40 protein-coding genes and 1 pseudogene are annotated in these 44,384 nt (G+C 41.0%); 19 read left to right on the plus strand and 22 right to left on the minus strand.

What is annotated here, in order from left to right:
- Positions 1-548: 548 nt before the first annotated feature.
- Positions 549-1,067 carry a ribosomal protein S18-alanine N-acetyltransferase gene (gene rimI / locus ACKTT2_RS13940; protein WP_407887760.1) on the minus strand — a complete coding sequence of 173 codons (519 nt, stop codon included), beginning with the start codon at positions 1,065-1,067 and terminating at the stop codon, positions 549-551.
- Between the two features lie 99 nt (positions 1,068-1,166).
- Here rimI and lysA point away from each other — a divergent pair, with 99 nt between their 5' ends.
- From lysA to uppS, 3 genes are all read left to right on the plus strand, one after another.
- Positions 1,167-2,579 (plus strand): diaminopimelate decarboxylase, encoded by a 1,413-nt coding sequence (gene lysA / locus ACKTT2_RS13945; protein WP_407887762.1) that lies wholly within the window; start codon positions 1,167-1,169, stop codon positions 2,577-2,579.
- 75 nt (positions 2,580-2,654) lie between these two features.
- Complete coding sequence (gene cdaA / locus ACKTT2_RS13950) at positions 2,655-3,587, plus strand: diadenylate cyclase CdaA (RefSeq protein WP_407887764.1); 933 nt, start codon at positions 2,655-2,657, stop codon at positions 3,585-3,587.
- On the plus strand, positions 3,584-4,333 hold the full coding sequence (gene uppS / locus ACKTT2_RS13955; protein ID WP_407887766.1) for a polyprenyl diphosphate synthase: 750 nt from the start codon (positions 3,584-3,586) through the stop codon (positions 4,331-4,333). The genes cdaA and uppS overlap by 4 nt, the downstream gene beginning before the upstream one ends.
- A gap of 50 nt (positions 4,334-4,383) precedes the next feature.
- Here uppS and ACKTT2_RS13960 read toward each other — a convergent pair whose 3' ends face one another.
- From ACKTT2_RS13960 to dnaK, 6 genes are all read right to left on the minus strand, one after another.
- The gene (locus tag ACKTT2_RS13960) at positions 4,384-4,656 is read right to left on the minus strand and encodes a DUF3143 domain-containing protein (protein ID WP_407887768.1); all 273 of its coding nucleotides are present in this window, start codon (positions 4,654-4,656) and stop codon (positions 4,384-4,386) included.
- An 88-nt stretch (positions 4,657-4,744) separates the two neighbouring features.
- Positions 4,745-5,182: a J domain-containing protein gene (locus tag ACKTT2_RS13965; protein WP_407887833.1), complete on the minus strand. Its 438-nt coding sequence runs from the start codon at positions 5,180-5,182 to the stop codon at positions 4,745-4,747.
- Positions 5,183-5,238: 56 nt separating this feature from the next.
- Complete coding sequence (locus ACKTT2_RS13970) at positions 5,239-5,493, minus strand: type II toxin-antitoxin system RelE family toxin (RefSeq protein WP_407887770.1); 255 nt, start codon at positions 5,491-5,493, stop codon at positions 5,239-5,241.
- A complete protein-coding gene (locus ACKTT2_RS13975; protein WP_407887772.1) occupies positions 5,490-5,693 on the minus strand; it encodes a hypothetical protein in 204 nt (67 codons plus the stop codon). Before ACKTT2_RS13975 ends, ACKTT2_RS13970 begins: the two co-directional genes overlap by 4 nt.
- Before the next feature lie 79 nt (positions 5,694-5,772).
- On the minus strand, positions 5,773-6,759 hold the full coding sequence (locus ACKTT2_RS13980) for a DnaJ C-terminal domain-containing protein (RefSeq protein ID WP_407887774.1): 987 nt from the start codon (positions 6,757-6,759) through the stop codon (positions 5,773-5,775).
- Between the two features lie 219 nt (positions 6,760-6,978).
- Positions 6,979-9,060: a molecular chaperone DnaK gene (dnaK, locus tag ACKTT2_RS13985; protein WP_407887777.1), complete on the minus strand. Its 2,082-nt coding sequence runs from the start codon at positions 9,058-9,060 to the stop codon at positions 6,979-6,981.
- 237 nt (positions 9,061-9,297) lie between these two features.
- On the opposite strand from dnaK, the gene ACKTT2_RS13990 reads away from it, so the two are divergent.
- Positions 9,298-10,143 (plus strand): M28 family peptidase, encoded by an 846-nt coding sequence (locus ACKTT2_RS13990; RefSeq protein ID WP_407887779.1) that lies wholly within the window; start codon positions 9,298-9,300, stop codon positions 10,141-10,143.
- Positions 10,144-10,199: 56 nt separating this feature from the next.
- Here ACKTT2_RS13990 and ACKTT2_RS13995 read toward each other — a convergent pair whose 3' ends face one another.
- Positions 10,200-11,108 carry a bestrophin family protein gene (locus ACKTT2_RS13995; RefSeq protein WP_407887835.1) on the minus strand — a complete coding sequence of 303 codons (909 nt, stop codon included), beginning with the start codon at positions 11,106-11,108 and terminating at the stop codon, positions 10,200-10,202.
- A 417-nt stretch (positions 11,109-11,525) separates the two neighbouring features.
- On the opposite strand from ACKTT2_RS13995, the gene ACKTT2_RS14000 reads away from it, so the two are divergent.
- Positions 11,526-11,843, plus strand: a complete 318-nt coding sequence (locus tag ACKTT2_RS14000) for a hypothetical protein (RefSeq protein ID WP_407887781.1) — start codon at positions 11,526-11,528, stop codon at positions 11,841-11,843.
- Positions 11,840-11,968 carry a hypothetical protein gene (locus tag ACKTT2_RS14005; protein WP_407887783.1) on the plus strand — a complete coding sequence of 43 codons (129 nt, stop codon included), beginning with the start codon at positions 11,840-11,842 and terminating at the stop codon, positions 11,966-11,968. The genes ACKTT2_RS14000 and ACKTT2_RS14005 overlap by 4 nt, the downstream gene beginning before the upstream one ends.
- Positions 11,969-12,020: 52 nt before the next feature.
- Here the strand turns inward: ACKTT2_RS14005 and ACKTT2_RS14010 are convergent, their stop codons facing one another.
- On the minus strand, positions 12,021-12,833 hold the full coding sequence (locus ACKTT2_RS14010; RefSeq protein WP_407887785.1) for a lecithin retinol acyltransferase family protein: 813 nt from the start codon (positions 12,831-12,833) through the stop codon (positions 12,021-12,023).
- 504 nt (positions 12,834-13,337) lie between these two features.
- Between ACKTT2_RS14010 and ACKTT2_RS14015 the strand changes: the two genes are divergently transcribed.
- The 6 genes from ACKTT2_RS14015 (at position 13,338) to ACKTT2_RS14040 (ending at position 21,461) form a co-directional block, all read left to right on the plus strand.
- Positions 13,338-13,856 (plus strand): peptidoglycan-binding domain-containing protein, encoded by a 519-nt coding sequence (locus ACKTT2_RS14015; RefSeq protein WP_407887787.1) that lies wholly within the window; start codon positions 13,338-13,340, stop codon positions 13,854-13,856.
- A gap of 44 nt (positions 13,857-13,900) precedes the next feature.
- The gene (locus ACKTT2_RS14020) at positions 13,901-14,701 is read left to right on the plus strand and encodes a class I SAM-dependent methyltransferase (RefSeq protein WP_407887789.1); all 801 of its coding nucleotides are present in this window, start codon (positions 13,901-13,903) and stop codon (positions 14,699-14,701) included.
- A 254-nt stretch (positions 14,702-14,955) separates the two neighbouring features.
- On the plus strand, positions 14,956-17,520 hold the full coding sequence (locus ACKTT2_RS14025) for a dynamin family protein (protein WP_407887791.1): 2,565 nt from the start codon (positions 14,956-14,958) through the stop codon (positions 17,518-17,520).
- The gene (locus ACKTT2_RS14030; protein WP_407887794.1) at positions 17,521-17,697 is read left to right on the plus strand and encodes a DUF6888 family protein; all 177 of its coding nucleotides are present in this window, start codon (positions 17,521-17,523) and stop codon (positions 17,695-17,697) included.
- The gene (locus tag ACKTT2_RS14035; RefSeq protein WP_407887796.1) at positions 17,694-17,888 is read left to right on the plus strand and encodes a DUF6887 family protein; all 195 of its coding nucleotides are present in this window, start codon (positions 17,694-17,696) and stop codon (positions 17,886-17,888) included. The genes ACKTT2_RS14030 and ACKTT2_RS14035 overlap by 4 nt, the downstream gene beginning before the upstream one ends.
- A gap of 159 nt (positions 17,889-18,047) precedes the next feature.
- On the plus strand, positions 18,048-21,461 hold the full coding sequence (locus tag ACKTT2_RS14040) for a molecular chaperone (RefSeq protein ID WP_407887798.1): 3,414 nt from the start codon (positions 18,048-18,050) through the stop codon (positions 21,459-21,461).
- A gap of 144 nt (positions 21,462-21,605) precedes the next feature.
- On the opposite strand, the gene ACKTT2_RS14045 is transcribed toward ACKTT2_RS14040, so the two are convergent.
- Positions 21,606-21,917, minus strand: coding sequence for a hypothetical protein (locus ACKTT2_RS14045; RefSeq protein ID WP_407887800.1), 312 nt, complete (start codon positions 21,915-21,917; stop codon positions 21,606-21,608).
- A gap of 279 nt (positions 21,918-22,196) precedes the next feature.
- Between ACKTT2_RS14045 and ACKTT2_RS14050 the strand changes: the two genes are divergently transcribed.
- Complete coding sequence (locus ACKTT2_RS14050; protein WP_407887836.1) at positions 22,197-23,339, plus strand: hypothetical protein; 1,143 nt, start codon at positions 22,197-22,199, stop codon at positions 23,337-23,339.
- Positions 23,340-23,399: 60 nt separating this feature from the next.
- On the plus strand, positions 23,400-23,789 hold the full coding sequence (locus ACKTT2_RS14055) for a YkvA family protein (protein ID WP_407887802.1): 390 nt from the start codon (positions 23,400-23,402) through the stop codon (positions 23,787-23,789).
- 569 nt (positions 23,790-24,358) lie between these two features.
- Here the strand turns inward: ACKTT2_RS14055 and ACKTT2_RS14060 are convergent.
- The 6 genes and pseudogenes from ACKTT2_RS14060 to ACKTT2_RS14085 form a co-directional block, all read right to left on the minus strand.
- A complete protein-coding gene (locus ACKTT2_RS14060) occupies positions 24,359-27,040 on the minus strand; it encodes a DEAD/DEAH box helicase (protein WP_407887804.1) in 2,682 nt (893 codons plus the stop codon).
- A 219-nt stretch (positions 27,041-27,259) separates the two neighbouring features.
- Positions 27,260-28,072 carry a pyrroline-5-carboxylate reductase gene (gene proC, locus ACKTT2_RS14065; RefSeq protein WP_407887806.1) on the minus strand — a complete coding sequence of 271 codons (813 nt, stop codon included), beginning with the start codon at positions 28,070-28,072 and terminating at the stop codon, positions 27,260-27,262.
- Positions 28,073-28,162: 90 nt separating this feature from the next.
- A complete protein-coding gene (locus tag ACKTT2_RS14070; RefSeq protein ID WP_407887808.1) occupies positions 28,163-28,756 on the minus strand; it encodes a cell division protein SepF in 594 nt (197 codons plus the stop codon).
- 456 nt (positions 28,757-29,212) lie between these two features.
- Positions 29,213-29,887, minus strand: a complete 675-nt coding sequence (locus ACKTT2_RS14075) for a YggS family pyridoxal phosphate-dependent enzyme (RefSeq protein WP_407887810.1) — start codon at positions 29,885-29,887, stop codon at positions 29,213-29,215.
- Entirely contained in the window at positions 29,884-30,162 is a 279-nt protein-coding gene (gene pipX, locus ACKTT2_RS14080) for a transcriptional coactivator PipX (RefSeq protein WP_407887812.1), read from the minus strand. The genes ACKTT2_RS14075 and pipX overlap by 4 nt, the downstream gene beginning before the upstream one ends.
- A 170-nt stretch (positions 30,163-30,332) precedes the next feature.
- Positions 30,333-31,986, minus strand: a pseudogene (locus tag ACKTT2_RS14085) (anthranilate synthase component I).
- A gap of 163 nt (positions 31,987-32,149) precedes the next feature.
- On the opposite strand from ACKTT2_RS14085, the gene rfbC reads away from it, so the two are divergent.
- Positions 32,150-32,695: a dTDP-4-dehydrorhamnose 3,5-epimerase gene (gene rfbC, locus ACKTT2_RS14090; protein WP_407887815.1), complete on the plus strand. Its 546-nt coding sequence runs from the start codon at positions 32,150-32,152 to the stop codon at positions 32,693-32,695.
- A 159-nt stretch (positions 32,696-32,854) separates the two neighbouring features.
- On the opposite strand, the gene ACKTT2_RS14095 is transcribed toward rfbC, so the two are convergent.
- The 5 genes from ACKTT2_RS14095 to ACKTT2_RS14115 form a co-directional block, all read right to left on the minus strand.
- Complete coding sequence (locus ACKTT2_RS14095) at positions 32,855-34,474, minus strand: PPC domain-containing protein (protein ID WP_407887817.1); 1,620 nt, start codon at positions 34,472-34,474, stop codon at positions 32,855-32,857.
- A gap of 133 nt (positions 34,475-34,607) precedes the next feature.
- Positions 34,608-35,126 (minus strand): DNA-binding protein, encoded by a 519-nt coding sequence (locus ACKTT2_RS14100; RefSeq protein ID WP_407887819.1) that lies wholly within the window; start codon positions 35,124-35,126, stop codon positions 34,608-34,610.
- Positions 35,119-35,568, minus strand: coding sequence for a DUF6932 family protein (locus tag ACKTT2_RS14105; RefSeq protein ID WP_407887838.1), 450 nt, complete (start codon positions 35,566-35,568; stop codon positions 35,119-35,121). The genes ACKTT2_RS14100 and ACKTT2_RS14105 overlap by 8 nt, the downstream gene beginning before the upstream one ends.
- 218 nt (positions 35,569-35,786) lie before the next feature.
- The gene (locus ACKTT2_RS14110; protein WP_407887821.1) at positions 35,787-38,294 is read right to left on the minus strand and encodes a PPC domain-containing protein; all 2,508 of its coding nucleotides are present in this window, start codon (positions 38,292-38,294) and stop codon (positions 35,787-35,789) included.
- Between the two features lie 192 nt (positions 38,295-38,486).
- Positions 38,487-39,671, minus strand: coding sequence for a CAP domain-containing protein (locus tag ACKTT2_RS14115; protein WP_407887823.1), 1,185 nt, complete (start codon positions 39,669-39,671; stop codon positions 38,487-38,489).
- A gap of 264 nt (positions 39,672-39,935) precedes the next feature.
- Here ACKTT2_RS14115 and rfbD point away from each other — a divergent pair, with 264 nt between their 5' ends.
- The 4 genes from rfbD to ACKTT2_RS14135 all read left to right on the plus strand — a co-directional run bounded on the left by rfbD (position 39,936) and on the right by ACKTT2_RS14135 (position 44,062).
- Positions 39,936-40,823: a dTDP-4-dehydrorhamnose reductase gene (gene rfbD / locus ACKTT2_RS14120; protein WP_407887840.1), complete on the plus strand. Its 888-nt coding sequence runs from the start codon at positions 39,936-39,938 to the stop codon at positions 40,821-40,823.
- Positions 40,824-40,918: 95 nt separating this feature from the next.
- A complete protein-coding gene (locus ACKTT2_RS14125) occupies positions 40,919-41,995 on the plus strand; it encodes a glucose-1-phosphate thymidylyltransferase (RefSeq protein ID WP_407887825.1) in 1,077 nt (358 codons plus the stop codon).
- Positions 41,992-42,840 carry a glycosyltransferase gene (locus ACKTT2_RS14130; RefSeq protein ID WP_407887827.1) on the plus strand — a complete coding sequence of 283 codons (849 nt, stop codon included), beginning with the start codon at positions 41,992-41,994 and terminating at the stop codon, positions 42,838-42,840. The genes ACKTT2_RS14125 and ACKTT2_RS14130 overlap by 4 nt, the downstream gene beginning before the upstream one ends.
- A 127-nt stretch (positions 42,841-42,967) precedes the next feature.
- Positions 42,968-44,062, plus strand: coding sequence for a glycosyltransferase family 4 protein (locus tag ACKTT2_RS14135; protein ID WP_407887829.1), 1,095 nt, complete (start codon positions 42,968-42,970; stop codon positions 44,060-44,062).
- A gap of 33 nt (positions 44,063-44,095) precedes the next feature.
- Here ACKTT2_RS14135 and ACKTT2_RS14140 read toward each other — a convergent pair.
- Positions 44,096-44,384 (minus strand): DUF4351 domain-containing protein (locus ACKTT2_RS14140; protein WP_407887831.1); only part of this gene is annotated, 289 nt, incomplete at its 5' end.

The raw sequence follows: 44,384 nt of genomic DNA on the forward strand, positions 1-44,384 counted from the left end.
GCGGCGAGCTTCTTCCTGGGCTAGCATGATAACCTTAATGGCTTTTTCTGTGAAGCGTTCAAACATATGGCTATGGCCCTTATCCCATCACCTGCGTCGTGCCGGTACGCTGATTTTAGCACAGGCAAAACAATCGGATGCCAGTATAAAGGTGTAGACAACCGAATATTCATACCCAAATTCTTTGGGCAATAGTTAAGTATTATTACCGTTTATTTAGTTTTATTTACTTTGATGTTGTCAGCGTGCTGAGGAGCTTAACTTTTTTATCGTTTTGAGGACTGACATCAAACAAATCGATAACTTTGGGTAGTTTTTTCAAGTCAATCCCAAATAGAATTATTTATCATTTTTTCCATCCTCTGTCAAGCATTAGTTGAACTTTCACACAAATATTTATAAGCAAAACATTACAACACAATATTAAAGTTTTATTAAAGCTTCTTATAAGTTAGGGTTAAGAGTTAGGCAGTGACCAGTAACCAGTGACCAAGTGACCAGCGCTCGGCAATCAGTAAGGGGTTATGGTTAGAACTTTTCTCTTTCACCTACTCCCTAGTCCCCAATCGCCAGTCCCTAGTCCCCAGATTCAACCAAAGAATCAAGGCATCTTCATCATTATCTTTATAGTAACGCCGTCTAAGTCCAGCGGTTTGGAAGCCAAATTTTTGGTACAAAGCGATCGCAGCTGAGTTAGAAGCGCGTACTTCCAATGTTGCTCGCTCTAAACGGCGATCGCAAGCCAACTTCAGTAAAGAGTAAAGTAAAGTTTGTCCCAAACCCCGACGCTGGTACTGAGGATGTACTGCCAAGATGGTGATGTGCGCTTCATCTAAAATAGACCAAAAGCATCCGATCCCCAGTAATTTCACAACAGTGAGTGGAGAAAATAAACCGAGGAGTTCGCTGTTGGGGCTGTCTAACTCCCGTTGATATCCTTCCATAGTCCACAAACCTCCGAAACAGATCCTATCTAAATCGAGAATTGCACTGAGGTCAGCTGATGTAAGCGGTCTCACTTCTAATTTTGATTCGTTCACAGGTAAAATAAAGCTCGCATTATCCATATGTCAAAGCAACAGGGCTTTCCTCCTACCTTTCTTGTAAACTGAGAAACGGAGGATTCACTCACGCTCTGAAATTAAACAAGGACAACTCGTACAGTTATGGTATCCACACAGTCTACTGGAGTTCAAGATTCTGGTAGTAAATATTTATCACAAGCCAATCGTGAAAGCGCAAAAATTTCACCTAACCAGGAACTCTTACCACTGAGCGCTAGAATTAACAGTCGCGATTGCCTGGAAATAGGCGGTTGTGATGTTACAACTATTATTCAGCAGTTTGGTTCGCCACTATATATTTTAGACGAAGAAACCTTACGCACCGCTTGTCGCCAATATCGAGACAGTTTTAAGCACTACTATAAAGGTGAATCCCAAGTCATTTACGCATCCAAAGCGTGGAGTTGCGTGTCTGTTTGTGCGATCGTCGCCTCAGAAGGTTTGGGAATAGATGTAGTTTCAGGCGGAGAACTCCACACTGCTTTGACTGCAGGCGTGAGTCCTGACAAGATATACTTCCATGGCAATAATAAATCTCGTGAAGAATTAATTTTTGCCATTCACTCAGGCTGCACCATTGTTGTAGATAACTGGTACGAGTTAAAAACCCTCGTCGATTTAGGATCGCCAATCGCCAATCCCCAATCCCCGATCCCCATCATGCTTCGGCTGACACCGGGAATAGAATGTCATACTCACGAATACATTCGGACAGGACATTTAGACAGTAAATTTGGATTCGATCCCAATGAAATTGAAGAGTTGTTTACCTTTGTCAGCCAACAACCGGGTTTAAACTTTGTTGGTTTACACGCTCACATTGGATCGCAAATTTTTGAACGCCAACCCCACCGGGATTTAGCAGCTGTGATGGTACAGTGGATGAGTAAAGCCGCCCGGTATGGTTTAGCTGTCAAAGAGTTAAATGTAGGCGGTGGTTTAGGAATTAAGTATACCGAATCAGACGATCCACCTAGCATTGAACAGTGGGTTCAACCAATTTGCGAAGTCATTCAAGAAGCTTGTGTAACTGAAAATTTACCTTTGCCAAAGCTAATCTCCGAACCAGGGCGTTCTCTGATTGGTTCCTCATGTGTCACAGCTTACACTATTGGTTCATCTAAAGTTGTTCCCGACATCCGTAATTATGTATCCGTTGATGGCGGTATGTCAGATAATCCCCGTCCAATTACATACCAATCTATTTATCGAGCGGTAGTTGCTAATCGAATGTCTAGTCCGCTCACAGAAATTGTCACAATTGCCGGAAAACACTGTGAATCTGGGGATATTGTAATAAAGGATGCCTATCTGCCAAAAAATCAACCAGGTGACATCCTCGTAGTGATGGCAACTGGTGCTTACAATTACAGTATGGCATCTAACTACAACCGCTTGCCTCGACCTGCAGCTGTTGTAGTGGCGAATGGCGAAGCAAATTTGATTTTGCGGCGCGAAACTTATCAAGATTTAGTTCGACAAGATTGCCTACCTGAAAGATTACAAGAAGGATAAAGGATAAAGGATAAAAGATATCTTTTATCCTTTATCCCTCATACTTCTTAACTTAATACTTTCACGCCAGATGTCATGGGAGATTGGTGGAAGCAATGGCTGACTACTTTATGGGCACAGTCCTTGCTAGTTCAGACTCTGGATATTCTGTTAGTACTGGCGCTGACGTACATGATACTAGTTATTATTAGCGAGCGCCGGACACTCTGGATGGTGCGGGGATTCATCGTTTTGATGTTAGCATCAGCCATCAGTGGCAGACTAGAGTTACATTTGTTGAATTTCGTATTAGAAAAGTTAGTGATTGGCTGTGCTGTCGCAATGGCGGTTGCTCTTCAGTCAGAATTTCGCCGATTTTTAGAACAATTGGGAAGAGGCGAATTCAAGCAACTTTTTCAACCGTCCCGTCTGGCGGTTCCGAAGTCTGATAGTGTAATTGATGAAATTGTTGATGCTGTTAAAGAGCTATCGAAAAATCGGATTGGAGCTTTGCTCATTTTGGAAACAACGAGTCCCATTGACGAACGGGATTTTTCAGTACCGGGAGTCAAGCTAAACGCGGAGGTTTCTAAAGAACTTATACAGACTATTTTTCAGCCAAAAACTCTCCTGCACGATGGGGCGACCTTAATTCGTGGTTCCCGGATTGTGTCGTCTGGGATTATTTTACCTCTTTCAGGACGTACTGCCTCTCGTCAGTTGGGAACGCGCCACCGCGCTGCGATGGGAATCACAGAACGGGTTGAAAACTGTATCTGTGTTGTTGTATCAGAAGAAACGGGTTCTATTTCTCTAGCAGAACGAGGAACCCTGAATAGACCCTTGACTATTACAAAGCTCAAAGAGTCGTTAGAAGATCGATTTTCCCCCACTGTGGATCGGGAAGCTGTTGCTCCTGGTCTGTTAAGTTTAGGTCGTCAGATAAGTCGTCAGATTCAAAATAAAGCATTATTACCCATTTTACGTTTACTCGGATTACCATCGACTGCTTCGCGAGATAAAAAATGACAGCACAACAAACTGAACTGCGAAATTTGCCCCCCGATCTAAAACCAGAATTCTTACCCAAGCACGTTGCGGTAATTATGGATGGCAATGGTCGATGGGCTAAGCGTCAAGGGTTACCCCGTATTATGGGACACAAGCGGGGAGTTGATGCTTTAAAAGATTTGCTTCGTTGCTGTAAAGATTGGGGCATTCAAGCATTAACAGCTTATGCTTTTTCAACAGAAAATTGGGGAAGACCTAGCGAAGAAATCGATTTTTTGATGACACTATTTCAAAGGGTGCTACGCCAAGAACTTCGGGAAATGCTAGAGGAAAATGTTCAAATTAGATTTGTTGGCAATTTGAGTGTTTTGCCAAAAGCTCTCCAAGAAGAAATTTCTCGTTCTATGGAACAAACAAAGGATAACTACAGCATTAAATTTACTGTAGCGACTAATTATGGAGGGAGGCAAGAAATTATACAGGCATGTCGTTCAATAGCTAATAAGGTACAGCAAGGTTTGCTACAACCAAATGAAATTGATGAAGCTATATTTGAACACCACCTTTACACCACAGGAATTTGCGATCCCGATTTATTAATTCGTACTAGCGGAGAAATGCGGGTTTCCAATTTTCTTCTCTGGCAAATTGCTTATGCAGAAATTTATATAACAGAAACTCTTTGGCCTGATTTTAATCGCAAGGAATTTCATCGCGCCCTTTGTGCCTATCAGCAAAGAGAACGAAGGTTTGGGAAAGTCTAGGAATGAGGGTATTAGGGACTGGGGACTGGGGAATGAATCGAATCCCCAATCTACGGTCCCGAAAAAACTGCTCGTTCCACATCTTGGCGGCTGAGTGAATACTTGAATGCACGTTGGATGTCTTGCCCATCTTCTCCGGCTGCAATATACCGTACTATGATTTGTTCTATATCTAACCAGAGTTCGGCTTGCCAAGCCGAACGCTGTATATGCCAGCAATGCAGTTGGTTTTCATCTTGCTGACAGCCTTGTTCTTTCAGCCAATGCTCAATTTGAGGAAGAGGGTGATTGTATAAGGGAGTCTCAGGAGTAGGAAAAGACATAGGAATGATTAATGATGAATAGTGAATGATGAATGATGAATTATGAAACAAAAACATCATTCATAATTTATAATTTATAATTCATAATTTAAAAAGTAACTTCGCCACGGGTTAAGCCAACGGCAATTGCTAGTAGCAAACAACCTATCAATGTTATACCCATAATAAACAAAGCAAAAATTTCACCTGCTGAAAGAGGGCGATCGCTTGGGTCTAAATAAGCCGATCTAGACCAGTCATAAGACTTGGAGACAGGTCGGTTTAAGTCAGTGGGTGCTTGGATCGTCCCAAAGCGCGAGTACCCAATTTTGAGATCGTAACTAAACCGTCGTTCTGGATTGCTGAGAGTCGCATAAGCCTCGTTGAGTTGCTGAAATTTAGCTGTTGCTAAAGCAGCAGGCAGACTTGTTGTATCTGGATGATAACATTTACTCAGTTCCCGGTAAGCGCGACGGATTTCAATCGCTGATGCCGAGGGATGCAGTCCTAGCAGGGAGTAATATGTCTGTTTACTGCTTTGTTCGATTACCCCGTTTTGATTCACGGCTCTTAAGTCTTAGCATTCGGTGCATTTTTTTTATTTTAATGGTAAACATCTCGTCGATGACCAACTTGAAGAACTGTAATTATCTTTTGCTCATCGTCGATTTCGTAAATCACTCGATAACTACTAACACGGATGCGCCATCCCTCGCGATTGGTTAACTTAAGACAACTAGGTGGTCTAGGATTTTCTGTAAGAGCACGAATATCATCTCGCACTCGTTCATAAATTTCAACTGGCAAATCCTGTAATTCTTTTTGAGCGCGGCGAAGAATAATAATGGTATAACTCATGACCAAGTTTGCTCGATTTCGGCAATTGCTTGCTCAAATGGAATAGCTTGGTCATGAGAAGCCTTAGCGGCATCATAAGCGCGAATGCATTCTAATTCTTCGAGTTCGTCAAGCATCCGGTGATACTCTGTTATATCCAAAATAACTCCAACTCGATTACCGCTGCCGTCTGTTATGTATTTTTCTTTTAATGTGTTCATTTTTGACAAATTATCAGTGTAAATCCTTAAGACTCTGCGCTCATTCTCATAATTTTTGCAGTACGAACTCCCTTGTAAACTACTTAAGTAAATCGGCACGGGGTTTAAAATTTTCCAGTTGCCGTAACTTTTCATAGAGTTCGCGTTCTTGTTGAGTGATATTTTTAGGAGCCACGATTTGAATTTCTACAAGTTGGTCGCCACGTTCGCCGTTTTCTTTAGGATATCCTTTTTGAGCAAGGCGAAAACGCTGACCCGATCGCACTCCTGAAGGAATGGACATTTTCACGAGTCCATCTAAAGTGGGTGCTTCTACTTGTCCTCCTAAAACGGCTTCGGTAGGAGTGACTGGTACTTGGCAGAGGATGTTCGAGCCCTCTACCTTAAATAGGGGATGTGGGTCAACTGTAATTTTTAAATAGAGATCGCCTCCATTGATACCTTGGTTTTTGAGGCGAATTGTTTGACCCGTGACCATACCTGATGGCATACTCACTTCTAGCGATCGCCCATCTTCCAAACGAATTCTCTCTGTTCCACCTCTGTAAGCTTTCTCTAATGGCAAAGTCAGTCTTGCTTCTATGTCTCGACGACTTGTGCGAGAGTTAACTGTAACGTATTCTTTTGTTCTTGGGCTGCGGAATGGGTCGCTGTCTGTATTGTTGGGAGTACCGTTTCTGTCTCTACGAACGCCAACACCAATCACTTGATTAATAAAGCTATCAAATTCCGAATAATTACCAAAATCTACCTTTTCATTACTCCCTCGACCGTTAGAACGAGTATCTCCCCAACGCTTATCTTGGGGTGCTTGTTTATCAAAACCTTTTTGTTTCCAAAAACGACTAAACTGGTCGTATTGTGCTCGTTTGGTAGGGTCGGAAAGAACTTCATACGCCTCTCCAATGACCTTAAATTTTTCTTCTGCTGCTTTATTTCCCGGATTTAGGTCTGGATGATACTGTCGCGCTAAGCGTCGGTAATTCTTTTTAATTTCTTCATTTGAGGCATCTTTAGTGGCTCCCAAAATCTCGTAGTAATCTCGAAAGTTCTGCAAATTCTGCATAATAATATTTTAATTTAGATTTTTAATGATAATTGATTCAGTATTGAACTACATAGATACCTAATACAAATTTCCAATAGTCAAATCCGCATATCGATTTAACTATTGGTTTTTCTTCCTTCAAATTAACTTGTCAAGTGTCATTTGTCATTTGTCACTGGTCACTGGTCACTGGTCACTGGTCAGGTGATCGCTGGTCACTGGTCAGGTGGTCACTGGTTACAACCAATCGTCATCATCATCCCAGTTATCTTCGTAGCTTGGACGAGATCTGCGAGAAGAACCACTATCATAGGAGGAGCGACCGCCTCTGTCGTAGGAAGAGCGATCGTAGTCTCTACTGCCATAATCTTTATTGCCGTAGTCTCTACTACCGGAGTCCCTACCACCGTAATCCCTACCGCCATAGTCTCTACTACCGTAGTCTCTGCCATAGTAATCGCGATCGCGTTCCCGTTCCTTATCGCCAGTAAAGATTTCGCGGATAGTACCGAACAGATCGTCCTCTTCATCTTCTGCGTAGTACTGACGAATTTCGCGATTTAGATCGTAGAGAGCATCTTGTAAATCGGCATATGCTTGGTCGATACCTCGGTCATCATCTGCTTGTAAACTCTCGCGTAGTTCTCGGCAAATATTATCAATTTTCTGACGACGAGTGCGAGCAACCTGCATACCAAAATCCAAAGCCACTTCTCTCAGTTGTCGTTCTGCCTGCAATATTAAAGCTTCAGATCGAGTCCGCTTTTCTACCCGTTCTTTACGCTGTCTGTCAATTTCTGAATATTTCTCTGCATCCTGAATTGCCTTTCTGATTTCTGCCTCAGTGAGAGTGGACGCACCTTGTACTGTGATACTTTGCTCTCGACCTGTGGTTCTATCTAGGGCTGTCACTTGTAAAATACCATTAGCATCTATATCAAATGATACTTGAATTTGCGGGATTCCACGTGGTGCAGGCGGAATACCATACAGCTTGAACCGTCCCAAAGATTTGTTATCAGATGCCATGTCTCGTTCGCCCTGAACGACGTGAATCTCAACGCTGTTCTGATTATTTTCAGATGTTGAAAAAATGTCAGAGCGACGAACGGGTATAGTAGTGTTGCGAGGAATCAGTTTTTTCATCACACCACCGATGGTTTCCAATCCCAGAGACAGGGGAGTCACATCAAGTAGAAGCACATCTTTAAACTCACCCGCCAAAATACCTGCTTGTATTGCTGCACCTACGGCAACAACTTCATCGGGATTCACATTTTGGTTAGGTTCTTTCCCAATTATTGCCCGCACGAGTTGCTGCACCATTGGCATTCGGGTAGAACCCCCTACGAGTACCACTTCATCAATATCAGCAGGCGTTAAACCAGCATCTTTCATGGCTCGTTTAACGGGAATACGCACTCGACTTAACAAGTCATCACATAAACCCTCAAATTCAGAACGGCTGAGACGGGTTTCTAAATGAACGGGACCATCTTCAGTTGAAGCAATGAATGGTAAATTGATATCTGTAACACTGACAGATGAAAGTTCTATTTTGGCTTTCTCAGCTGCTTCTAGCAGTCGTTGCAAAGATTGTCGTTCTCGTCTTAAATCGACCCCTTCTGTTTCTAAGAATTTTTCTGCCAACCAATCTACGATTCTCTTATCAAAATCATTGCCACCGAGTTGTGTATCTCCACTTGTGGATTTGACCTCAAACACGCCATCGCCAACATCCAGGATTGAAACGTCAAAAGTACCGCCTCCCAAGTCAAAAACGAGTATGGTTTGGTTGTCTGTGCGATCCATTCCATAAGCTAGGGATGCAGCAGTTGGTTCGTTAAGAATTCTCAAGACTTCTAACCCTGCTATTCTTCCTGCATCTCGTGTTGCTTGGCGTTGAGAGTCATTAAAATAAGCAGGTACGGTAATCACTGCCCCAGTCACGGGTTCGCCCAGGTATTTACTAGCATCTTCTGCCAGTTTCTTCAGTACCATTGCCGAAATTTCCTCTGGGGCATAGTCCTTGTTCATGCGGGGACAGGCAATCTTGATGTTACCTAATTCGTCCTTACGGATGGTGTAGGGAATGCGCTTTGATTCTGGGTTGAGTTCGCCATACCTACGCCCAATGAAACGTTTGACGGCAAAAAAGGTATTTTGTGGGTTGAGGAGGGTTTGCCGTCGCGCCATTTGCCCGACAACTCTCTCACCTTCTTTTGTGAAGCCAACGACGGAGGGGGTTGTTCGCGTTCCTTCTGCATTGGCAACTACTGAGTTGGTTGTACCCAAGTCAATGCCGACTACCTTGCCCATGCGTTCTTGTTCTCCTATAGTGTCTTATAAATTAATTTGTTTAGAACTAATGCTTGATTTATTGTATCTTGCAAGCTTTGAATTACACGATTAGGGATTGGGGATTAGGGATTGGGGAAAAATATATACTAACTATATTACGAAATGTAAATTCCCTGAAATCCTTACCAATGACGAATAACGAATGACAAATGACGCTCCTCACTAGTTAACTTTAATTGTTCTGACTTATTTACTGTGAATCTTAAGAATCAACTGGAAAACCACCTCACTTATATAGCCTGCGATCGCGATCCTTATCTGGCAAGTGCCGGACATTTCTTCGTCCAAGAATACATTTGTCAACAATTTGCCCTTTGGGGAAGTGTGGAAATCCACACCTTTAGAGTCGGAGCGAAAACCTGCAAAAACTTCATCTTAAATTTACCTGCTACTCATTCGCACAAAAAAGATTTGCCACCCATTTTAATTGGCGCTCATTACGATGCAGTACCGGGAACTCCCGGAGCTGATGATAATGCTACAGGTGTCGCGGTGCTATTAGAGTTGGCAAGAATGTTCGCCACCCAACCAGTGAAGTATCCTTTGCGACTAGTAGCATTCGATATGGAGGAGTACGGCTTACTAGGTAGTACTGACTATGCAGCTAAGCTCAAGCAAGAACAGCGATCGCTACGCCTGATGATTTCTCTAGAAATGTTAGGTTACTGCGATCCAACACCAGGTTCCCAAGCTTACCCACCTCCTTTGGAAAAATTTTACCCAAATCGTGGTGATTTTATTGCTCTTATTGGTAATTGGCGAACAATCCGCGATGTAATTTCTCTCAGCCGCAGTATTCGCAAAGCAGGTGTCCCCAGCCAGTGGCTACCAGTACCAAATAAAGGTTTAATCGTTCCTCAAACAAGACGAAGCGACCATGCACCTTTTTGGGATGCTGGTTATCCAGCAATTATGGTAACAGACACGGCATTTATGCGGAATCCTCACTATCACAAACCCAGCGATACCATAGCAACTCTAGATTTAGATTTTTTAACTGGGGTATGTCAAGGTTTAGAGAAGGGAATTCGGCGATTGTAATAAACGGCATTGGGCATTGATTACTGGTCAGGTGATTACTGGTCAGGTGATTACTGTCACTGGTCAGGTGATTCTAAGTGAACGCTCGGAGTCAGACTAATTAAATCTTCAATATTCCTTTTCATGGTGATACAAATAGCATCTAAGGGCAAGTCATTTTTATCTAAACCAAATGGATTTTCTATTTCTATGCCAATTGCCTCAATACCAAACAAAGTAAAACTAATTAAAGCAGCAATTATACCAGTCCACCATCCCAAACTCTCTACTAATTGAAAAGGCAATAAAAGACAATAAAGTAACAGTAATTGCTTGAGATGAATAGCATAAGCTAGCGGTATAGGAGTTTTTAAAATACGCTCGCAAGCCCCTAAACTGTCTACCAAGTTGTTCAATAATTCTTGTAATGCTGTTAATTGGTAGTTATTTAAACAATTACGATTGTATTGTAATTGCAGATAATCCCCAATCCAGAAAGCTATTTCTAAGGGAGGATTATTCATGGTTTGCAATGTCAAATATTTAGAGATTGGCATCAATTCTTCCAATTCTTTATTAACATATTGTCCTCGTAAATGTAGTTTAGTAGCCACGGCAAAAGCAACTAAAAGTCGTAAAATCCCTATTTTCTTTTCTTTATCTTCTGGACTGATTTCATCTACTGATACCCAAATTTGTCTCGCTAAATTTCGGACATTATTGACCATAGTACCCCAAATTTTTCTACCTTCCCAAAAGCGTTCGTAAGCTGTATTGGTCCGAAAGACTAGTAATAAACCTAAAACAATACTGGGAATGACGTTGGCAAGTATTGGTTGGGAGACAGGTAGTTTCAAGTAATAAAGAATAGAAATCACAAAACTAAAAATTCCACATGCAAGAACACGTCTACCAATTGATTTAATAACTGATCCGTCTATCTGAAAAGCTATTTGAAGCCACTTCGAGTTTTCTGATATCTTCATCAATACTTTAAAGGGGGATCTAACTAATCGATATAATAAACCTCTAAATTTAAAAGCCTTCATATTCTTTGCGAAGTGGTAGACAGATTTCATTTATCATACTCTTATATGGTAATCCTAAATCATTTGTAACCGCTTAGATACCCGACTTCTTTGAGAAGTCAGGTATCTGAACACTCAAATTTCACAAATCAGATAGGATTGTTATATCAAAACTGCTTACATCTAGAGGAACGGTAGAGCGATCGCAGTCTCGAACAAAGTTTCCCTAGAAGTCTTATAAAAAATAGTAAAACTCGAATAGTGCAGTAGCAATACTCGCCGTTCAAATTGAGGAGCTGATAAAATCGAAATGAAGACAGTTTTTCTAATAAGTTGCGAACTGTCAGTATAGTCTAACTGATACCTCGTAAAACTATGACTCATACAAAACTAACTCGCCTTCGCAGTCAAGGCAGAATATTCCCAGAGTATTCGATCCCATCAGAAGAGTTAGACAAGCGGGAGGTTGAAAAGCAAGCTCGTGTGAAGCGTTATCGAGAGATTTTTGTACAAGTTAGTTCACAATTGTTACAAAATTATTACAACTGGTTTATTGTGATTGAGCCACACAGTGGAGATTACTTTATCGATCCAGAGGAGGAAGTGGCTGTTCAGAAAGCCCGACTGAAGTATCCCAAGGGTATGGTTGGTATCATGCGTCTTAACGAAACCGGAACCTGTGGCAGAATATGATTTCAGGGAGGTTTGGTGAAATTGGAGAACTTATTTTTGAAATCGAACTGATAGCGGCTGATGAAGAAAGATATCCGATTGAAGTAGTGTTGGATACATTATCGCGATCGCTATTGCTGCTATAGTAGAGTACCCTGAGTGACTAATATTCAAGATTATATGTATATTAAAACTTTATCAGTTAGAGAAAGTTAGATTTTCTGGAGAAAGAGCATCAGTTGAATTTGGATGACTTTTTATTATGAAATAAGTCAAGAAACCAATTCCTATTCCTAGAATAGCTGGAGCAGCAACACCAAGCGCAACAGCACTACCACCACCCAGCAGCGCCGCCGCAAGAGTTCCCGCAATCCCTGCTGTTGTTGATGCAAATCTTCCTGCACGTCTAGCATTTTTTCTAGCATTGCGTTCGCGTTCGGTCAAATTCTCATCATCTTCTAGAACTTTTCTAACAACTAAATCGGTTGTAACTCCACTCACAAAACTCCCCAAACCTGCAATACTCCCTGCTGTACTACCTATAACAGTGGGTGCTTGTTGAATTGCAGTATTCATAATTGTTTGTGATATTGGATTAACAGCTTGCACTGCAACTTTGGCTGCTTGTTGAGTAGCGAGTTGCGTTCCCAAACCAACTATACTTCCAGCTACAACACCACCGCTAATTGCACCAAACTTTTTCACTTGCTCGCTTCTATGCTGACCTGTTTTACAGTAATAAGCAAAATGTTCGCAATTATTAAAAAAAACATTATAAGCCTTCTCGCATAACTTACTCTTAGCTCGTTGCACAACAATGTCGTTGGCGTGACAGCTTCCATACTCTTTTATATGAATTTTTCTGCCCTTCCCAAATCTGTTTTTAGGAATGACGGAAACTCTTTGCATATCGTAATGAATGATGTAACCATCACCACAGTCAATTCCATGATGAGTGACAGGAAAGCCATCAAAGAAAAAACTGACGTAAATATGATCTCCTCTAGCCATAATGACATCTCTCTATAGACATACGTATATCGGATTATTCTATAGAAAGATTAAGGGTATGACATTTTATTATCCAATTGTGGAATTACGGAAAAGTATAAAAAGCTGTGATGAAGAACTAGAGCTTAAAATTCAGAAAAAATACAAGTTTTGATGGTAGTAAATCAGCATAAATGAACGAATATGCAAAAATATCATCTATCCTAACTCTGATTTACTGTTATTTTATTGTTAATTTTTGTGTAGTATAGCTGGTCTGACTCCCTTTGGGTTCTCAAATTACCGATCTTTGTAGGTAGGGCTAAAGCCCACCGATAGCGAATGGTGGGCTTTAGCCCTACCTACGTGCTACGTGCATTCCCAACCTCTGGCTAGGAACCAGAGAGTAACGAGTGAGGAGCGCCACTCCTTATTTGGAGACATGGGTACCTAGAGTGAATGCGGATTTGCTCAGAACTTTCTTGAAGCTTTTATTTAGCGAGCATTTTTCAAGGAGGCTTTACATTGCAAACCTCAACTTATACTAGCCGACCTATCTTAAAACGAGGTTCTACTGGTTCAGCAGTGGAAGAATTACAAGAACTTTTAAAGAGAAGGATTCCTATTCTTGAGTGTATCGATTACTTAGACGTTAACGGTATCTTTTGCAAGGCTACTGAAGTTGCTGTCAAAGTTTTCCAATTTCGTGTTTTTCTGGAAGATGATGGTATTGTCGGTCGTAAAACCTGGGAAGCTCTTGATGTAGGTCAACGCTTAAACTTACCGCTATTACGTTACGGTAGCAGTGGGAAGGATGTTACTAAAGTTCAAAATGTACTTAAATTTACTTCTAATGCTCAAGATTATATGGGTTTTCACGGTTATTATTTCGGGGCTATTGATGGCGAATTTGGTTTAAAGACCGAACAAGCAGTGAAATTATTCCAAGAGGAACAAGAACAGTTGGTAGATGGGGTTATTGGTACTAAGACTTGGAAAGAGTTAATGAATTTAGCGGGTATTATTAGTAATACTGATTTGTAGAATGAGTATCAGTGTTTGTATCGGCTCAAAAACCGTAATTTGATATGAAGAAATTCAATTATTACGATCGCATTGCACAAATCTACGACCAAACACGTTGGTTGACAGAATCAGTGGCGGAAGAAGTAGCAGACTTTATTCTCGATCTGACTCGTGCAACACCTGAGATCTCTTTTCTAGAACCAGGAGTGGGGACAGGTTTAAATGTTCTTCCTCTTGTCAGACGTGGTTATTCCGTCACAGGAATGGATATCTCTGAAGAAATGCTGTCTCGGTTCCGTCAAAAAATAAATGGAACTCCTTCTAATTTAACATTGCTTAATACAGATGCCTCGCGATTACCTTTTCCAGATCACAGTTTTAATGTTGTCTTAACTGTTCACATGATTCATACTCTCTCTGATTGGAGAGCATTTTTAGATGATATCGATCGCGTGCTAAAACCTGAAGGCTTTTATCTCAACTGTCAGTGGATAACTCCACCAAAGCGGAAAGAGTTTGAAGATTATTTTCGAGCAATATTGTCCGAGTATAAAGGTGACAAGCAAGAGCCAAAAAACGTAGATGTAGCTATCCAAGAAATAGACGTGGATAAATATCTAAACAGCAAAGGATATATATCAAATTATTTTATTGCAAAACAATGGGCTGTTAATAACACTGTTGAGGAGCTATTAAGTTTCTTCAAATTACGGGCATATGGCTTTTGTTGGCAAGTATCAGATGAGATATTTTCCCAGAGTCTCAATGAGTTTGAAGAGTTTTGTGTTGAACATTATGGCTCTCTGGAAACGGTTCTCTCTTCCGATGCTAAATTTGAAATCTGGGCTTATAGAATCAGGTGAAATTAGCAAAAATCAAATTACAAAAATCCCCTCACATTGGAAATGTGGACGGCAGGCGCTTTAACGGGGGTCTTCGGGGTCCCCTCTGGGGATGGGGGGAGACCCCCGCAACGCGCTGCCTCGGCTATACAATTGTAAGGGGCGGAACATCAGGAATGTCGTTCGCTATATCCTCAAGCCCTGCAATACTTTATATTTCATCCTTCATACTTTATATTTCATCCTTTAAACTTAGATCTAAATTAGGAATGGGTATGAGAAGCGACATGGCAGTAGAACAATTACGCCGCTACAAAGAATATGGGGAATCTGTACTTCAGAGTTTAGATTTAGTATCGCAAAACCCACCTCCCAAGGATAACTGGGTACCAACAACCATTCACGAGAGCATACAGCGCCTAGAGCAATCGGCTAAGAGAGTTGTAGAACTTGCTTCTTCTCCTGTCAAAATCGGGATTATGGGAGAATTCAGCAGTGGAAAAACATTGCTTTTGGGCAGTCTCATTGGTTATTCTGATGCTTTGCCCGTAAGTGAAACTCCCACAACGGGTAATGTCACCGCGATTCACCTCGTTCAACAATCAGATTTACAAACTACGAAAATTAGTCAGTTTACAGTTGAATATCTTTCTCACGGAGGAGTCAAAGTGTGCCTGTGTTATATGCTAGAAGAGGCAGAACAACGGGCAAAAGCTGTCAATTTACCAGCATCGGAACTTGCTCTTTTGAAAGGTTTGTACCCAACAACCCAGATTGATAGTAACGGGATTATAAGATGGTGCGAGCAAGCGTGGAAAATTCAAAGCTTGGAGTTAAAAGCTCTATTACGAGAACTGGTGCTTTTTGTTCGTACCTATAGCGTATATGGAGAAGATATTTGCGGTAAAACCTACCAGATTGATAGCACTACCGCTCATAAAGGATTAAGGTTGGCTGAGCCGCCTATGAATCTTTTAGAACTAAGTTTTGACCAATTACCTCCACCTCCCAAACCTTGGGAAACTTTAGCACAGCCATCAGCTAAAGATTTAAAGAATAGTTTTTCCCTCATCCGTCGCGTTGACGTGACGGTTGTTGTGTCAAAACAAATTTGGGATTTATCTTCCTTACAAGGGACAAATGAATTTATTCTCTTAGACTTTCCAGGATTGGGGGCTGCTGATTCTGGTGTACGAGACGCTTTTTTGTGTCTACGGGAATTGAGAGATGTACAAACTATTCTGCTACTCCTCAATGGTCGATACCCTGGTGGAGTCACTGCTACAAAAATCCGTAGTATGTTGGAACGGGATAAGGGACAAGACCTAAGAGATCGGATTATAGTCGGTGTGGGACGCTTTAATCAAATTCCTCTCAGTGGAAGTGATGAGCGATCGCTTGACGACCTATTAGACGAGCCACTCCTGTCAGAAGAAACTGTTCTCGAACAGCTTAACATTCTCAAACTTACCATTGCTAGTGCTAGTAATTTGACAACAGAAAAAAAGAATATTGTCTTGCTGTCACAACTCTATGGGTTAACCAAACTAGCAGAACAATCTTCTTTACTACAAGTTTCCTCAAGAGAATTTTTATCAGAACTGGACAAACCAAACAAACCAGATGAACTTCAACTGAGAGAGAAATGGCGACAACTCAGTGAAATGCTACCGCCTTCGAGTTACTTACACAAACAATTGAGCAATTATGCTGAAGATGGCGGTATTAATAGATTGCGTTCTTTACTCAAGGAACACGTAGCTTTGCATGGAATGAAGCAACTTGTAGAAGATACAAAAAAAGCAGTTGAGGCTTTGAGAAAAGAGCAAAACAACCTGAAAAACCTGTTAGAAAATATTCCAGCTTACATACCAGTCGTTGAAAGCCCTATTTTTCTCACATTAAGAGAAGCAATAGAAAACTTAGTCACAACATACAGACAATTCCAAGAAGATTTAGACAAACAACCCATTTTAATTAATCGGAATAATGTAGCTGTTAGCGATATTGTCAAAGACGAGCTAACAAATAAAATCTTTTTTGAATGGAGCGAGTGGACGTTACTTTTTGACAGAACTAAAAATGGAACGATTGTTTTAACAGAAAGTGAAAGCTTTTTTGAAGAAGATGAAGTTGATGATTCAATTCCTACAAAAAGTGATGATTTTTACTCAGCCTTTGTTCAAACCATTCAAGATATGCAAGCCTTTGCTCACGAATGCACCACAGAAGCAGTGACAGATTTGTTTGGCAAATTATCCACGGATGTACAACAAGAAAGAGAGAAACTCAGCCCAATTTTATCACAAGACAAAGAATCTTCTATTGAGAAGAAATTTGGTAGAAGCCAAGTTCGCTTGTTTAGGAACTTACTACGTGCGATCGAACCCGCTCAAAGATGGCAAAACCTAATTATCCAACATAGCGGACTAGCAGGAGATGCAGTTCCCGTGCATGCAGAAGCTCTATTCCCCCTAGCACGTAAAGACGAGCGCCATCAAAACGGTCAAATTTTTGATTGGAGTCCAGATAAAAAATTCATGGTTTCTCCAAGACCATTTAATCATCAAGTTGCTGTCTTAAGATTGCGAGATGAAATAACTGCAAGTGCGGGATTGCATTTAGTACAGTACGTTAGTCAACTGACTAAACAAGTCAAACTCTCTTTCTCCAAAGCATTAAAAGAAATTGTAGACAATCTGCAAGAACTTTTAAAATCCAAACACGAACCCCTACTACGACATATCGCCTCTGCAGAAGCACAAACCTCAGCCTCCATTCCACCTTGGTTAGAAACGTTGTCTCAAATTCCTGCTATTTCTTATCCAGAGGAAATTTAGATGGAACCAACAGTGGAACAGTTGAAAACATACTGGCGTATGTCGTTAAATGCAAGCAATCTACTTCAACCAATTAACTTTGTTAGACTAGATGAAAGAAACAATCGCATTGTTATGCTTGTGGCGGATACGATACAAATAGAAATTTATCCCAATGGAAAGGTAACTGTCCAATGACTAAACTTAATTACAATGCAATGTCCGATAACGACTTGCTTAACTATGTTAAACAACATCCCGAAGATAACGAAGCTTTCTACACATACATTGATAGAAAACGTGCTGCTAATCCCAATCCAAAACCTATGTCAGTAGAAGAAGCTGAAGTTGAATTACAACGGCGAGTTAGTCAGCATCAAGCTAGCTAGTAGGATGAGCAATTCCACTTTTATGAAGTATGGGAAGAAATATCAACCGCAGCCTGTAGCAGACGGACGCGGATAAATTTGATTGTCACTCGGTTGGGAACTGCTATACTAACTCTTCTCCTAATCGCCAATCCCCAATCCCCAATCCCCAATAAAAAAATGCCAGTTAAAATCGAACTATTAAATCGTTACCAATTACGCCTAAAAGACGGCGATCTTTTACTGCTACCCGTCATTGAAATTAAACCAACTGATAACTCCAACTTACCCCACATTTCCAGAATTGATATTTCTGTCACTGGAATACCTGAAGATTTGGCACAGGGAATACACTCAGCTTACAAAAGTGTCAACTTTAGTACGGGTAAATTATTAAAACTAACAACTCCACAAAGATTAAAGCAAGTTGATTGCAGGTGGGATCGACCTTTACCAATGCGCGTTAACTGCATTCTATTAGTTACTGTGGAATATTTTGATTCTGATGAGGTCGGTATCCCCAAAATGTTTTCTACAAAAATTGCTGTAGCTGAATGTAATATATGGACTAGCGCACCAGTCGAAGAGATAGAAATTAAAACTTCAACCCCACTTATAACACCACCACCGCCAGAACTCTTTTTTAAAGCCGAACTAATGCCAGAAATGCAAAAGCCAGAAATTTCCTATCCAGGTTGGTTTGCCATAGATTTTGGTACGTCTAATTCTACAATTACACTGTACGATCCCAAGGTGATTGTAACTCCAGATAGTTTTCCTAACGAGCAAGAAGCACGATTGCGGGAACGGATGGCATCATGGCTGAATCACCAACCTGTGGATAACATACCGGGTGTGAGTCGGGATGCGTGGGAACAAGAATGGCAAAAGTTTCTAACAGAATTGAGCAAAGATTTGAAAGAAATTAATTCTGTCACTCGGCACAATTTGGGAGAGCGACTTTTTCGGGGTGTGAATAATATTGATTTGTTAGAAACTATCAGGCAAATCGAAATTTGTTTGAGCAAACGCCTGAGTTGGTTTCGTCGTGCTGCAAGCAAACGTCTGAATCAAATCTATCACGAAGTTTTCCGCGTACCTCCCTTAGAATGGCAAAGTTTAATACCAGTAGAATTAGATAAAGATCGCCGTTTGAATGAAATTTCTAGTGAGTTAGAAGTTTCTCATTTGGAACCGTCTCTCCCAAAAAATGACCGAGCAAAAGTTAAAGTGGTTTTGGGAGAACAAGCAAAGCAGCACAGGTTAGATGCAATTAGAAATGGAGAGGAAATTGAAGGTAGGTTCCTGCATTCTCCTAAACGTTACTTTGGACAAGAACGTTCTTTCCAAATTACACTGAATGGAAACTCGGAAAGTATTGAAGTTAATAAACTGCTTCAAGCAGCTTATGCTCAACTTATAGAGTTAACTGAGAAGTACCGCCAACGTTATCCCGGTAGATGTTCTGAAGGAAAATTCTATCGCGCCGTCGTGACCTATCCAACAATTGCTTCACCGTTTGTACGCCGTGAAATTGAGAATTTGGTGAGACAATTGGATATCGAAGATGTACAGATGGCTTACGATGAAGCTATATCAGTCGCCCTCTTTTTTCTCTGGCGGGAATTTGGTGGCGATCTCAATGTAGGGATTGAGTCGTTTAAAACCCGTTGCCGTTATAATGGGGACAAATGGTGGCAAAATGTCCTGGTTTTAGATATTGGTGGCGGAACTACTGACCTAGCACTGATTCGCTTAACGTTGGAAGAAATTAATCCTTTTGAGCCAGGAGAAGATCGAGGTGATGGCGGAAGATATTACAAACTAACTCCTAAATTGTTGGGTTCTTCCGGTCATTTGCAATTGGGTGGTGAGTTGATTACTCTACGGTTGTTTTTGTTACTGAAAGCTGCGATCGCAGACTGTTTGCTGACTGCTGTTGTCCGAGAACAACTAGACAAGGATGTTTTAAAAGTACAACCAGAAGAGTTAAGCGATTACTTCCTAGATAATGGCAAATATCTATCTGGTAGTTTATTAGCGTATGTTGATAAAGAAATTCGAGAAGGCGATGCGTACAAAGACGCCTTAAACGCTGCGGAAAAAGTGATTCCCACTCGTTGGAAATATGCATCATCCCGCGCCCAAACTTTTTACACTCTTTGGGAACAAGCAGAGAACGCGAAAATTACACTCGGTCAAAAGCGATCGCAAGATGCTCCCGAACCAGTGTTTGTCTTAGATGGGCAAAAAATCTTTGAGCTTCTGCAACAAAATGATATTCAGCTACCGAGCGAAGCAATAGACACCCTCAGTGTAACCCTGACAGTCAAGCAATTTGAAAGAGCCGTCTCTCCCGTTATTCGAGAAGCGAATGGAATTGCTCAAGGTTTAATCGAGAATGCTTTTGGAAGCAAGCTACCAGAATCTCAGAATTCCCAAAATAACAAAGAGCAAGTCGATTGGTTTATTTTGTCAGGAAAAACCTGCAATTTAGAATTAGTTAGTCGAGAACTTTATCGAGTTTTTAGCAAGTCAGATTATTTTGTTTGGAATGATGAGCGAGTCACCTTTGAACCAGAATATACAAAGCTAGCAACTTCTGCAGGAGCTTGTTTTGCCGAGAAAATTAGACAACTTGGTTTCTCTCCAAAAGATTCAAAAGAATTGCTACGTAGAGGAGCAAACCAGCTCTACATAGATGTCAGGAATTTATTTTATTTCCTGCCATGCTCCTTTAAAAGAGAAGTGATTGGAGGAAATTTAGACCCCATTTTTCAAGCTGGTCAAGAACTTTATCAATTTCAAAGTAATGACTCACTAGCAAGATTTCGTAGTAGTTGGCAAGGGATGCAATTAACGAATAATATTATTCGTCAGGATTTTGAAAATATCAAGCCTCAACTTTGGGGAAGCTACAATGGTGAAGCGCTGAGAAGAAAACTTAACATGAGTGAGGAAGATTTTAAAAACCTCATCAAAGTTCAGTTTGAAATTAATCAAAAGCTTGATATAGATTTGCTACTTTGCCAAGGAAATCCACACTACTTAATTCCGGTTAATATTCCTTGCTTGGATGCAGCAAAAGCGATTTCAATATCAACAGTTATTTCTGACGATCGCTATGTTGTTTGTGATATTGCTGTTAACATTGCTGAATCTGCAAATGCTTTAAAAACAGATGCTCATACTGTTATCTTTCAAGCTGAGAAAGACTACAGTAACGAGCTAAGAGTTTTTTGCTATGATGATGGAGACGTACAACCGAAAGGCAAGGGATTAATTACTGAATTACCTGCATTTCCAGCCAGTGGAAAACATACTTTTTACTTTCAATTCCACAATCCACAATCTAATAAATGGGAACTCATCGGTCAATTATCAGAACCAGAAGTGAAAACCGAATATCCCTGCCGATATTATGTTTCTTTAAATGAAAAAGGTATTCTGAGAGTGCATGCATTTGAAGTTCCTTACTTAACTTCATTAGATCCAGATTGCCTTAAACAAGAAGGATATGTTTTTCGAGATACCCTCCAAGCCCAACCTAATGATGTAACAGCAGAACGCGATCCGTTTTCTGGAGAACACTGAATTTTAAATTGATTAATTCATACTTACGCCACAAGGTTCATAATACTATGGCAGTGGGGTGATAGGCTGTGATTTCAGTATAACGAGTAAAGTCATCGGTATTAAAAGTAATAATATCGGTGACGCCATGAACACACATAGCAGCTAAATGCTTTCGCGTGTAAACGCTTCTGGTGGTAAAACGGGTATTTCTGATGCGCGAGTTGTCAAGATTTTTAGATCGTCTTCCCATTGTTGAGGGTCAAAAGAACGCTTTTTTTCTTGAGGGGAAAATAAGTGTTTTTGGTCTTCTGATGTGCCTTCTATAGAAGGTTGCATGGATGAGCCATAAATATCCCGTTCAATCAAATGACGGATATAGGCGGCTCGATCGCCACCTTGTTGACGAACCCGCTCGTCAATCAGGTGTAGCAGAGGCTCGGTTATTCCCGTCACCGAAATGATATTATCGTTCATGCTGTGTTTTCCTTTCATGACGTAATGCCTAATTGACGAGACAGCGCACATGGCGTTGTGGCATATTTTTCCTTATTTGTCTAGTATATCAAAGATGAGGGATTGCCGCCGGAATTAAAATTTTATGACACACCTTTACAGAGCTAGCAATGCCAACTCTAAGCTTGGGAATGTCTTTCTCAAGGCTCTCCCTCTGGTAAACTTAATGGAGGTATAGTCCTCCGCTTGAGCATTTCCACGCAGAGCATGGGAACAAGGAAAGGACAAAACGGAGGAATTATGCAGCACCTGAGCAAGTTATTGGAAATTGAAAACTCAAATTTAGCTTGGGTACTGCGGTTGGGATTGCACGGACTGCGAACTCAATTACAGGAAGCATTAAAAATGGCAAAGACCGATCCGGGAAATAGCGTCTGCGAGGAGTTGCTGAGGGAATTGGATATTCTTTTGTTCCTTGCAAATACACCGGAATTGATTCATGAAGAAACTAACGCACCTGAAAAAGATGATGCTTCTTGGGAAGATGTGTTGGAACCAGTTGCAAGTGATTTGAAACTCAAACCCATTTGTGAAGCTTTGTTAGTTGACCGAGAATTAATAAATTATATCGGTCGGTATGAATTTAAGAGCACCAATGATGCCGATTTATGGCAAGAGACACAACATCTGCTTCTACGAGTTCCAGAGAAACTAGCTCATACTTGGCAAGAGTATCTTGTAAAAGCGGTAAGTCAAATTGGGATTGTAGAGGATAAAGAATGTTACTCATCTTTGCCCTTTACTCGCCATGAATGTATTTATCCCGGTTTGAGCGGAAAAGTTAAAGCTTCTGGATTGTGGTTTTCGGATCGGGTTGGTTTTGATTCAAGACTCATGGTGGAAAGAAGTGGAGGGGAACTCGATTTTCTTGCAGGAGTTGTTTCTACTTGTCTCAAATTTATTGAAAGCGATCCGTCTGTACATCATGCGCTGAAAAGTGTAGATAGATTTGGGATTCGGTCTTTGAGTGTGGAAGCAGAAAAATCTAAGTACATCACTGCATTGATAGATCGTTTTCGACGAGTTCAAGCAACTGCTGATAATACCGATCCGGCAGTGGCATTGCGTGCGAGACTGGATTTAGATGAAGCAATCCACTCATTCGTTTACTTGCCTTGTAGCGATCGCTTTTCCTGGTGGGGTAAACTACAACAAGAATCCAGGCGTACTCTTGACCAAGTAGTCGAAAAAGCACGCCAAGCCGGACATCAAGTACAGATTCGCCCGTTATGGGGAACCTACGCCGATGTTTTTAATTGGTCTAAAGATGATTTGCAACTCGATATTGGCGGTGTACCGGGGGAAGTTTCTGCTTGTTTGCGAGTTTATGCCAAGATTGATGATGAAGTGCTTCCAGGGCGAGTGCTTTTTCGGTCGTCTTAATTAGTTTGAGCGAGCGCACATTTAATAGTATGCTGCTTAATATGGTGTGTTTGCTCTTTTATGCACTCATTAAAACAGTTTGCCAAGAAACTTAAACAAGAAGTTTATGCTGTTTATCTAGCTAGTAAAGACCATAGAGTTCCTTGGTATACTAGAGCATTAGCAGTAATTATTGTTGCTTATGCTTTCAGCCCTATTGATTTAATTCCAGATCCAATTCCCATACTTGGCTATTTAGACGATTTAATTATTATTCCATTAGGAATTTGGTTACTTCTAAAGTTAATTCCTCCATCTATATTATCCGAATGCCGAGAACGGGCTGAGATAGAAAAGTTGCAAGGTAAACCAATTAACTGGATAGCAGCAGTAGTGATTATAGTTATTTGGCTACTGTTAGGAATTGCGATCGCACTTTTGTTAAATAGTATTTTTGCCCTTGTTAAATAATTTTTATTTAGAAGCCCCTAAGAAACTTTCACATAAAAAAATCTCCCAAAATTTCTTGTGGTACGCAGAGCAGCGCCCCTATCTCAAGCACGGAGACGCACTCGCGTTCGGGGTTCGCCCTAACTCCTTACGGAGACGCTTCGCGAACGGGTTCGCCAGTCACCTGGGCGTGGGAAACCCGCCTACAGCGCGCTTACTCACCAGTCGCTGTGAGTTCGGGAAACCCTCCGGAGAGCGCTGGCTCACCGTGCGGGGGTTACCACCAGTTGAGGCGACTGCGGAGCGTCTCGCCCGACACCACCATAGGACGGGCGAGGACGCCCATCCCACAAGACAGATAACTTATTTATTAGAAATCCCCCTTTATAATTTAGTCCGCGCAGGCGGACTTTGTTTGTATAGCTGCGATTTCTAATCTCTGGGCTAAAAGGGGTTAGAAAAGCGGATTTGGTATCAGCACCTCCTGTGGTTCAGGGTAATTAGATATTGGTGGGCTGTCTTCCCTACCTACTTGTATTTCATAAATAAAATAGGATTGCTATAGCTATCCCCCATAGAATTCAAAAGTGCTATTCCATCACCTCATTAACAGGAAATCTATCAATCAATTGCATTGCACGATTGGCATTACGGTGCAAAGTATCTGACAAATGAGGTACGTGAGGAATTTGTGAAAGTAGATCTAAAGTTCGGCGTAAAATTCGTACCACGTCGCCTTCATCTAAACTTGTACGATCGCATAATTCTACCCACTCCATTCCCAATGCCCACTGTTCTACTAAAGAAACCAAATTAATATATTTAGTTTCCAAACCCACGGGTAGTGCTACACCGTGACGGTATTGCACTTTGAGTACGGAACGCCGAATTTTTTGCAGTCTCGTCCAAGCCTCATCCACTTCAGGGGAGAGATCGAAGTTAACTTTGCTGTCTGGGCGTGGCGATTCAGTCACTAACGCTGCGACTGTCGCTGCTAGATGTTGCGGATCTAAGTTATCTAGTTCCTTACTAGCAAGCACTAAGCCCAACCACAATTCATTTTCTCCGCGAAGGGCTGCAGCACTTTGTCCCAATTCTGTAGGAACCAAATCAACCAGACATTCAAAGTACTGTAGAATTTCAATTAAATTCCGAAATTCCTCCCAATGTCGCTGAGACTCTTGCTCGACTTGCGATCGCAACTCCTCAATTTCTTCTTGCAATTCAGCAACACGGACTTTGCGCTTGGAAAGATTGCTCGCATTGCCAGTGTGATGCAAAGGATGTGCTTCTAATTGCTGCTGTACGGCAACAAGACGGCTCAATTGTTCTGCAACTTCTGGAGCCATATATTCAGTGCTACTGGGGTCAGGAATCTGTTGAGCTATGACTGCTGTTTCCTCATTCCCTGCAAATGTTTGTCCTCTTTTCAAAGGCATCTCCTGTGGTGGCAGAAAATCAGCAGGCACTTCTATTCTCGGTAATTCTGCATGCAAATCCAACACATCGGGGGCTGTCACAACATACCACCGATTATCTCGCCCTAAACAAACTAGATAACTTGTTTGAGAAGAACTTGGTGTTTTCCCCACCAACATGGCTGGAATTGGTGCGGGCATTGTAAAGTTTTTACTCTTGAGACTCAAAAGCGTTCCCGATACGGCAAAGTCTAACATCATTGCCAATTCTTCTTGTCGGGTTTCTTTAGCTTGTTCTTGCAGTGTTTTCAGCAATTGGCGTTCTACTCGTAAGCGTTGCCGTAATTTTTCATACACGACAAGTTCTCCTTCGTCAATCGCTTCTATTTGGGCTTGAAGGTCGGCTAATTGTGTCTCCAAATAATCTATGTACTCGTACTGCGGTTTGAGATGAAGGTTTGCCAAGTATTGCCCAAAACTGCGTTCTATGAGTTCTCTCGATTGTTCCAGCGTATGAGTTTGCAGGAGGTTTAGCACCATGCCGTAACTCGGTGTAAACTGGCTGACTAAGGGATCTGGTTGTGATGTTCCTAGATAAGCTGCTTCCTTTGCTCCTTCAAAAGGAGTTTGCAGCGTCACCACATGACCTCGTTCATCCATCCCTCGACGACCTGCTCTTCCTGCCATTTGCAGAAACTCGGAAGCGTTCAACAATCGATGCCCTGTATCGGTACGCTTGGAGAGGGTAGAAATAACTGTTGTTCTGGCAGGCATATTGATCCCTGCTGCCAAGGTTTCGGTAGCAAAGACAACTTTAATTAGCCCTTGCTGAAACAGTTCTTCTACCAGTACTTTCCAAGCAGGTAACACTCCCGCATGGTGTGCGGCAATACCTCGGTACAACGGTCCGACGTGTCCGGAACGACCTGCATCTGGATTGCGTTTTAAAAATTCGTCAATTTGCCTGCGTAACTGTTGCGCTTCATCCCTATTCACAAGCCATAAGTCGCCAACTTCTCCGACTGCTTTATCACAACCTCGGCGACTGAAGATAAAGTAAATAGCTGGTAGCATATCCCGTTCTTGAAGTTGGGTCAGAATGTAAGTGATTTCAGGTGCTTCAGCTCTTACATTTTTGCCTTTTTCTTTTTCTCCCTTTTTCTTTTTCTTGAGGAGGCGGGGGTTAATTTTGGTTTTGTCATCATTTAATAGAGGAAATAACCCCTTTGTTGTCCCAAAGTGAAATTCTAAAGGGACTGGTCGAAAATCAGAGTAAATTAAGTCTGTTGGTCCGTGGACTTGATTTAACCAGTCTGTCAGTTCGTCACTATTGGCAACTGTTGCTGACAGGGCTACAAGTTGAACTGTTCGAGGACAATATACGATCGATTCTTCCCAAACTGTTCCGCGTTGGCGATCGTTCATATAATGACACTCGTCAAGCACAACTCCCTCAACATCTGCTAAGGAAATTCCAACTTGCCCTATAGGCGTACCATAGAGCATATTGCGAAAAATCTCTGTGGTCATAACCAATATGGACGCATCTCGGTTGATGGAGGCGTCTCCTGTCAACAGTCCAACATTGTCAAAACCAAATTTCTCGCGAAAGTCTCGCAGTTTCTGATTTGAAAGTGCTTTGAGAGGAGTCGTGTAGAAAACTCGCTTTCCTCGCGACAGGGCGCGATAAATAGCATATTCCCCTATTAATGTTTTACCGGAACCAGTGGGCGCACACACAACTACGGAGCGTCCAGCATTCAGAGATGCGATCGCTTCCTTTTGAAACTCGTCTAGTTCAAAAGGGAAGATCGAACTTGGGTCAACTTCAGGAGACAGCGCAGGATAGTTCACTCAATCTTAATTGCAACCATATTAACTACTATATTAACCAGTCTTTTGTCAACTTTGTCAGTTATTGGGGATTGGGGATTGGGGAACTCGGGGTTCCCTCCTTGTTGAGGGGCGATGGGGATTGGGTACTAATTTCTCCTCAGCTAGGAGTAAATAATTTCAGCCTTCACAAATTCCTAGTCCCTAGTCCCTAGTCCCCAGTCCCCAGTCCCCAATCCCTTACTTTCCCAATTCCTGAGATCGTGCTGTGGCTGCTTTGACTGCTTGAATTAAAGCCGAACGAAAAGAAGCTTGCTCTAATTGGGCAATACCAGCAATTGTTGTACCGCCTGGACTGGTAACGCGATCTTTGAGTTCTGCTGGATGAATTTTTGTTTCATGAAGAAGCATTGCTGTTCCGAGTACGGTTTGTAGAGCGAGTTGGTTGGCAATCGCTCTCGGTAAACCTGAGAAGACTCCGCCATCAGCTAGTGCTTCTACCATCAGCGCTACGTAAGCCGGACCCGATCCTGATAGCCCTGTGACTGCATCCATCAAGCTTTCTGAAACTTCTACGACTTCTCCTACTGCCGAAAAGAGTTTTTTTGCTATTTCTTGGTGATGTGCCTTGGTATATGCCCCCATGCATATCGCTGTTATTCCCGCCCCCACTGTTGCAGGAGTGTTTGGCATTGCCCGAATGACGGGTATGTTAGGAAAAGCCGCTTCTAATTGACTGAGAGTTACCCCAGCCAATATGGAAATGACCAAAGGTTTTGAACCTGTGGGTATGACATCTGCTAATTCTTGAGCGATCGCACTAAATACTTGGGGCTTAACCGCCAGAAATAAAACTTCTGCTGCTTGTGTGAAAACCAGACGATTATCTGGTGTCACAGTAACACCGTATTCCTCCTGCAAAAAAACTTGCCGTGAGGGCTGTGGTTCGCTAACAATAACTTCTGATGGTTGGTATATTTTACGAGCCATAAGACGGGATAACAGCGCTTCTCCCATTACCCCGCCGCCTATTAAGCCAAATTTAGTTGTCATCTGTTAATTGTCAATTGTCAATTGTCAATTGTCAATTGTTGTTAGAATTGGGACAAAGGACAAAGGACAAAGGACTCATAATTCACATACTTATTGTGCTACGCGGTTAGCGTCATTGCCCCAGTTTTGATTTGGAGTTGCAGTAGGACGCGGACGTGCGGGTGGTTGGGGAACTTCATGCAGAACTCCCGTTTGAGTGCTAACTTGTACGCAGCTTGGTGTAAACAAGAATATGCTTTCGCCGATACGTTCTTGATGCCCATCGAGTGCGTAAGTTCCACCTGCAACAAAATCTACTGCTCGTTGTGCTTGATCCGGGTCCATAATTGTTAGATTTAACACAACTGACTTACGCTCTCGCAATGCTTGAATCGCCTGAGGCATTTCTTCAAAGGTGCGTGGCTCTAGCACCAATACTTCGGAGATTCCATTCACTGCTCCTGGCATACCAATAACATTACTCATCGGCTTAGAACCTACTGCTATATCATTTCCTATTGTAGGCACAGGTTCGCGCCAACGTCGATTAGCTGGTGTGGGTTCCTGTGGTGTTTGTTGAGTGGCATTTTGTTCCTGATACAGATTTTGGTAACTTTCTGTATCTGGTTCTTCTTCCTCGTAGTAGTACTCTACTGGCTCATTTAAACCAACGAAGTCTCTCAGCTTAGAAAATATGTTGTTCATGGTTTGCGCTCCTAGTGCCAATCACTATTGACTGTAGTAACTTAAATAACTCAGTCAACTCTCACCGCTACAACGGTCATATAACCCAGCGAAATTTTAGCGCTGTTTGTAGCCTTTATGTATGTGTTTTTTTATAAACCGAAAATGCCCCCTGAACTGTGTTGATTCCAAAATCGTGACCCCAAATACAGACAGCTTAAAACACTTGTTCCAAGCCAAGCCATAGTGTAGCCAATAAACCGAATAAATTCGATTTACTACGAATTATTCCATTTCATCGCTACTCTTGCACACAATAATGAGTCCAGATTATAACTTAACTGGAAGGCTAAGGGAAGTTTATCTCACCCTTTTTTTAATCTTTATTTTTTTTTTATCTTTATTCGATTCGGAGACCAGTGAGCTGCTTACTGATTTGTTGGGTTTCGTTCCTCAACCCAACCTACTGGTCACTGGTTACGGAGACAGTCTTTCACCAAAAAGGATTGTTCCCAACCTGACCATTGTTGCACCGGCTTGTATTGCTAGGTGGTAATCGCCTGACATACCCATGCTCAGTTGGTGCATTTTAATGTTAGATAAGTTTTTTTCTTGAATTTCTTTTGCTAGGTCGCGAGTGCGATAAAAAACATTCAGTGTCTCGGAATCATTTAATCTAAGTGGTGGAATTGTCATCAAACCATTAATTTGTAGATTTGTACATTCATCGAGCTGTGATAAATCTTCTAACAACTGTGGTATAGTCCAACCTGACTTGCTGGGATCGCTAAGAATTTTGACTTGCAGGCAAACTAAAGGGCTTCGCCCCAATTGCTGTGCTAATCCATCTAAGCGTTGAGCCAGTTTCAAACTATCTACAGAATGTATCCACTGAAAATGCTCAATGGCAGGCTTTGCTTTGTTACTTTGCACTTTGCCAATAAAGTGCCAAGTAATATCTGGTAAATCTTGCAGTTCAACTTGTTTGATTGCTGCCTCCTGGATGCGATTCTCTCCAAAATCGCGAATTCCGGCAGCATAAGCATGGCGCATCATGTCAGAGGTTACTTGTTTGGTAACAGCAATTAACCGAACTGAACTTGGGAGAGAAGAGCGAATGGCAATAATACGTTCTTGGGGCGAACTACTCATTGGAAGGTGCGTTGGAAAACACTGTGAAGCCGATCGTACTCTTGTGATTGTCCGCTACGCCGTAGATTACGTAAACGGGTTTCCAATAACATTCTTGCTTCCGTGCGTCCAATTGACTGAAATTTGAGACCCTTGGCATCAGTCGTTACTAAAAAGAACAAGCGCTGTGCGTAAAGTGTAGTGAACAGCTCCTGGTTCTCATCTACCATACAAATCTTATAAAGCAAACCCCAAGTTGGATGATTTATGTAAGTTTCCGAGTTTTCTGAGTACATTTAATACTGATTGATGATGGATTTATCAATAAAGGTGCAAAAATTCTGACAGTGATGGATGTATCGCTGAGCTTTTGCTAAAAAGTGCCGTTCGTCGTGTAAAACCATTAGATTTTGTCACGAGCTATTAGTCAAGAGCTATTTCCACCAGAAGTCATTAACTAATAGTTTCAATTACAAGTTCTGGTCTCACCACTCCAAGGCTCTTGATTTAAGACTGCTGCCAGAGCTTGAAGTTGAGCTTGCGCTTTATACAGCGATTCGTACCATTCTCTCTCAGAATCGCTGTCTGCTACAATCCCAGATCCTACTTGTCCCCAGACAGTGTTGATTGGGGAACTCGGGGCCCCCTCTGGGGATAAGGGGCAATGGGGAACTCGGGGCCCCCTCTGGGGATAAGGGGCAATGGGGATTGGTTATTAATACTTCTCCCTTGTCTCCCTTGTCTGCCTTGTCCTCTGTAATACAAGGAGCTAATAGAAGGGTACGGATAAGAATATTTAAGTCTAAGTTACCTCGCCAGTCTAAATAGCCGCAAGAACCGTAGAACAAGCTGCGTCGTGTCGGTTCGAGTTCTTCAATAATTTCCATGCAGCGCACTTTGGGGCAACCCGTAATTGTGCCGCCAGGAAACATGGCACGAATTAAGTCCATAGCGTCACACTCAGATTTTAGAGCACCTTTAATGTTGCTGACAAGATGCATGACGTGGCTGTAACGCTCAATTGTCAATAATTCATCAACACTAACAGTTCCCCATTCACAGACTCGTCCTAAATCATTGCGTTCTAAATCCACAAGCATAATGTGTTCGGCGCGTTCTTTGGTATTGTTAAGTAGTTCTTGCGCCAACTGTCGATCTTCGCTAGGTGTCTTTCCACGCGATCGCGTTCCGGCAATGGGTCTTGTTGATACATAACATTTTGTCTCTCCATATTTTTGTAGTTGTACTAACCTTTCTGGGGAACAACTCACAACTTCTCCCCAAGGAGTTTGCCAGTAGCTTGCAAAAGGGGAAGGATTAATCTGTTGCAAAACCCGGTATACATCCCAACCACAAGCTGTTGTTTGTATTTCAAACCGAAGTGACAGATTTGCCTGAAAAATATCTCCGGCTTGAATATATTTTTTGGCACGATTGACTGCTGCTTCGTACTTTTGTTGAGATACGTGGAAGAAGGGAGTAGAGAGGTTGGGAGGTGAAGCGCTCTGATGACTTAGGGCTGAGGTGGATTTTATTCCCTTATCATCTGCTGCTTTTAACTTCTTCTCAAGCTTATCGAGTCCAACAGGACTACTAGCGGCTAGCCATAAAATTTGCTCTTTGTGGTTTAGGACAGCAAAGCACTCTGGTTCGTACCAAAAGGCTACTGGAAATGGTAGAAGATCGGGTTTATTGAAAGGTAGCTGTTCGATTTCCCATGCCATATCATAGCCCAACCAACCCAACCAGCCTCCTGTGAAGGGGAGAGGGGGATGGGGAGAGGGGGGACTCGGAACCCCCACGGAGTGAGGATAAGGGGTAAGGGGGGAAATGGGGAGAGGGGGGGACTTGTCTCCCTGTGTCCGTAATAACTTGTCTAAAAATGGTAGAACTTCTCCAAGTGGTGGCGTCCACATTCGTGGCACTCCATCAACGATTCGAGGTGCGCCAGCACAAATGGAATATTGAGATAGGTGAGGACAATCTGTTGGTGTTGGGTAAGGGCTTTCCAGTAAAGTGGCAATTTTATATTTGGTGGTATGGCGAAATAAGGTAATGAAAATATCAGAACCTGTACGATTTTCTAAAGGGAGCGATCGCCAATACCAAGGCTTTGTCATCATCTTTTCTCAGAACGAGCCACGAATGCAGTTAAGTATATATGGCAATTGGCTATTTTTGCCAAAATATTTTTCTAAAACCATATTGCACTATGCTGTTAGATACTCAACACATTCAATTATTATCTATATCGTTTAATTTTGAATTGCCAGATTGGGTCTAATGAATATTATCACTACGGAAATCCCTGAAGTTCTCATTATCGAACCAAAAGTCTTTCAAGACGAGCGCGGCTTTTTCTTTGAAGCTTTCAACTACAAAATTTTTACAGAGCAAACTGGTATTTTTGTCAACTTTGTACAAGACAATCACTCGGCTTCAAAACAGTATGTCTTGCGGGGATTGCATTACCAAATCCAACAACCGCAAGGAAAACTTATTCGTGCGATCGCTGGTACTATCTTTGATGTAGCTGTGGACATTAGAAAAAGTTCGCCCACTTTCGGTCGATGGATCGGCTGCGAACTCAGTGATGTTAATAAACGACAATTATGGATATCACCTGGTTTTGCTCATGGTTTTGTTGTCCTTTCGGAAATAGCCGAAGTTCTCTACAAAACTACAGATTACTACGCACCTAAATACGAGCGCTGTATTATTTGGGACGATACCGATTTAGCTATAGATTGGAATTTGACGACTCTACCTATCCTATCTCCCAAAGATGCTGCCGGTCAGTCTTTTAAAACAGCAGATGTTTTTTTATAAGGGCTAATTGCTAATTGCCAAGAGCTCTGCAAAAAATAAATTCGACCTATTGTGGGGTAGACGTCCCCGCATGCCCATGCTTGCTGACGGGCGAGACGCCCGTACTACAAGAGATTTTTGGAGACTTTTTATTGAGAGTCTCTAGCGAGCGATAATCACCTAACCATTAATAATTTCAAGAGTGTAATTAGTATTATCTATGAAGTCAGCAGTATAGACACGAATAAAGTAAGTTCCTGCTCCTAATATTGTATTAATTGCACCATTTCTCCAAGGATTACCATCAGATTGATACCACTTTTCATTGCTATCATATATACCGTTACCATTACTATCAAAAATTAACTCTACGTCTGCATAGCTACTTAAACCACTTAACGAAAGATTAAAGTTGCTAGTTTGGGCTAAACTGAAGCGGTAGTAATCGTTGCGATCGCTACTCCCCACGAAATCTGTAAAACTACGCTTTGTGTTTAAGACGCCAACATCAACGGCTGTCTCAAAAGTGTTACCTGGCTCTTTTGGTGTTGTACGTGGAGCAGCTGTTGCTGATACTCCTAGTGTATAGTTTGTGTTTGTGATTGAGTCAGCACAAAAGATACGAATAAAATAAGTCCCCGCTCCTAGTATCGTGTTAATTGAACCTTGTTGGTTACTACTACCAAAACCGTCGTACAACAGTTCGTTAGAATCGTACACTCCATTACTATTGGCATCAAAAATGACTTCAATATCAGCGTAATCGCTTAAACCCGTCAAGGATAAGTTAAAGTAACTCGTTTGAGTGAGGGTTAAGCGATAATAGTCATTGCGATCGTTCGTACCAATAAACTGATTGGTAAAATTGCGACTACTATTGAGAAAACCGATATTAAAAGCATTACCCAATGTATTGTCATCTCGGTTAGCTGATGGAGAGAGAGAGTCTGATGGAACTGCTAGACGATTTTCCAGAAATCCAAAAATCTCAAAGTGTTGTTGCGCCTGTTGATTGCTGAAGTTTAATGCTTTTAAATCAGAATTATTAGCCAGATAATAACTAACATTAAAGAATTCAGAGGAAGCGCGTCCCTCTTGCAAACCATATTTCTGGAAGTGTTCAAATGCTTGAGTGTTATTAAAACCTACTGCAATTAAGTCACTATGAATGTTACGGTAATAATTGCTATTAAAAGAGACAGACAACCTACGTCCTTCAGTAACACCAAAGGTTTCCAAGTGCTGTAACAATTGAGTGTTATTGAAACCTACAGCCAATAAGTCAGGATTGACAGCCCGATAGATATTGAGATCGATAAATGGTGAAAAGCGGCGTCCTTCCTCCAAACCATAATTGACAAAATGTTGCAACGCTTGGTTGTTATTAAAACCTGACAAGTCACTGTTAACACTACGGTAAAAGTTAAGATTCACAAAAGAAGAGAATTCACGTCCCTCACTCAAACCATAATTTTGGAGATGCTCAAACAGTTGCTCGTTGTTTAAGCTGACTAAATCTCCGTTGTTAGTACGGTAGAAGTTGAAATCAAACAAGAGTGAGAATTTTCTTCCTTCCTGAATACCGTAGTTTTGTAAATGCTCGTAAGCTTGGGAGTTATTAAAATTAGCTAGATCGCTATTACTAGCACGGTAAAAGTTGAGATCTATAAGAGGAGAAAAGTGACGCCCCTCATTTAGACCATAGTTTTGAAAATGCGAATGTAATTGGTTATTATCAAAACCTGCTAAGTCAGGATTAGCAGCACGGTAAAAATTAGCATTAAATAGATTTACGGACATAGTTAAAGTTTAAGAACTTTTTGAAACACTTTCTGTTATCGTTAGTGTTCCCCATGTCCTATAGCTTTTTTTCAGTGTAAATACGGGAAATTACTGTTTTTCATCTTTAAGCACGGTTTACATCTCACCTAATCTATAGTAATAAGCTCTTTTTTATTGTCTTGGATGAAGAGAGTAATTCTTCTTTTGTAACTGGTGTTCTTCTAAGAATATCTAAAGGAACTAAAAACTTACCTTGTACTTTTATTTCAAGCGCCATAAATACACCTATCACATCCATGAAACTAGCATCTTCATAATCTTTAGCTTCATAATTTTTAATTTGTTCTTCCGTTAATCCAACTAAATCAGCAAGTTCTTTTTGACTGAGTTTTGCCGTTATACGAGCTTTAATAAGAAGTTGCGGTAGATAATAAATATCATTCAGTGTCAGCACGATGGGTGCGTGACTATCGTGAGATGTGAGATTTTCGTATTCAGCAATTTCAGCTTTTAATTTATCTAAATGAGATTGTAATGCGCTTCGGTTTAGTTCCCATCTCTGAGCAGCGTTGATTTTTTCGGCTTCATCTTTTTCCATTGCGGCTATGGATTTTTTAAATTCGCCTGCTAAATATTGAGTGTATTCATACTGTTTGTCATCTTTAATCATAGTTCCACCTCATTAAATCTATCGCGATAATGCCTTTTTTATTTCGATTTCTATTCCGTTGGAATAATTCAAAAGAATTTATGCCATAATTACCAACAGGTTGGTTGACTGGAAAAATCTCACCTCTATACTTAGCTTTCTGTCCAGCACGGTCATAATGATTGAGCAATCGGGGTGCATTAATTCTGAGGCAATCGGTATCTACAGTTTCGTTATCGTAACAAGCATCAAAATCTCCTGGTTTAGATTTAGTAGTAACAAAGCTACCATTAATATAAATAGTCCTGGAACCAGCTGCTTTTAGCTGCTTCATTGCTATTTGTAATCCCTGTATTAAAGATAACCTCCGTTCATTATTACCAAATCGCTCTACAAATTCCTCCCATTCTGCCCAATGTACTCCTAGTGGTAAATTACCATTTTCATCAAATTCTGGAATCACTCTCTTATAACCTAACATAAATCAATTTCCAGTTAGGAGCGTAACACAAGACTCCGCATTCCGTACTTAAAAAAACAAGTCCTTTCTTGCTAGCAGACTGTCCATCCAACGTTTTTCATCTTTTTCTCAACCTTCGTCGTCATTTTCAGCGAAATCTATGTTTGGTAGGACTTACGCACTGTACAAATTGGCTTTTTCTCGCTGACGAGTGAGAATGACTATGCAGATAATGTCAGAGTGTAACCAGTATTATTGTTCCAATAGTCAGTAGTGTATGCTCGAATAAAGTAAGTACCTGCTCCCAATGCTACTTTAATTGAAGCACTATCATAGCTATCGCCGCAGTCAGATCTTAATCGTTCAGCAGGATCGTAGATACCATTGTTGGTAGTATCATAAATGAGTTCTACACATACCGAATCAGATAAATTGGTTAAAGATAAGTTGAAGTTACTGTTGCTATAGCCAGATAAATTAAAGCTAAACCAGTCTTCGCGATCGCTAACACCTAATACATCTTTATATATGCGGGTTCCACTTAATGTACCCAGGTTTAGAGCAGTGCTCATACTGTTACCTGGATCGACAGGATTGGCGTTGTAGGCAGATTGTGTCAAACTTAGGGTGTAATTCGTATTATAGATAAATGAATCAGTGTTAACACGAACAAAGTAAGTGCCTGCTGCTAACGTGGCATTGATTGGAGTGTTACCGTAGCTATAACCCGATCCAAATTCTAATTGCTCGCTTGAATCGTATACACCATTCCCATTGCTGTCATAAATCAATTCCATATAAGCAGAATCATTCAAACCAGATAAAGACAGGCTAACTTTACTGTTTTGAGCTAAAGTGAAGCGGTAGTAGTCGTTGCGGTCTCCACTACCCACGAAATCCGTGTAGCTGCGGTTGGAATACAAGGTACCGACATCAACAGCCGTGTCAAAAGTACTCCCAGGATCTTTTGGTGTTGTGCGAGGAGCAACCGTCGCTGATAATCCCAATGTATAGTTCGTGTTGTTGTTGGAGTAGTCGGTGTAGATGCGAAGGAAGTAATTACCAGCAGCCAAAGTCGAACTAACTTGAGCATTATCGTACATACTACCTAAGTCATATTCTATTTGCTCGTTGGAATCATATACGCCGTCACCATTACTGTCGTAGATGAGAGCGATATAAGCAAGATCGCTTAAACCACTTAAAGATAAATTAACGTTGCTATTTTGAGCGAGGTTGAAGCGGTAGTAATCGTCACGATCGGCACTACCAACAAAATCCGTAAAACTTCGATTTAAGTTGAGTGTTCCGACATCAACAGCCGTAGCAAAAGAGTTACCCGGATCTTTTGGAGTTGTGCGTGAAGCCGTAGTTACGGTTACTCCTAAGCCATAATTGCTGTTGTCATCAGAGTAGTCTGTAGAGACGCGAATGAAGTAAGTCGCAGCTTCTAAGGTAGTACCGATCGAGGCTTTATCATAGGTACTTCCATAATCATAAGTCAACCGCTCATAATCACTAGAATCGTATATACCATTACCGTTGTTGTCATAGATGAGCGATAAGGAAACAAAATCGCTTAAACCAGTTAGGGATATGCTAACATTACTAAACTGAGCTAAAGTAAAACGGTAATAATCGTCGCGATCGGTAGTACCGATAAATTGGTTGGTGACATTGCGACTGCTATTGACAATGTCAAAGTTAAAAGCACTCCCTAAAGTATTGTCATATCGGTTGCTTAATGGAGAAATTGAGTTTGGTACAGAAGCTTGGCGTTTTTCTAGAAACCCAAAAATCTCAAAATGTTGCAGTGCTTGGTGATTGTTAAAGTTTAATGCTTTTAAGTCAGAATTATTAGCTAGGTAATAGCTAACATTAAAAGATACTGAAGAAGCACGTCCTTCATTTAACCCATAAGTTTGAAAGTGCTCAAATAACTGATTGTAAGACAGCCCTGCTGTCCTCAAATCGGAATAGGTATTGCGATAATAATTGCTATCAAAAGATACGGAAAATCTCCGTCCCTCAGCAACACCATAAGTTTCCAAATGCTCTAACAACTGGCTATTATTTGCACCTGTAGCAAACAAATCAGGATTAGCAGCCCGATAGATATTAAGATCGACAAACGGTGAAAAACGGCGTCCTTCTTCAAGACCAAAGATGATGAGATGCTGTAGGGCTTGATTATTACTTAAACCAGATAAGTCACTATTGATACTACGGTAAAAGTTAAGGTTGACAAAAGAAGAGAACTGCCTTCCTTCGCGCATCCCATAGTTTTGTAAATGCTCAAATAGTTGCTCGTTATTTAAGCTAGCTAAGTCATTGTTGGTAGCACGGTAAAAGTTGAAGTCAAAAAACGCTGAAAATTTTCTACCTTCGCGCATCCCATAGTTTTGCAGATGCTCAAACAGTTGCTCGTTATTTAAGCTAGCTAAGTCATTGTTGGTAGCACGGTAAAAGTTGAAGTCAAAAAACGCTGAAAATTTTCTACCTTCTTGAATACCAAAACTTTGTAAATGTTCGTAAGCTTGACGGTAGCTAAAATTAGTGAGCTCGCTATTACTAGAACGATAGAGGTTTAGATCTACAAGTGGAGAGAAGCGGCGACCCTCATTCAAACCATAATTTTGGAAGTGTAACTGTAATTGGGTATTGTTGAAGCTGGCGAGATCGGAATTAGCTGCACGATAGAAATTTGCGTTGAATAAGCTTGCGGACATATTTGTAGTTTTAGAACATCATGGCTAACTTACAGTTAGCTATGTTTAGTGTTCCCCTACGCCCTATGTTTTAAAAACATTCAAGCAACACAGTGAGTAAGTTTTACAAACAATTTATATTTTCAGTATGAGCACCCTAAATACGTATTATCCGCACTGAATATCAGGAAGGTAAAAGAAAAGTTTTTCTGTTTAAGCAAGAGCACCTAAATCTTGCGCCCAATAGTGGTTGTAATTAACATTGCCAGTATCATTGGCAAGGTAGTAGTATCCAACTCCAAGGAATTGATAGGCTGGATTCAGTATATTGGCACGATGTCCCGAGCTGTTCATCCATCCTTGAAAAACTTGTTGGGGTGTTGACTGACCTACAGCAATATTTTCTGCGATCGCGGAATATTGGAAGCCTGCTGCTTTAGCGCGATCGCCCACAGAAGCACCATTAGGATCGGTATGGTTGAAAAAGTCTTTGGTTGCCATATTTTGAACGTGTGTCTGGGCTGAATTATTTAACTTGTCACTCAACTGTACCGGTTGCAAGCCTGCTTTCTGGCGTTCGATATTTGTCAACTCTAAAATACTCTGTATGAAAGAATTGTTACCCGGACTTAGAGGTTGTGGGGCTGAAGTGGGTACGGGTAATGATGTATGTGTGGCAGACAGACTCAAGTTATAGTTAGTATTTGCATCGCCAACTCCTTGATAAACGCGAACGTAATAAGTACCAGCTTGTAAATTGCTAACACTTAATGTTTCATTTGCAGCACCGTTATTAGTCGATGCTGATACGATCTGTCCGCTACTATTTAGTAGTTGTAGGTCTGCATTTGCACTTGAACCATTGACTCTTAAGTTAAGGTTGGTTTGAGAACTTAGGTCTATACGGTAGTAATCATTTTGGTCTGCATCCCCAATAGATTCCCTGTATACAACAGTTTGGGAATCTAAAACAATCTGACGAGCCAGATTCAACGCATTACCAGCATAGTCGCGACTCATGCTGATATCGACGAAGGGTGATGCTTGGCGACCTTCAGTTAAACCATAGGTTTGTAAATGGTCAAAAAGTTGCTCGTTACTAAATGCTGCAAGATCGCCGTTGTTCTGGCGGTAGAAATTGAGGTCAACAAAGGGTGAAAATTTCCGTCCTTCAGAAATACCGTAATTGGATAAATGCTCGTAAGCTTGTTGGTTACTGAAACTAGCTAGATCGCTATTGCTAGCACGGTAAAAGGACAAGTCCACTAATGGAGAGAAAAGGCGATTTTCATTGAGACCAAAATTTTGAAAATGTGACAGCGCCTGTGTGTCTGTCATATTGCTGAGGTCTGGATTAGCACTTCGATAAAAATTCACATCAAATGAATTTGCGGACATAGGTCGAGTTCAAAGAGATACTTAATAGGTTTGTTTTACCTTGGTATTCCCTATGCCATCACACTTCAAACCATGAAAATACTGAATTTTTCAAGCTGAGAGTTTAAGAAGAAATGTTAAATGGGAACACAAGCAAATATGGTATCAAAATAAATACCAAAAATCTTGTAAGATAAAATACATAAATTTACTGAGAAATTTTCCGGTTTTATGCAGGCGATCGGTGATAATCTAGATTCGCTGTTGCTAGACTATGAAGAAAAAATGAGTCAATCCATTCTGCTGATTGGCAGCAACGGTCAAGTGGGTACAGAACTGCAAAAAATCCTGAACTCTTACGGAAATACCGTTGCAGTTGCACGTCCAACGATAGACATGACCAAACCAGATACTCTATGTAGTATCATCAGAGAAAAAAAACCTCAAATTATCATCAACGCTGCTGCATATACCGCCGTTGACAAAGCTGAAAGTGAAGTGGGAGCAGCAATGGCTGTCAATGGCATAGCACCGGGGATATTAGCTGAAGAAGCTGACAAATTAGGTGCTTTCCTAGTTCATATTTCTACTGATTACGTTTTTGATGGTAACAATAGTCGTCCTTACATAGAGACCGATCCGCTCGCTCCTCTAAGCGTCTATGGCAAAACCAAGTTAGCAGGAGAAGAAGCTATTCAAAAATTTTGTACCAATTACGTCATTCTTCGCACGGCTTGGGTATATGGAACTTATGGCAAAAGTAACTTTATCAAAACTATGCTGAGACTTGGAGGAGAAAGAGAAGAACTTCGCGTTGTGGCTGACCAGATTGGTAGTCCGACGTGGGCGAGAGATATTGCAGATGCGATCGCCCGAATTCTTCCCCAACTTAGTCCAGAAATGACCGGGATTTATCATTACACCAACAGTGGAGTTGCGAGTTGGTATGACTTTGCTGTCACAATTTTTGAAGAAGCGCAACAGTTAGGATGTCCTTTAAAAGTACAGAGAGTTGTCCCCATTTCAACATCAGAGTATCCGACACCAGCCCATCGACCTAGCTATTCTGTGCTGTCTTGTGCCAAAATAACCAAAGTTTTAGGAACTTATCCACCTTACTGGCGGCAAAGTCTTAGGCAAATGATTAAAGAATTGTTAGTGGTTAGTGGTTAGTTGTTAGTTGTTAGTTGTCAGTTGTTAGTGGTTATTTGTTAGTTGTTAGTTGTTAGTGCAAATGCCCAATGCTCAATCCCCAGTCCCCAATAACTATGAAAGCACTGATTCTCTCTGGCGGTAAAGGTACACGTCTACGACCTCTCACTTATACGGGAGCAAAACAACTAGTACCAGTTGCAAATAAACCAATACTATGGTATTGCATTGACGAAACGGTCAACGCTGGGGTGACTGATATTGGCATCATTATCAGCCCGGAAACAGGAGGAGAAGTTAAAGCCAAAACCGGAAATGGGGAACTTTTCGGAGCAAATATCACCTACATCTTACAGGAGCGACCTGCAGGGCTTGCTCATGCTGTTGGAGTTGCTCGTCCCTTTTTGGGAGATTCTCCATTTCTTATGTATTTGGGAGATAACTTGATTCAACAAGGAGATTTAAGTCATTTTTTGAAAGTTTTTAGTCAGAATCAGCAAGATGCTTTGATTCTTTTACGTCAAGTAAGTAATCCAAGTGCTTTTGGAGTGGCTAGGGTCGATGAAACAGGGCGGGTGGTACAACTAATTGAAAAACCAAAAGATCCTCCTTCTAATCTGGCTTTGGTTGGTGTTTATTTCTTTTCCCACACGATTCATGATGCGATCGCGAACATCAAACCTTCTACAAGAGGCGAATTAGAAATCACGGATGCTATTCAATATCTTATTAACAATCAAAAACACGTGGTCGCTTGTCAATTGGAAGGTTGGTGGTTGGACACAGGGAAAAAGGATGATTTGCTAGAAGCCAATCGGCTAATTCTCGATACTTATTTAAAAACCTCTCTTTCAGGAGAAATTGATGCCCAAAGTCAAGTTATTGGACGGGTAAAAATTGGTAATGGAGCTAAAATTATCAATTCTACGATTAGAGGACCCGTTATCATTGGTAACAACTGTTATATAGAAAACTGTTTTATTGGTCCTTATAGCAGTATTGCCGATAATTGTACCCTCATTGAAACAGATGTGGAACACAGTGTTTTATTAGAAGGCGCTAAAATAGTGGGAATTCATCAACGTATCATTGATAGCGTGATTGGACAACGAGCACTATTGAGTGCTACACCCCGTCGTCCAAAGGCTTTGCGATTTCTTATTGGTGATGACAGTCAAATAGAGTTAACGTGATTTATTTTTTAACTATCAACTATTATTCCACTGCTCTTGTTAAGAAATTAATTAGTTCTTTACCAGATAACAAAGATAGTGAATACAAGATTATAATCATTAACAATTCGCCTAACGATCGTTCTATCGAACAACTCAAAACTAAATCGGTACTGATTTTTGATGCCACTCATAATTTAGGTTTTGGTCATGCTTGTAATGTGGGTTTAAAATGGATTTACGAGCAAGATCCTCAAGGAATTGTTTGGATTATAAATCCAGATGCTTATTTGTCAGAAAACCCTTTGGATAAAGTTTGCTCATTCTTTGAGTCAAATCCAGAAATATCAATTTTAGGTACGATTATCCATACCCCCACAGGAGAAATTTGGTTTGCTGGTGGATGCTTTACTCCTACAACCGGAACTATTAGCACTCAAGATTTATTAACAAATACAGAAACAGAATTCGTAACTTGTGACTGGGTATCAGGTTGTAGTTTAATTGTGAATCTCCGTAAATTTGATAATGTTCCTCAATTTGACCAAACTTATTTTCTCTACTACGAAGATTTTGACTTATGCAGGAGATATGCAAATCAAGGACATACTATTGCAGCGACAAAGCAATTTGGTGTCGTCCATCAGCCCTCTTCAATTACCAACAAATACGTGTTTAGAAAAATCAAGCATAGTACTTATAGTTATTTAATTACTTTAGGGAAGTATACAAATTATTTTATTCTAATGCTTCGATTAATCCGGTTACTTGCCTACGCTTTTATTTTGATATTTGTCAAACCTCAAGTCGCATTTGGTAAGTTTTTTGGAGTGTTGATGTATTTGAGGCGAACTCTATATCTCTGACTTCTCTAAGTAGTCGGGGATCTGACATCGTAAATAGTAAATAATTGTTATACAATAATGACAAATTTTCAATAGTGGTGGGCTATGCCCACCCTACTAAGTTTTTTAAATCTAATTATAGTCCTAGATGAGCAAATTATTAATTAATCTATCGGTTGTTTTTTCTCAGCCTACTGGTATAAGCAACTATGCAAAAAATCTTTTTCCTTATTTAAAAACTCTCAATCCAACTTTATTAACGGCTTATAAAGAACCTGACTTTAATTGTTATTTAATTCCTGATAATCTCACACCTGCTCAAGGGACAAAAGGGCATTTTGAGCGTCTTGTATGGACTCAAGTTCAATTGCCTCAAATTTATAAAAAGCTAGAATCTAATTTAATATTTTCGCCTATTCCGGAAGCACCTTTGTATGGAAAGTGCCGTTTTATTGTTATGGTTCATGACCTCATACCAATACGCTTTGCCAACCTTTTTTCGCCACTCACATACTATTTTCGCTATTACATTCCTCAAGTACTGAATCAAGCACAACATATTGTTTGTAACTCTCATTCTACAGCTAAGGATATCACTGAGTTCTACCGCATACCAGAAAGCAAAATTACTCGGATTCCCTTGGCGCATGATACTAGTCGTTTTTACCCTGTTTCTTGGGAGGCTAACGAGCAAGATTATCTCGCCAAATGTCCCTACTTCCTTTATCTTGGGCGACAAGACCCCTATAAAAACTTGCTCAGACTTATTTCGGCTTTTGCTGCAATACCTAATAATAAAGATTATGAACTGTGGTTTGCCGGACCACAAGACAAACGTTACACTCCCAACCTGCAAAAACTAGCTGAGGAACTCAATGTTATCCATCAAATCAAATTCCTCAACTATGTTCCTTATCAAGATTTACCCAAAATTATTGGTGGTGCGATCGCTCTAGTTTTCCCTAGTCTTTGGGAAGGATTTGGTTTTCCCGTTTTAGAAGCCATGGCTTGCGGTACGCCTGTCATTACATCTAATATTTCCTCTTTACCAGAAGTCGCTGGTGACGCTGCTATTGCGATCGATCCTTATAATGTTCGGGAAATAACCGATGCCATGCAATTAATAGCAACTGATTCACAATTACGTCAGCATCTTTCTACCGAAGGTATTCATAGGGCAAATCAATTCAGTTGGGAAAAAACAGGGCTAGCTATGGTTGAGGTTTTATCACGTTATCTTTGAAGAGGCGATCGCTTTCTCACCTCTTTCACCGAATTAATTAGAATTCTCTTGCAGCCAAGTTAACAAATCCGATTCATCAGAAAAATCTAATAGTGCAAGCGCTAAATTCTCTAGTTGTGCTACTGATAACCGAGTCATGCGCTCTTGCAATTGCCGATCGACTCTCCCTATGCGACGTTCAAGTTGACGCACAATTAACTGTCTTGCTTCTTCCTGCTTAGCTTCCTCTTTGACTTCTTCGCGAACTTCCTCTTTGACTTCTTCGCGAACTTCCTCTTTGACTTCTTCGCGAACTTCCTCTTTGACTTCTTCGCGAACTTCC

Source organism: Scytonema hankhaensis NUACC26, assembly GCF_045865695.1.
GTDB lineage: Bacteria > Cyanobacteriota > Cyanobacteriia > Cyanobacteriales > Nostocaceae > Scytonema.

Excerpts from the sequence above, each read along its gene's own strand:
- rimI (WP_407887760.1), bottom strand. The coding sequence starts at position 1,067 with ATGGATAATGCGAGCTTTATTTTACCTGTGAACGAATCAAAATTAGAA.
- lysA (WP_407887762.1), top strand. The coding sequence starts at position 1,167 with ATGGTATCCACACAGTCTACTGGAGTTCAAGATTCTGGTAGTAAATAT.
- cdaA (WP_407887764.1), top strand. The coding sequence starts at position 2,655 with ATGGGAGATTGGTGGAAGCAATGGCTGACTACTTTATGGGCACAGTCC.
- uppS (WP_407887766.1), top strand. The coding sequence starts at position 3,584 with ATGACAGCACAACAAACTGAACTGCGAAATTTGCCCCCCGATCTAAAA.
- ACKTT2_RS13960 (WP_407887768.1), bottom strand. The coding sequence starts at position 4,656 with ATGTCTTTTCCTACTCCTGAGACTCCCTTATACAATCACCCTCTTCCT.
- ACKTT2_RS13970 (WP_407887770.1), bottom strand. The coding sequence starts at position 5,493 with ATGAGTTATACCATTATTATTCTTCGCCGCGCTCAAAAAGAATTACAG.
- ACKTT2_RS13975 (WP_407887772.1), bottom strand. The coding sequence starts at position 5,693 with ATGAACACATTAAAAGAAAAATACATAACAGACGGCAGCGGTAATCGA.
- ACKTT2_RS13980 (WP_407887774.1), bottom strand. The coding sequence starts at position 6,759 with ATGCAGAATTTGCAGAACTTTCGAGATTACTACGAGATTTTGGGAGCC.
- dnaK (WP_407887777.1), bottom strand. The coding sequence starts at position 9,060 with ATGGGCAAGGTAGTCGGCATTGACTTGGGTACAACCAACTCAGTAGTT.
- ACKTT2_RS13995 (WP_407887835.1), bottom strand. The coding sequence starts at position 11,108 with ATGAAGATATCAGAAAACTCGAAGTGGCTTCAAATAGCTTTTCAGATA.
- ACKTT2_RS14000 (WP_407887781.1), top strand. The coding sequence starts at position 11,526 with ATGACTCATACAAAACTAACTCGCCTTCGCAGTCAAGGCAGAATATTC.
- ACKTT2_RS14005 (WP_407887783.1), top strand. The coding sequence starts at position 11,840 with ATGATTTCAGGGAGGTTTGGTGAAATTGGAGAACTTATTTTTGAAATC.
- ACKTT2_RS14010 (WP_407887785.1), bottom strand. The coding sequence starts at position 12,833 with ATGGCTAGAGGAGATCATATTTACGTCAGTTTTTTCTTTGATGGCTTT.
- ACKTT2_RS14020 (WP_407887789.1), top strand. The coding sequence starts at position 13,901 with ATGAAGAAATTCAATTATTACGATCGCATTGCACAAATCTACGACCAA.
- ACKTT2_RS14025 (WP_407887791.1), top strand. The coding sequence starts at position 14,956 with ATGAGAAGCGACATGGCAGTAGAACAATTACGCCGCTACAAAGAATAT.
- ACKTT2_RS14030 (WP_407887794.1), top strand. The coding sequence starts at position 17,521 with ATGGAACCAACAGTGGAACAGTTGAAAACATACTGGCGTATGTCGTTA.
- ACKTT2_RS14035 (WP_407887796.1), top strand. The coding sequence starts at position 17,694 with ATGACTAAACTTAATTACAATGCAATGTCCGATAACGACTTGCTTAAC.
- ACKTT2_RS14040 (WP_407887798.1), top strand. The coding sequence starts at position 18,048 with ATGCCAGTTAAAATCGAACTATTAAATCGTTACCAATTACGCCTAAAA.
- ACKTT2_RS14045 (WP_407887800.1), bottom strand. The coding sequence starts at position 21,917 with ATGAACGATAATATCATTTCGGTGACGGGAATAACCGAGCCTCTGCTA.
- ACKTT2_RS14050 (WP_407887836.1), top strand. The coding sequence starts at position 22,197 with ATGCAGCACCTGAGCAAGTTATTGGAAATTGAAAACTCAAATTTAGCT.
- ACKTT2_RS14055 (WP_407887802.1), top strand. The coding sequence starts at position 23,400 with ATGCACTCATTAAAACAGTTTGCCAAGAAACTTAAACAAGAAGTTTAT.
- proC (WP_407887806.1), bottom strand. The coding sequence starts at position 28,072 with ATGACAACTAAATTTGGCTTAATAGGCGGCGGGGTAATGGGAGAAGCG.
- ACKTT2_RS14070 (WP_407887808.1), bottom strand. The coding sequence starts at position 28,756 with ATGAACAACATATTTTCTAAGCTGAGAGACTTCGTTGGTTTAAATGAG.
- ACKTT2_RS14075 (WP_407887810.1), bottom strand. The coding sequence starts at position 29,887 with ATGAGTAGTTCGCCCCAAGAACGTATTATTGCCATTCGCTCTTCTCTC.
- pipX (WP_407887812.1), bottom strand. The coding sequence starts at position 30,162 with ATGTACTCAGAAAACTCGGAAACTTACATAAATCATCCAACTTGGGGT.
- rfbC (WP_407887815.1), top strand. The coding sequence starts at position 32,150 with ATGAATATTATCACTACGGAAATCCCTGAAGTTCTCATTATCGAACCA.
- ACKTT2_RS14095 (WP_407887817.1), bottom strand. The coding sequence starts at position 34,474 with ATGTCCGTAAATCTATTTAATGCTAATTTTTACCGTGCTGCTAATCCT.
- ACKTT2_RS14100 (WP_407887819.1), bottom strand. The coding sequence starts at position 35,126 with ATGATTAAAGATGACAAACAGTATGAATACACTCAATATTTAGCAGGC.
- ACKTT2_RS14110 (WP_407887821.1), bottom strand. The coding sequence starts at position 38,294 with ATGTCCGCAAGCTTATTCAACGCAAATTTCTATCGTGCAGCTAATTCC.
- ACKTT2_RS14115 (WP_407887823.1), bottom strand. The coding sequence starts at position 39,671 with ATGTCCGCAAATTCATTTGATGTGAATTTTTATCGAAGTGCTAATCCA.
- rfbD (WP_407887840.1), top strand. The coding sequence starts at position 39,936 with ATGAGTCAATCCATTCTGCTGATTGGCAGCAACGGTCAAGTGGGTACA.
- ACKTT2_RS14125 (WP_407887825.1), top strand. The coding sequence starts at position 40,919 with ATGAAAGCACTGATTCTCTCTGGCGGTAAAGGTACACGTCTACGACCT.
- ACKTT2_RS14135 (WP_407887829.1), top strand. The coding sequence starts at position 42,968 with ATGAGCAAATTATTAATTAATCTATCGGTTGTTTTTTCTCAGCCTACT.